At 70.9% G+C, this 46,763-nt stretch carries 48 protein-coding genes, 3 tRNA genes, 4 pseudogenes and 1 riboswitch (1 of these 56 running past the window's edge); of the genes and pseudogenes, 31 read left to right on the top strand and 24 right to left on the bottom strand.

Features of this window, described 5'->3' with window-relative positions; translation table 11 throughout:
• From NLX86_RS07430 to NLX86_RS07410, 5 genes and pseudogenes are all read left to right on the top strand, one after another.
• Positions 1 to 286 (top strand): annotated as a pseudogene (locus tag NLX86_RS07430) (RNA helicase); the annotation flags it as partial.
• Positions 287 to 521: 235 nt separating this feature from the next.
• On the top strand, positions 522 to 938 hold the full coding sequence (locus tag NLX86_RS07425; RefSeq protein WP_254370799.1) for a hypothetical protein: 417 nt from the start codon (positions 522 to 524) through the stop codon (positions 936 to 938).
• Positions 935 to 2,110: a hypothetical protein gene (locus NLX86_RS07420; RefSeq protein WP_254370798.1), complete on the top strand. Its 1,176-nt coding sequence runs from the start codon at positions 935 to 937 to the stop codon at positions 2,108 to 2,110. Before NLX86_RS07425 ends, NLX86_RS07420 begins: the two co-directional genes overlap by 4 nt.
• Positions 2,022 to 2,630, top strand: a complete 609-nt coding sequence (locus NLX86_RS07415; protein ID WP_254370797.1) for a VCBS repeat-containing protein — start codon at positions 2,022 to 2,024, stop codon at positions 2,628 to 2,630. The genes NLX86_RS07420 and NLX86_RS07415 overlap by 89 nt, the downstream gene beginning before the upstream one ends.
• A 101-nt stretch (positions 2,631 to 2,731) precedes the next feature.
• Positions 2,732 to 2,804: transfer RNA gene (locus NLX86_RS07410), tRNA-Lys, on the top strand.
• A gap of 61 nt (positions 2,805 to 2,865) precedes the next feature.
• Here NLX86_RS07410 and NLX86_RS07405 read toward each other — a convergent pair.
• From NLX86_RS07405 to NLX86_RS07395, 3 genes and pseudogenes are all read right to left on the bottom strand, one after another.
• Positions 2,866 to 3,781: pseudogene (locus NLX86_RS07405) on the bottom strand (tyrosine-type recombinase/integrase); the annotation flags it as partial.
• A 170-nt stretch (positions 3,782 to 3,951) separates the two neighbouring features.
• On the bottom strand, positions 3,952 to 4,506 hold the full coding sequence (locus NLX86_RS07400) for a GNAT family N-acetyltransferase (RefSeq protein WP_254370796.1): 555 nt from the start codon (positions 4,504 to 4,506) through the stop codon (positions 3,952 to 3,954).
• Positions 4,503 to 5,780: a DNA-binding transcriptional regulator gene (locus tag NLX86_RS07395; protein WP_254370795.1), complete on the bottom strand. Its 1,278-nt coding sequence runs from the start codon at positions 5,778 to 5,780 to the stop codon at positions 4,503 to 4,505. Before NLX86_RS07395 ends, NLX86_RS07400 begins: the two co-directional genes overlap by 4 nt.
• A 172-nt stretch (positions 5,781 to 5,952) precedes the next feature.
• Between NLX86_RS07395 and NLX86_RS07390 the strand changes: the two genes are divergently transcribed.
• The 4 genes from NLX86_RS07390 (at position 5,953) to NLX86_RS07375 (ending at position 7,527) form a co-directional block, all read left to right on the top strand.
• A complete protein-coding gene (locus NLX86_RS07390; RefSeq protein WP_254370794.1) occupies positions 5,953 to 6,123 on the top strand; it encodes a hypothetical protein in 171 nt (56 codons plus the stop codon).
• Entirely contained in the window at positions 6,120 to 6,830 is a 711-nt protein-coding gene (locus tag NLX86_RS07385) for a phytanoyl-CoA dioxygenase family protein (RefSeq protein WP_254370793.1), read from the top strand. Before NLX86_RS07390 ends, NLX86_RS07385 begins: the two co-directional genes overlap by 4 nt.
• 47 nt (positions 6,831 to 6,877) lie before the next feature.
• Entirely contained in the window at positions 6,878 to 7,330 is a 453-nt protein-coding gene (locus NLX86_RS07380; RefSeq protein WP_254370792.1) for a hypothetical protein, read from the top strand.
• Positions 7,331 to 7,452: 122 nt separating this feature from the next.
• Positions 7,453 to 7,527 (top strand) — tRNA-Asp (locus tag NLX86_RS07375).
• Positions 7,528 to 7,551: 24 nt separating this feature from the next.
• On the opposite strand, the gene NLX86_RS07370 is transcribed toward NLX86_RS07375, so the two are convergent.
• The 4 genes from NLX86_RS07370 to NLX86_RS07355 all read right to left on the bottom strand — a co-directional run bounded on the left by NLX86_RS07370 (position 7,552) and on the right by NLX86_RS07355 (position 10,163).
• Positions 7,552 to 8,793: an MFS transporter gene (locus NLX86_RS07370; protein WP_254370791.1), complete on the bottom strand. Its 1,242-nt coding sequence runs from the start codon at positions 8,791 to 8,793 to the stop codon at positions 7,552 to 7,554.
• Positions 8,794 to 9,345: 552 nt separating this feature from the next.
• Positions 9,346 to 9,489: a hypothetical protein gene (locus tag NLX86_RS07365; protein ID WP_254370790.1), complete on the bottom strand. Its 144-nt coding sequence runs from the start codon at positions 9,487 to 9,489 to the stop codon at positions 9,346 to 9,348.
• An 81-nt stretch (positions 9,490 to 9,570) separates the two neighbouring features.
• The gene (locus NLX86_RS07360) at positions 9,571 to 9,777 is read right to left on the bottom strand and encodes an antitoxin (protein ID WP_254370789.1); all 207 of its coding nucleotides are present in this window, start codon (positions 9,775 to 9,777) and stop codon (positions 9,571 to 9,573) included.
• 92 nt (positions 9,778 to 9,869) lie between these two features.
• Positions 9,870 to 10,163, bottom strand: a complete 294-nt coding sequence (locus NLX86_RS07355) for a hypothetical protein (RefSeq protein WP_254370788.1) — start codon at positions 10,161 to 10,163, stop codon at positions 9,870 to 9,872.
• A 194-nt stretch (positions 10,164 to 10,357) separates the two neighbouring features.
• Between NLX86_RS07355 and NLX86_RS07350 the strand changes: the two genes are divergently transcribed.
• The 4 genes and pseudogenes from NLX86_RS07350 (at position 10,358) to NLX86_RS07335 (ending at position 13,935) form a co-directional block, all read left to right on the top strand.
• A tRNA-Met gene (locus tag NLX86_RS07350) sits at positions 10,358 to 10,431 on the top strand.
• 105 nt (positions 10,432 to 10,536) lie between these two features.
• Positions 10,537 to 11,288, top strand: a pseudogene (locus tag NLX86_RS07345) (MerR family transcriptional regulator).
• A 97-nt stretch (positions 11,289 to 11,385) separates the two neighbouring features.
• Entirely contained in the window at positions 11,386 to 12,513 is a 1,128-nt protein-coding gene (locus NLX86_RS07340) for a PP2C family protein-serine/threonine phosphatase (protein WP_374213849.1), read from the top strand.
• A 214-nt stretch (positions 12,514 to 12,727) separates the two neighbouring features.
• Positions 12,728 to 12,862: riboswitch (cyclic di-AMP (ydaO/yuaA leader) on the top strand.
• A gap of 56 nt (positions 12,863 to 12,918) precedes the next feature.
• Positions 12,919 to 13,935, top strand: a complete 1,017-nt coding sequence (locus NLX86_RS07335) for a M23 family metallopeptidase (RefSeq protein WP_254370787.1) — start codon at positions 12,919 to 12,921, stop codon at positions 13,933 to 13,935.
• A gap of 64 nt (positions 13,936 to 13,999) precedes the next feature.
• On the opposite strand, the gene NLX86_RS07330 is transcribed toward NLX86_RS07335, so the two are convergent.
• The 4 genes from NLX86_RS07330 to NLX86_RS07315 form a co-directional block, all read right to left on the bottom strand.
• Positions 14,000 to 15,292 carry a PrsW family intramembrane metalloprotease gene (locus NLX86_RS07330; protein ID WP_254370786.1) on the bottom strand — a complete coding sequence of 431 codons (1,293 nt, stop codon included), beginning with the start codon at positions 15,290 to 15,292 and terminating at the stop codon, positions 14,000 to 14,002.
• Positions 15,293 to 15,335: 43 nt separating this feature from the next.
• Positions 15,336 to 16,115, bottom strand: coding sequence for a tRNA (guanosine(46)-N7)-methyltransferase TrmB (gene trmB, locus NLX86_RS07325; RefSeq protein WP_254370957.1), 780 nt, complete (start codon positions 16,113 to 16,115; stop codon positions 15,336 to 15,338).
• Positions 16,116 to 16,352: 237 nt separating this feature from the next.
• On the bottom strand, positions 16,353 to 17,576 hold the full coding sequence (lhgO, locus tag NLX86_RS07320; protein ID WP_254370785.1) for an L-2-hydroxyglutarate oxidase: 1,224 nt from the start codon (positions 17,574 to 17,576) through the stop codon (positions 16,353 to 16,355).
• Between the two features lie 76 nt (positions 17,577 to 17,652).
• Positions 17,653 to 19,110, bottom strand: coding sequence for an MFS transporter (locus NLX86_RS07315; RefSeq protein ID WP_254370784.1), 1,458 nt, complete (start codon positions 19,108 to 19,110; stop codon positions 17,653 to 17,655).
• A gap of 533 nt (positions 19,111 to 19,643) precedes the next feature.
• On the opposite strand from NLX86_RS07315, the gene NLX86_RS07310 reads away from it, so the two are divergent.
• From NLX86_RS07310 to NLX86_RS07300, 3 genes are all read left to right on the top strand, one after another.
• Positions 19,644 to 21,803: an asparagine synthase-related protein gene (locus tag NLX86_RS07310; protein WP_254370783.1), complete on the top strand. Its 2,160-nt coding sequence runs from the start codon at positions 19,644 to 19,646 to the stop codon at positions 21,801 to 21,803.
• Positions 21,804 to 21,881: 78 nt separating this feature from the next.
• Positions 21,882 to 24,584 (top strand): SpoIIE family protein phosphatase/ATP-binding protein, encoded by a 2,703-nt coding sequence (locus tag NLX86_RS07305; RefSeq protein WP_254370782.1) that lies wholly within the window; start codon positions 21,882 to 21,884, stop codon positions 24,582 to 24,584.
• A 170-nt stretch (positions 24,585 to 24,754) separates the two neighbouring features.
• Positions 24,755 to 25,960 carry a cytochrome P450 gene (locus tag NLX86_RS07300; RefSeq protein ID WP_254370781.1) on the top strand — a complete coding sequence of 402 codons (1,206 nt, stop codon included), beginning with the start codon at positions 24,755 to 24,757 and terminating at the stop codon, positions 25,958 to 25,960.
• 48 nt (positions 25,961 to 26,008) lie between these two features.
• Here the strand turns inward: NLX86_RS07300 and NLX86_RS07295 are convergent, their stop codons facing one another.
• Positions 26,009 to 26,830 (bottom strand): diacylglycerol kinase, encoded by an 822-nt coding sequence (locus NLX86_RS07295; protein WP_254370780.1) that lies wholly within the window; start codon positions 26,828 to 26,830, stop codon positions 26,009 to 26,011.
• 185 nt (positions 26,831 to 27,015) lie between these two features.
• On the opposite strand from NLX86_RS07295, the gene NLX86_RS07290 reads away from it, so the two are divergent.
• From NLX86_RS07290 to NLX86_RS07275, 4 genes are all read left to right on the top strand, one after another.
• A complete protein-coding gene (locus NLX86_RS07290; RefSeq protein WP_254370779.1) occupies positions 27,016 to 28,299 on the top strand; it encodes an adenylosuccinate synthase in 1,284 nt (427 codons plus the stop codon).
• A 319-nt stretch (positions 28,300 to 28,618) separates the two neighbouring features.
• Positions 28,619 to 29,527: a helix-turn-helix domain-containing protein gene (locus NLX86_RS07285; RefSeq protein WP_254370778.1), complete on the top strand. Its 909-nt coding sequence runs from the start codon at positions 28,619 to 28,621 to the stop codon at positions 29,525 to 29,527.
• A gap of 113 nt (positions 29,528 to 29,640) precedes the next feature.
• Complete coding sequence (locus NLX86_RS07280; RefSeq protein WP_254370777.1) at positions 29,641 to 29,907, top strand: hypothetical protein; 267 nt, start codon at positions 29,641 to 29,643, stop codon at positions 29,905 to 29,907.
• A complete protein-coding gene (locus NLX86_RS07275; RefSeq protein ID WP_254370776.1) occupies positions 29,904 to 30,332 on the top strand; it encodes a hypothetical protein in 429 nt (142 codons plus the stop codon). The genes NLX86_RS07280 and NLX86_RS07275 overlap by 4 nt, the downstream gene beginning before the upstream one ends.
• A gap of 339 nt (positions 30,333 to 30,671) precedes the next feature.
• On the opposite strand, the gene NLX86_RS07270 is transcribed toward NLX86_RS07275, so the two are convergent.
• From NLX86_RS07270 to NLX86_RS07250, 5 genes are all read right to left on the bottom strand, one after another.
• On the bottom strand, positions 30,672 to 30,872 hold the full coding sequence (locus NLX86_RS07270) for a hypothetical protein (RefSeq protein ID WP_254370775.1): 201 nt from the start codon (positions 30,870 to 30,872) through the stop codon (positions 30,672 to 30,674).
• 160 nt (positions 30,873 to 31,032) lie between these two features.
• Complete coding sequence (locus NLX86_RS07265; protein ID WP_254370774.1) at positions 31,033 to 31,308, bottom strand: hypothetical protein; 276 nt, start codon at positions 31,306 to 31,308, stop codon at positions 31,033 to 31,035.
• 4 nt (positions 31,309 to 31,312) lie between these two features.
• Positions 31,313 to 31,774 carry a hypothetical protein gene (locus tag NLX86_RS07260; RefSeq protein ID WP_254370773.1) on the bottom strand — a complete coding sequence of 154 codons (462 nt, stop codon included), beginning with the start codon at positions 31,772 to 31,774 and terminating at the stop codon, positions 31,313 to 31,315.
• A 491-nt stretch (positions 31,775 to 32,265) separates the two neighbouring features.
• On the bottom strand, positions 32,266 to 32,502 hold the full coding sequence (locus tag NLX86_RS07255; protein WP_254370772.1) for a DUF397 domain-containing protein: 237 nt from the start codon (positions 32,500 to 32,502) through the stop codon (positions 32,266 to 32,268).
• The gene (locus tag NLX86_RS07250; RefSeq protein ID WP_254370771.1) at positions 32,499 to 33,335 is read right to left on the bottom strand and encodes a helix-turn-helix transcriptional regulator; all 837 of its coding nucleotides are present in this window, start codon (positions 33,333 to 33,335) and stop codon (positions 32,499 to 32,501) included. The genes NLX86_RS07255 and NLX86_RS07250 overlap by 4 nt, the downstream gene beginning before the upstream one ends.
• Before the next feature lie 125 nt (positions 33,336 to 33,460).
• On the opposite strand from NLX86_RS07250, the gene NLX86_RS07245 reads away from it, so the two are divergent.
• The 3 genes from NLX86_RS07245 to NLX86_RS07235 all read left to right on the top strand — a co-directional run bounded on the left by NLX86_RS07245 (position 33,461) and on the right by NLX86_RS07235 (position 35,438).
• On the top strand, positions 33,461 to 33,889 hold the full coding sequence (locus NLX86_RS07245) for a hypothetical protein (protein ID WP_254370770.1): 429 nt from the start codon (positions 33,461 to 33,463) through the stop codon (positions 33,887 to 33,889).
• A 186-nt stretch (positions 33,890 to 34,075) separates the two neighbouring features.
• The gene (locus NLX86_RS07240; protein ID WP_254370769.1) at positions 34,076 to 34,690 is read left to right on the top strand and encodes a hypothetical protein; all 615 of its coding nucleotides are present in this window, start codon (positions 34,076 to 34,078) and stop codon (positions 34,688 to 34,690) included.
• A 13-nt stretch (positions 34,691 to 34,703) separates the two neighbouring features.
• Positions 34,704 to 35,438, top strand: a complete 735-nt coding sequence (locus NLX86_RS07235) for a hypothetical protein (protein WP_254370768.1) — start codon at positions 34,704 to 34,706, stop codon at positions 35,436 to 35,438.
• A 60-nt stretch (positions 35,439 to 35,498) separates the two neighbouring features.
• On the opposite strand, the gene NLX86_RS07230 is transcribed toward NLX86_RS07235, so the two are convergent.
• From NLX86_RS07230 to NLX86_RS07220, 3 genes are all read right to left on the bottom strand, one after another.
• On the bottom strand, positions 35,499 to 36,251 hold the full coding sequence (locus NLX86_RS07230) for a hypothetical protein (protein WP_254370767.1): 753 nt from the start codon (positions 36,249 to 36,251) through the stop codon (positions 35,499 to 35,501).
• Positions 36,252 to 36,267: 16 nt separating this feature from the next.
• Entirely contained in the window at positions 36,268 to 36,822 is a 555-nt protein-coding gene (locus NLX86_RS07225) for a sigma-70 family RNA polymerase sigma factor (RefSeq protein WP_254370766.1), read from the bottom strand.
• A 205-nt stretch (positions 36,823 to 37,027) separates the two neighbouring features.
• Complete coding sequence (locus NLX86_RS07220; protein WP_254370765.1) at positions 37,028 to 38,659, bottom strand: serine/threonine-protein kinase; 1,632 nt, start codon at positions 38,657 to 38,659, stop codon at positions 37,028 to 37,030.
• A gap of 71 nt (positions 38,660 to 38,730) precedes the next feature.
• Between NLX86_RS07220 and NLX86_RS07215 the strand changes: the two are divergent.
• A pseudogene (locus NLX86_RS07215) lies at positions 38,731 to 39,147 on the top strand (VOC family protein); the annotation flags it as partial.
• A 100-nt stretch (positions 39,148 to 39,247) separates the two neighbouring features.
• Here NLX86_RS07215 and NLX86_RS07210 read toward each other — a convergent pair.
• Both NLX86_RS07210 and NLX86_RS07205 read right to left on the bottom strand, forming a co-directional pair.
• Positions 39,248 to 39,859 (bottom strand): MarR family transcriptional regulator, encoded by a 612-nt coding sequence (locus NLX86_RS07210; protein ID WP_254370956.1) that lies wholly within the window; start codon positions 39,857 to 39,859, stop codon positions 39,248 to 39,250.
• 34 nt (positions 39,860 to 39,893) lie between these two features.
• The gene (locus NLX86_RS07205; protein WP_254370764.1) at positions 39,894 to 40,517 is read right to left on the bottom strand and encodes a DJ-1/PfpI family protein; all 624 of its coding nucleotides are present in this window, start codon (positions 40,515 to 40,517) and stop codon (positions 39,894 to 39,896) included.
• A 208-nt stretch (positions 40,518 to 40,725) separates the two neighbouring features.
• Between NLX86_RS07205 and NLX86_RS07200 the strand changes: the two genes are divergently transcribed.
• From NLX86_RS07200 to NLX86_RS07190, 3 genes are all read left to right on the top strand, one after another.
• Positions 40,726 to 42,081: an aspartate aminotransferase family protein gene (locus NLX86_RS07200; RefSeq protein ID WP_254370763.1), complete on the top strand. Its 1,356-nt coding sequence runs from the start codon at positions 40,726 to 40,728 to the stop codon at positions 42,079 to 42,081.
• A 116-nt stretch (positions 42,082 to 42,197) separates the two neighbouring features.
• On the top strand, positions 42,198 to 42,878 hold the full coding sequence (locus NLX86_RS07195; RefSeq protein ID WP_254370762.1) for a GntR family transcriptional regulator: 681 nt from the start codon (positions 42,198 to 42,200) through the stop codon (positions 42,876 to 42,878).
• Between the two features lie 232 nt (positions 42,879 to 43,110).
• Positions 43,111 to 43,761 (top strand): hypothetical protein, encoded by a 651-nt coding sequence (locus NLX86_RS07190; protein WP_254370761.1) that lies wholly within the window; start codon positions 43,111 to 43,113, stop codon positions 43,759 to 43,761.
• 37 nt (positions 43,762 to 43,798) lie between these two features.
• Here NLX86_RS07190 and NLX86_RS07185 read toward each other — a convergent pair whose 3' ends face one another.
• Positions 43,799 to 44,548, bottom strand: coding sequence for an SLATT domain-containing protein (locus NLX86_RS07185; RefSeq protein WP_254370760.1), 750 nt, complete (start codon positions 44,546 to 44,548; stop codon positions 43,799 to 43,801).
• Between the two features lie 279 nt (positions 44,549 to 44,827).
• Between NLX86_RS07185 and NLX86_RS07180 the strand changes: the two genes are divergently transcribed.
• The 4 genes from NLX86_RS07180 to NLX86_RS07170 all read left to right on the top strand — a co-directional run bounded on the left by NLX86_RS07180 (position 44,828) and on the right by NLX86_RS07170 (position 46,628).
• Positions 44,828 to 45,163, top strand: coding sequence for a YbaB/EbfC family nucleoid-associated protein (locus NLX86_RS07180; protein WP_254370759.1), 336 nt, complete (start codon positions 44,828 to 44,830; stop codon positions 45,161 to 45,163).
• Positions 45,164 to 45,228: 65 nt separating this feature from the next.
• Positions 45,229 to 45,828 (top strand): recombination mediator RecR, encoded by a 600-nt coding sequence (gene recR, locus NLX86_RS07175; RefSeq protein ID WP_254370758.1) that lies wholly within the window; start codon positions 45,229 to 45,231, stop codon positions 45,826 to 45,828.
• Positions 45,776 to 45,976 carry a hypothetical protein gene (locus NLX86_RS34990; protein ID WP_374213844.1) on the top strand — a complete coding sequence of 67 codons (201 nt, stop codon included), beginning with the start codon at positions 45,776 to 45,778 and terminating at the stop codon, positions 45,974 to 45,976. Before recR ends, NLX86_RS34990 begins: the two co-directional genes overlap by 53 nt.
• Positions 45,969 to 46,628 carry a DUF5063 domain-containing protein gene (locus NLX86_RS07170; RefSeq protein WP_254370757.1) on the top strand — a complete coding sequence of 220 codons (660 nt, stop codon included), beginning with the start codon at positions 45,969 to 45,971 and terminating at the stop codon, positions 46,626 to 46,628. The genes NLX86_RS34990 and NLX86_RS07170 overlap by 8 nt, the downstream gene beginning before the upstream one ends.
• A gap of 90 nt (positions 46,629 to 46,718) precedes the next feature.
• Here NLX86_RS07170 and NLX86_RS07165 read toward each other — a convergent pair whose 3' ends face one another.
• Positions 46,719 to 46,763, bottom strand: partial view of a hypothetical protein gene (locus NLX86_RS07165; protein WP_254370756.1) — the end only. The gene runs 324 nt beyond the window's last position; only the last 45 of its 369 coding nucleotides appear in the window; its start codon lies beyond the right edge, outside the window; its stop codon occupies positions 46,719 to 46,721.

Raw genomic sequence — 46,763 nt, 5'->3', positions numbered from 1 at the left:
CCGCGACAACGACCGTCCGTCCGGTGGCTTCAACCGTGACGACCGCCCCTCCGGTGGCCGTTCCTTCGACCGCCGTGACGACCGCCCCACCGGCGGCCACCGTGGCAGCGACCGCCCGTTCAACCGCGACCGCCGCGACGACCGCCCCGCGGGCGGCCACCGCACCGGCGGCAGCGACCGCCCGTACGGCCGTCGCGACGACCACCGCGGAGGCACCGGCACCGGCACGAACACCGGCACCTTCGGCCGCCGCGACGACAAGCCGCGCTGGAAGCGCAACGGCTGACGCTCGCGTCTGAACGTCTGAACACCGGGCAGGGCCCGCACGACACTTCGGTGTGGTGCGGGCCCTTCCGCTGTCTTTGAACGGGTTCGAAAACACCTTCCGTTGCCGGTGAGGCGGCTGTTACGATCCGCCTACTCGCGTGGGGGGCTGCCGGGGGGCAGATCGACAACATTCCTGTGCTGTTCAGCGCACTGAATCCCCATGCCTACGTGCTTTTTTCATGGGGAGGACCCGAGTGGCCCAGCGTGCCGTCATCCGCGGCGCCGTAGCCGCAGCCGTATCACTCTCGCTTGCCGCCGCTCTCGGCCCGGCCGCGGCGCAAGCCGCACCGACGGCGGCTGGTGCTGTCGCGAATGCCGCGGATCCCGTGGAGATCCCGGCCACGTTCGCCAAGGCGCAGCAGCAGTTCCACCTCGACCACACCGGTTCCCGGCTGGAAGCGGACGGCGCCGGCCGGCAGGGCGTCTTCCACCGTAAGAGCGCCGGCCAGTACGAGTGGGCGCGTTACGCCGACGGTCGCTCGGTCCCGGTGGAACCGGCCGGGACCGGCGTGGTCACGGCCATGCACGGAACCGGTACCGACACGATGGCGTTCCGCCGCGGCAACGACGCGAACTGCGCGACATGGCTGCCGGGACGACGCGGTTCGTGACGATGCCCGAGGGACTCACCTTCGGTGGTGTGTACGGCAATACGGTGGTCGGCGCGAAGCTGGAGACCGTTGATTCCGGCGGCACTTCGGTCACCAAGGCAACTGAGGTGCATCTGCTGGATGTCACGGAGGACGGGACCGTACGGGATCGCCTCGTGACGGGTCTGCCCGAAGGCGCCGAGTTCGTGTGGCCCGGTCCGGCCGGCGCGGGTGACTCGGACGCCGTCGTACTGCGCATCAGGGTGGGCGGTACCGGTCGGCTGGCGCCGGTCGATGTCGCCACGGCCCGGATGACCGGCCACACGGCGCCGATCGACAGCCCCGGCGTTCTGCTGTCACCCCGTTACGTGGGCTGGTACGGGTACGGCACGGGCTCGCAGATCAAGATCGTGCCGAGGTCCGACATCGGCGCCGAGCCGGTCGTGCTCAACTCGCCTGCCGCCGTGGACCGGTACGGCTACGAGGTCGGAATCGTCGGGGACTGGATCATCCACTCCAAGGGGCACTCGTATCCGCTCATGGCGACGCCGATCAAGGGCGGTGCCGAGCCGCGGCAGTTGCTGAGCCGGCACACCATGAAGGTCGCGTCAGCCGAAGACGGCTCCGTCGTGGCCGTCGGCGGAGTCACGGGCACCTCCGACTGGGGCACGTACCGGATCACCGAGGGAGCCGACGGCGCGCCTGTCGTGACCCGGGTGGTCGATCTGGCTCCCCTCCCCGCCGAGGTGAAGGGGCTCGCCGTGAGCGGCGGGCAGCTGGCGGTCGTCGACCGGAGCAGCGGCTCACGCCATACGTACGGGCGCGACTTGAACGTGCAGGGCACTCCGCAGTACGGCGTGCGCCGCTCGTTCTTCCCGGTCGCGGGGACCTGCGGCAACGACGACGAGGCGGCTCTACACCTCCGTTCCGGCGTATCGCCCGGTCATCGAGAGCTGGACCCGCGACGTCGACGTCGAATACCGGGACAGCGGATCGGTCATCGGCCGGGAGCCCTCCGGCATGATCGACGTCCTCGGCGAGTCCTCCGGGTCGTCCAACGGTGTGGACAACAGCGGTCACATGTCGGCGTTCTACGACAACTTCGTGACCCAGGCGGGCGACTTCAACCGCAACGGCTACGCGGATCTCCTGGTCCGCGGCAACGACGGCACGCTGTACCGCATCGCGTATGACGAGAGCTTCAACCCCGGCCGGAGAATCAGCCTCGGCGCGGGCTGGAACCGGTACAACCGGATGCTCGTGGCGCGCGACCTGTCAGGCGACGGCCACCCCGACATCGTCGGCCGCGATGCCTCCGGCAACCTGTGGATGCACCCGGCCACGGCCTCCGGAGGTGCCGGCGCCCGAGTGAAGATCGGCTCCGGCTGGAACATGTACAACGCGATCGTGGGACGCGGGGACTTCTCCGGCGACGGCAAGGCGGACCTTCTGGCACGGGACAGCACGGGCGATCTGTGGCTGTACCGGGGCAAGGGCAACGGCGGGTTCCTGTCCCGCACCAAGGCGGGCACCGGCTGGAAGTCCTTCAACGCCATCGTCGGGTCGGGCGACCTCGACCACGACGGCCGCCAGGACATCCTCGGCCGCACTTCGGCGGGCGCGGTCTACCTCTACAACATCAACAGCACCGGAAGCTTCGCCGCACGGAAGCTCCTCACCACCCGCTGGAAGGGCTACGCGAGCCTGAGCTGAACACCCCTGCCGACACCGTTTGCAGCAGCGCGACGGCCCGGCAGCCGATACCCGATCGGCTGCCGGGCACCGTCCGGCTATGCTCAGGGGTGTTGTGCCGAGGGCCGTTAGCTCAATTGGCAGAGCAGCGGACTTTTAATCCGTTGGTTGTGGGTTCGAGTCCCACACGGCCTACTGCGTGGGGGTGCGCTGGCACCCCCGCTGACCTGCGTGTGAGCGCCTCACTCGGCTTCTTCGGGTGGGGCGCTTCGCTGTGTCCGGCCCTCTGCTTGGGCTGATGTGAGCCCGAGGTGAGCCCGGCGGTACGAGCGGCCTGCCGCGGTACCAGCTTCGCCGCGGCCTCGGCAGCCTTCCGCGTGACCTCGGGCAGGACGCTCGTGTACGTGTCCGAGGTGATGGTGATGGAGGAGTGGCCGAGCATCTCCTGTACGACCTTCATCTCGGCGCCGGCCGCGAGGGCGAGGGTCGCCGGGCCGTGGCGCAGGTCGTGAAGCCGGATCGGGGGCAGACCTGCCTCGGCAGCCAATCTCCGGAACTGGTCGGTCACCCATGCCGGGTGGAGCCACTCGCCGTTCTCCTGCGTGAACACGCGGCCGGTGTCGGCGTACGCCTCGCCCCATGCGAGGCGCTCCTTCATCTGCCGCTTGCGGTGCTTCGCGAGCACCTTCACGGTCTCGGAGTCGAGGGCGACAACGCGCTCGCCGCTGTCCGTCTTGGGCGCGGACTCCTCGACCTTCCAGCCGCGCTGTACGAGCTGAGTGGCGACCGTGAGCAGCCCGGCCCCGAGGTCGGTGTCGGTCCACTGCTGACCACATGCCTCGCCTCGGCGCAGGCCGCGGAACGCGATCAGGTGGTACAGCGCGTAGAGGCGGCTGTCTGTTCGGGAGTCCAGACCATGACGGGCGACGGCTTCTCGCCCGTCCGCTTCCACTGGGCGATCCTCTCGTCGGTCCAGACGAGTGCCTTGGGCCGCTTGCCGGTCTCCAGCTCCACGTGCGACGCCGGGTTGAAGGTGATGAGCTGTTGGGCGATGGCATCGTTCAGGCCGCGCGCAGGGTCGCCCGGATGCGCTGGCGGGTCGCTGCTCCGGTGATCTTCCGGAACGGCTTCATCTCGGCGAGCTTGGCGCGCACTGCGGCGATCCGCTCGCGCTCCATACCGCGACCGGTCGCGCCTTGTGCGCGGGCCCGCGCGAATATCGCAGGGCACTGACAACGGACCGAACCTGTGCGGGGAACTGGTTCCCCCTCCCCTCGCGCGCATACAGGAACCGGCTCGGGCTCGCGACCGGTCGATGCGCCCTCCGCGCGCGAGAGTCCGGTCAGCGCACGTCGAGCAGCATCACGTTGTGCAGGTCCGCGCCCGCCCAAGGCCGGGCGTCGCCGACCTTCCGGTATCCCCATGCTCGGTACGCAGCCACGGCCGCCTTGCTGTCCGGGTGGACGTTGAGCAGGACCCGCTCGGCCTCGGTGCCGTCGAGCAGGGTGTCGTGCAGGCGCCGGGCAATGCCCTGCCTTCTCCATGGAGTGCGCACGGCGAGTTCCATCAGGCCGAACGTCCGCCTGCCGTCCTCGCGGCGCATCTCGTCGAAAACGGGCATGGTCAGTTGGTCCCACCAGCCAGTCTGCGGCCCGAGTGGGTAGCCGTACGCCATGCCGACCGGCTCACCATCCGCGGTGGTCGCCAGGGCGCCGCGGAACGTGGCCTTGCGGGTCTGCGAGCGGAACCGGCGGAAGGTGGCTGCGACGGCCGCCTCGGTCTCGTCGTAGGGCGGTTCGGCGAACGCCTCGGCGTAGACCAGGCGGAACGCTTCCTCGGCCTTGGCGGCGGCCGGTCCGTTGAGCTGCTCGACGCCGATCGCTGATGGCTGACTCATCCGGTGCCCTCTCGCACGGTCTCGCGGATACGTGCGACGCAGTCACGGGCGGTGGGGCTGTCGATCCCGGCCGCCGTCCGCTGGAAGGCGCGCACCTTGCCCAGCAAGCGGGGCGAGGCGATGCCGCCCCAGGTGTCCAGTACGCCGCCCACCTCGGCGCACGCCTCGTCGACCTCGCCCGCGGCGAGGAGCACGTCGGCGAGCTTGACGCGGTACGAGGCGCTGTTCCGCGCCAGCCCGCCGCCGATGCCGTGCACGGCTGCCCTGAGGAAGGGCACTGCTCGTTTGGGTTGGTCGGCATGTACGTACATGTCCGCCGTGGCGTAGTCGACCTCGAACGGGCCTACGAACTTAGCCCAGTTCGGCACGTTCGTGTCGGAGTCCGTGCGCCCCTGGTAATGGACTGCGCGGGTCAGGGCGCGTCGGGCGCCCGACAGGTCGCCCGCATGTGTGGCGACGTTGGCACCGCGGAGCGCGATCACGAGGTGAACGGTCGCGCCGGCCCCCGCCCGGGTGGCCAGGCGGTAGGCGTTCTCGACTGCGCTCGCGGCCTCCCATGTCCGGTCCGACTTGACCGCCAGGAGTACGAGGGTCTCCAGCACGGAGACCTGTAGCAGGGGGTTGTCGACGAGCTGTGCCGCGGCGAGGGCTTCCATGCAGGCGGCACGGCCCTCGGCGATGCGGCCCCCGTCGTAGCCGTACCAGGCCCGGTGTCCGTGCAGCTCGGCGAGCATCGTTTGCAGCTCTCGGCCCACGCGGGAGGTGTACGAGGCGCTGCTCAGGGCGCTGGTGATCTCTGCCTCGATGCGCCCGGCCTGCGTACTCGCCGGCACGCTGCCCGCGGTGTGGTCCGTGTGGTACAGCCCGTCGAGCTGCTCTCGCAGCCGTCCGAGATCGGCCGTGCCGATGCGCGGCCCCGGCGCGGCAGGGATGAGTGCCGCGGCCGCGAGGGCGCCCGCGTCCGCGACGAACGTTCTCCTCTTCACCTCTCCAGCGTCGCTGATGGGCGCCGCTACCGTCACGCGATGGCCGGGGACGGCGAACCCCATCTCGGCGAGCGGAATACCGAACAGGGCTTCCAATACGGCCTGCTGGCCCGGATGGGGCAGCGGTGGCGGCTTCTCGCCCTCCCACCGTCGCAGTTGCCGGACGCTCACCGCGGCAGCGATCCCGAGGAGTGCGGCTTCCTCGCTGAACGCCTCGACGAACGACGCCTGCGTATAGCCGGCCGCCCGCCGTAACTGCGCCAGCTCACCCGTCGCCTTCCCCGCCATGCGCTTCCCCCTCGTGGCTACGGCATGTGCTCCCACGGTAGTGATCTGACCTCTGCCACCGGGGCGAAAACGTCCGCCTAAACGTCCGCTGCTCGGCGACCCATGACGCCCCTTCAGGCGGTGCACTGGTGACACACCGGATCCACAACGCCCTTGAGCAGCGGGAGTGCGCATGCCCATGACCATTCGCGTGTACGACGTCAACGGCCGGACGGGACAGATCGTGCACGAGCGCGCCGAGGTCGTCGTCGGACCCGGAGTCCGGGACAGCCCGCCCATGAACTCCCTCGCCTTCCCGCCCTGCCAGTGCGCCCGCTGCGAACCGAAGGGTGAAGCCCAATGAGCGAGGTCCCCACCATCAGCCGCGCCGGCCCGAGTCGGCTCGGTGAGAGCGGGTTCCGGACCGGGCTCGAATGGAACACCAACAGCCGGGCGCGCGCCCGCGCCGCCGAGATCATCGCCGAGCACCGGGCCGATCGGACCGAGGTCGTGCTCGACGCGCACCTGCGCTCTGCGTGGGCAGCCCATGCGGTGCGCTCCCCCGGGCTGCTGTCCGCCGTGCAGGAGCTGATCGGCGAGGCGGGCGCCGTCGAGAACACCTTTCTGATGATCAAGTGGCCAGGCCGCGAGTTCTCGGTGCCCTGGCACCAGGACGGCACCAACCGACGGATGCAGCTCGACCCCGAGAAGTCGGTCGCCGCCTGGCTCGCCATCACAGACGCGACCACGGTCAACGGGTGCTTGCAGGTCATCCCCGGCTCGCATGCCGCCGGATACCTCCCCAACGACCGTGAGGAGAGCAACGCCCGGCGCGGCAAGGCACTTGGCGTGCAGGACATGCCGAACGGCGCCCATGACCGCGGGGTGTGGCTCCCTCTCGACGCCGGTCAGGCGTGCCTCATGGACGTCCGGCTGCTGCATCGCTCCGACAGCAACAGGACGGCCGGCACCCGGATCGGCTTGAACATCCGCTACGTCGCCCCCGGCGCCATCCGGTCGAGCGGCCCCCACAGCCCCAACCTGTACCCGCTGACCGGGGCAGGTTGGTGATCACGCACCACACACAGCACACCATCGGCAACGAGAGGAGAACCACCGTGACCATCCTCGAAACCAGCGCTCCGCCGATCACCCGCGTCCGGGTGCTCACCGGCGAGGACGTCGACCCGGCCCGGCGCGGCAGCAAGAGCGTCGTGGCGTTCAGCGACTGCCGGTACTACTGCCCCGACGCCGCCACCGTTGAGCGGTGCATCGAGCACCTGCGTGCCAGCGATGAGCGGCTGCGCTCCCGCCCCGACGAGCAGATGCTCTGGGACTGGGAGTGCACGTACTTCGAGGCTGACCCGGACAACCAGAACGGCGGCGGCACGGTCCTGCTGGGCGTCGCCTGGTACGACCGCGAGTTCTTCGACGACCGCCGGGGCGCCTGGTTCGGCGCCATGCACACCCGGATCTACAACGAGATCGGAGTCCCGTTCGAGAACGTGACCGTCGAGCACTGGCTCGCGCTCGACGTGGCCGACTGGAAGCCGGAGGCACCCGCGGCGTAACCGGTCAGTCTCTGTGACCCCTCACCCCTCGCCGGGCCTGCACCACCGGGGAGGGGTGAGGCGCGTCGCCCCAAATAATCACTGGCGCAGTGGTCGGGCAGGCTGCCTATGGTCACTGCAAGGCGGGGTCGTAGCACAGAGGTAGTGCGCCTACACATCATGGAGGAGGACGCCGGTTCGAATCCGGCCGCCCCGCCCCTTCAATCTCCGCGAACCGCGGCTCATCTGCTTGCTGTAGAGACAGCCAGCGGGGCCGCCTCCCGGCGCCGCAATCGTGTGGCTGCCAGCAAGGTGCCGAGCGCGGTTCCGGAGACCATGAGCCCGCCTGCGACAAAGGCCCCACGTGGCGAGGCGTCCACCAGCAATGGCAGCAACAGCATTCCGGCCGTGCCGCCTGCCCGGATGATCGTCTGGTCGACGGACATCAGGCGCAGCCGTTCCGCCGGGGCGAACGCGCCGAGGTGCGCGCGCAGAGTGACGCTCGTAGCTGGGGTGACGATGCCCGTCAGCAGGGCGAGCAGCAGCAGCGCGGGCAGGTCGAGCACCAGGCCCATGCAGGCGGTCGCCGCGCCCTGTAGGGCCCACGCACCGCAGTAGACGGGCAGCCAGCTGCCCAAGCGGCGGTTGCTCGCGAGAGGGTTGCCCAGCAGCGCCCCGACGCCCACCACCGCCGTGACGAGTCCGTACACCGCGGCGCCCGCCCCGTACCGGGTGGCGAGCAGGGCAGGCATGCCGATTGCAGTCACGGCCGAGCAGAACAGGGCTACGCCGTGCAGGCCGATCGCCAGCCCGACCCGCGGGTGCTCACGCAGCACCGGCCACGCCCGGACCGACGGCCGCGCCCTGCCCCCAGGGCGCTCAACGGCACCGCCGGCCGCGGTCGCGTAGCGGCGGGCCAGCCAGCGCAGCGCCACGGCGGACACGGCGAACGTCGCGCCGTTCAGGGCGAAGAGCTGCACCTCGGAGACGAAGAGCAGAAGCAGGCCGATGCTGGCCGGGCCTGCGATACGGGCGATGCGGCCCGTGAGGTCAAGGAGTCCGGTGATCTGCTGTACCCGCTCGGGCTCGACGAGATCGGGCACCAGGGCACCGAGGTTGGGGTCGAAGAGCGCCCCGAGCGTGCCGAGGAGCAGCACACCGGCTAGCAGCAGAGCGGTGCCCCGCGCGTCTGGCGACCACAGGAACGGCAGCGCGAGCGCAACCGCCGCCCGCGCCCCGTCGATACATGCGAGTGCGCGGTACGAGGAGAAGCGGGAGACGAGCCGTCGGCCCACGGTGCCGAGGGCGATGTACGGCAGCGACTCGGCAACCGCAACCAGGCCCATGAGCGAGGCCGAGCCGGTCGCGGCGTACACGACCCACATGACCGCAAGGGCATAGAGGCGGTCCCCGAGGACGGAGAGGCTCTGCGCGAGCCACAGCACCAGGACGGGCCGCCGTCGCAGCAGCCGCAGGTGTTCCATGCGTCCTCCGGGCCGAGCTGTGCCAGACCGGGCGCAGCAGCCCCGGCCGAATCGCGGCCAACCCTAGGCCCGATAGGAGCGGCCGGCGCAGGGTTCTCCCACACCTCACACGAATGCGGCACGGCCGGCACCCATCGCTGCGTAGACATCGTCATGGGCAGACGAGGAAACGGTCAGAAGGGCAGGTCAGCGGTCGTATGAGGTGAGCCCGCTGTGAGCCCGGACGCCTGTGGACGGGGTGTCACGGGTCGGTGGTCGGGTGGCTGGGGCACCCGGTCTCACCAGCCGGAACGGCATGGGCAGGAACGGGGCCTCAGCCGACATCCGTTGGTTGTGGGTTCGAGTCCCACACGGCCTACCACTCAGTGCCTGGTCAGAGCACTTCTGGCCTGGGGCTGATCTTGTTTCGGGCGAGACGGTTCAAGATCCTTCGGGGCAGCGCTCCCCGTCCCGCGGGCACACGACCAGCGTCCGGATGGAGAATTAGGCATCCGCTGATCCTCAAGGCGCTCGAAGCCCTGCGTTGAGGCCGGGGCTTGTTCGCGCGGGGGTTCAGTCCTCGTCCTCGCGTGCCGCGCCGGCGTCGCGGCCGGCTTCGTAGACGCGCAGTACGAAGTCAGCGGCCGTGGCCTGGTCGAGGTCGTTGGTGAGCCGCATGAGCTCGTTGGTGAAGCGGATCAGCGGGTTGTCTGCCATGCGTCCAGGAGAGCATGCGGCCACTCCCGATGCGATGCGCCCCGGACGGAGCTCTCCGGCCGGGGCGCATCGCGGTGCCGGTCAGCCCTGGGGCGGGCGGTCGTCGCCCGGGGTTGGCGGTTCGCGGGTGCCCAGTTCGTCGTTCATCTTCTGCTGCGCTGTGTCGACGTGGCGGCTGTGCTTGCCGTGCGTTCGCTCGTCGATGGCGTCGCCCGTCCTCTCGACGCCTTGCCTGGCGGTGTCCTCGTGGCCCTTGAGCAGGCCCTTGAGCTTGTCGAGCATCGACATGGCTCGTCCTCCCTTGTGGGGGTCGCTGACTCTCAGGATGGACGCGGCCGGGCAATCCCGCATCCGGCGCGGGCCGCCGCCGGGAGTCAGCCCTACCGTTGCAGCGCCGCGAGGCCCTTCTGCAGGTCCTCGCGGTTCATCACCGGCTGGACCTCGACCATCGCGCCGAGCTCCGCGAAGAGCGGTTCGTTGATGGCGACCAGGTCAGCGCTGTCCTGGAGGTCGAAGACCATGATGAAGGACCGCACGCCCTCGTTGAGGTTGAAGTACGCGGCCTCGGGCTTGACCCGTTCCGTCAGCGTCTCGAGGATCTGCGGCAGCTTGCCGCTCTTGATCGCGTCGTTCGACGCCTGGATGTCCAGATGGGCTCGCAGCATGACCCGCATCGCACTCGCTCCTTCGGCGCACCACGACCGGCGCGGTCCCGTCCGCGCTCGCTGAGACCCGGTGGCGTCCCCGTCAGGCTCACGCCGGGCCATCGGGGCGGCAACATCTCGGCGGCCAGGCGGGGGCCGCTCATGGGCCGCCGGGGTAATTGGTAACGACGCCGTCCTGGATGGCGTAAGGTTGTGTTTACCGACGCGGGGTGGAGCAGCTCGGTAGCTCGCTGGGCTCATAACCCAGAGGTCGCAGGTTCAAATCCTGTCCCCGCTACTCAGAGGCTGAGGCCCGGATCCTGATGGATCCGGGCCTTTGTCGTCTCCCCGTACTCCCTACGGGCTTGACCTTTACGTAACGTCAAGATTTAGCGTTCCGTCCATGGAGTGGTCGATCCAGGAAATCGCCCGGCGCGCCGGGACCACGAGCCGGACGCTGCGGCATTACGGCGATCTCGGGCTGCTCGAGCCCAGCCGTATCGGCAGCAACGGCTACCGCTACTACGTGGGCAGGACGCGCTCGTACGCCTGCAGCGGATTCTGCTGCTGCGCGAGCTCGGGCTCGGGCTGCCCGCCATTGCGGAGGTGCTCGCGGGGCAGCGGGACACCGCGGCCGCCCTGCGGGCGCACCTGGACCTGCTGGAGCAGGAACGCGAGCGCATCGGGCGGCAGATCGCCTCGGTGCGGACCACTCTCCACAAGACCGAGAGAGGAGAACAGCTCATGGCCGAGGAAGTGCTGGACGGCTTTGATCACACGCAGTACGAACAGGAGGTGACCGAGCGCTGGGGCCGGGACGCCTATGAGAAGGGCGACCGCTGGTGGCGCTCGCTCACCCAGGAGCAGAAGCGCGAGTTCACGGAGCGGCAGGTCTCCATCGCCAAGGACTTCGCGCGGGCGCTCCGGGACGGGAAGGCCGCCGGCAGTGACGAGGTGCAGGCCATCACCCGGCGGCAGTACGAGTGGCTGTCGGCGACCGTCACGCCGACCCGCTCGTACTTCATCGGGCTCGGCGAGATGTACGTCTCCGACCCGCGCTTCACCGCCACGTACGACCAGCACGGAGCCGGCACGGCGGCCTTCATCCGCGACGCGATGAAGATCTACGGCGAGCGGCACCTGTCCGACGGGTAGCCCCCGACGGCCCGGTCGTCGCCCGGTTGGCCATTGCCCGGTCGCCGCCCCCGGGCCGTGCCGACAGTCTGGGTGAGTGGGGCACGAAGGAGGGCACATCGAGGACCGGGACCCGGACGAAGGCATCGGGAGCAGGGCTGTGGGCCGGTTCGTCCGTGCGCTGCCCGCGCTGCTGATCCTGGTCGGGCTGGTCTTCGATCTGTCCACCCCGCCGAGCTTCACCGGGTCGCCGTTCTTCTCGGCGGCGCCGCTCATCGCCGCGCCGCTGTTCTCGTTCGGCACCACCTTCCTGACCGGCGTGGCCGCATCCCTCGCCGTACTGGTCCTGCGCCTCCACAGCGGGACGATGTGGAAGGTGGAGTCGGTGATTGAGCTGGTCACCGTGGTGACCGTGGCTGCCCTGGCGCTTCTCACCAACCGGGTCGTACGCCGCAGTGTCGAACGGCTCGCCTCCGCGCGCGGGATCGCCGAGGCCGCCCAGCGCGCCGTCCTCCCCACCCCGGCCGAACGGATCGGCGGACTCCAAATCGCCGCGTGGTACGAGGCGGCGCAGGCGGACGCCTTCATCGGCGGCGACCTCTATGCCGTACAGGACACGCCTTACGGGGTACGCCTGGTCGTCGGCGACGTACGCGGCAAGGGGCTGGAGGCGGTGGAGGCGGTCGCCATCGTGATCGGCGCCTTCCGCGAGGCCGCCGAGCAGGAGTCCAGCCTCGAAGGGGTCGCGCAGCGGCTGGAGCGCGCGCTGACACGTGAGGGGACCCGCCGGGACACGCTCGACGTAGTGGAAGGTTTCACCACCGCGGTGCTGGCGGAGATCCCGCGCGGCACGGGTGTGCTGCGGCTGGTCAACCGGGGGCATCCGGAGCCGCTGCTGCTGTACGCCGACGGGGTGCTGGAGACGCTGAAGACCGCCGAACCGGCGCTGCCGTTGGGGATGGGCGACCTGGCCAGCTGGCCCGACCGTGCGGAGGAGAGCGGGTTTCCGGCCGGGGCCACGCTGCTCCTCTACACGGACGGGCTGTCCGAGGCGCGCGACGCGGCGGGCGTCTTCTACGACCCGCAGCAGTGGCTGCGCGGGCGGATCTTCCCGGGACCGGACGCGATGCTGGCCGCGCTGGTCACCGATGTCCGGAAGTACACGGGCGGCGGCGCGACGGACGACATGGCGCTACTGGCGGTCGGCCGCCCGCTGGAGGGGGAACGGGTAGAACACGGAGCGTAGTCGAAAGGCAGCCCTCCGCATAACAATTGACGAACCATCAGGGTGCGGGTGGTTTGCGAGTGGCGGTCAACTCGCCCGATATCACCCCTTTCTGTCCCGAAAGTCCGGCCGGAGAGCGTTAATGATCAGTGGGATCAGCTTGGAATCCGGCCCCGGTGTCTATTAACGTTCGATAACGCAGCGCGGTCGTCCCAGCCGTCGCAAGAGACGGCACCGTGCGCGTGCGCCGAATTCCGCAAGGGAACCGGGGAACCACCAACTTGGGGTGAATCGGGCTGAAACCGGCCCGTAGGAGACCTTCCTGCTCCGAACCCGTCAGCTAACCCGGTAGGCGAGAAGGAAGGAAAGGAGCACGCCTCCGTGGCGTCCAACAGCCCTGCCCCCGAAGCAACTCGATCCCGGTCCATGGCGCAGTCAGTTCCGGGAGGCACCGAAGGATTCGGCGTCGAGGAGGGGGCGTGGGAGGAGTGGAACCCCACTGAGGACTCCGTCCGTCCCGTACGCGGCCGGCACCGCGTCGCCAAGCAGCGCGGCGGACTCGCCCGCAGCTCCACGGTCCTCGGAGTCGGCGTCATCGCCGCGGTCGGCGCCGGCGGCATCGCCACCGCGCAGGACAAGCCGCCCGTCACCATCTCCCTTCCCGACTCCATCGTGGCCTCGCTGCCGGACGCCGGATCGCTGCCCGGCGTGGGCGCACTGATATCCGGTGACGACAGCGACGAGGACGAGAACACCTCCGTCGACGCCCCGCTCACCATGGCCGGCGTCAGCGCCGAGCAGGCCCAGCTGGGCACCACCGACGCGGGCGAGGCGCTGCGCGCCCGCATCCTGCTCCAGGCCGAGCAGCAGCAGGACGCTGCCGACGCCCAGGCCCGTGTAGCCGCCGAGAAGGCCGCGGCAGCCACGGCCGCCGCGGAGGCGAAGAAGCAGCAGGACGCCGAGACCGCGAAGGCGGCCGCGGAGAAGAAGGCCGCGGAGGAAGCGGCGAAGGCCGAGGCGGAGGCCGAGCGGCTCGCCAAGCTGGCAGCCGGCTACTCCCTCCCCACCTCCTCGTACACCCTGACCTCGCACTACGGCCAGTCCGGCTCCATGTGGTCCTCCGGCCAGCACACCGGCCTCGACTTCGCTGCCCCGACGGGTACGCCGGTCAAGGCCGTGCACGGCGGCACCATCAAGTCGGCGGGCTGGTCCGGCTCCTACGGCTACCGCATCGTGCTGGAGCTCGAGGACGGTACGGAGGTCTGGTACTGCCACCTCTCCTCGATGTCCGTCACCTCCGGCAAGGTCACCAACGGCGAGACGATCGGGCGCGTCGGCGCCACCGGCAACGTCACCGGCCCGCATCTGCACCTGGAGGTGCGCACGGGCGGGAGCACGGTCGACCCGCTGGCGTGGCTGCGCGGCAAGGGCCTCACGGTCTGAGCCGCCTGAACGGTCTGATTCCGGAATACTGGAGTGGGTCCGGCCGGTTGATCAGCCCATGACTTTACGGCTGTCCGTACGGCCCGTACGGCCCGTGGCCGCCGGTGTCGTACGCGACCGGGGTGGGGGGCCGCTGGGGCGGCAGCAGGGGCCGGGGGAGCCGGCCCGTCGCGTGGGCCGCGTAGGCCAGCGCCGGGCCCGCGATCGCGCGGCGCTGCCACAGGTGGTGCAGCAACTCCTGCTCGCGGGCGGTGAAGTCCGGGCCCGCCGCGCCGCGTTGGGCCCGGTGCCGCAGTAAGGCGAGCGAGGTCGCGAGGGCCTCGTACTCGCCGACCGCGCGCGCCGCCTCCGGGCCACGCATCCGGGCCGCCATGCCACGGGCCACGCTGCGGGCCCGCATCGAGGACAACGCGAGCGGCTCGGCGGCGCCGAGCCGGCCGGCTGCCGCGTATACGGGCAGTTCACCGGCGACCGTGCGGAGTTCGCCCTGCCGGGTCCAGACCGCCAGCCAGGTCAGCAGCCCGAAGACGGGCACCATGAAGGCGGCGTACACGACGTAGAAGCCGTACTCGCCGAAGGCCGAGGAGCCGTTCCAGATGGCGTGCATCAGCATCGCGAGCGCGAGGCCGAGCAGCGGAAGAACGATCCTGCGCAGGCGGCGCCCCTCGGCCGCCGTCGCCGCGAGACCGAATCCGATGCCGGTCAGCACCGTGAAGAGCGGGTGCGCGAACGGCGACATCACCATACGGACGAAGAAGGTCGCCGCCGTCACCGACGCCAGACCCGAGCTGCCGCTCTCCACGTCCTCGCCGAACGCGTTGCCCAGGTAGAGGATGTTCTCGGTGAAGGCGAAGCCGGTCGCGGTGAAGCCGGCTGTCACCACCCCGTCGACAATGCCGGTGAAGTCCCGTCTGCGGAAGAGGAAGACGAGCAGCACCGCCGCCGCCTTCGCGCTCTCCTCGACGACCGGCGCGATGACCGTGGCGCCGAGATGGTCCGCGCCGGCCGGGTCCGCCGTGGCCATCGCGATCCAGCGGGTGGCGAAGCTGTTCGCCAGTATCGCGACCAGCGCGGCGGCGAAGGCACCCCACGCGAAGGCGAAGATCTGGTTCTTCCAGGGGCCCGGCTCGACCTGGTCCAGCCAGCGGAACGCGGCTGTCAGCAGCGGCACCGGGAGGACCGAGAGGCCGAGTCCGACCAGGAAGCCCTGGGTGCCGGTCTGTTCGCGTACGAGCGCGAGGATCACCAGCGCCGACAGCGCGAGCAGGGTGATCACCGCTCCCGCGCGGACCGCCTTGCCGCGCCAGACGCCCGGGGCCGCGGCCGGGGCCGGGGCACGGGGCGGAGGAGAGGACACCCGTCGACCCTAACGAGGCGCACCGACACCTCGCGAGGACGTTTCAGTTCTGTGTGCGGCGGAACAGCAGGTCGTGTACAACGTGGCCCTTGTCCAGCCCCTGGCCCTCGAAGCGGGTGAGCGGCCGGAAATCGGGACGGGGCGCGTAACCGCCGTCCGGCCGAGTGTTCTCGAAGTCGGGGTGGGCGCTGAGCACCTCGAGCATCTGCTCTGCGTACGGCTCCCAGTCGGTGGCGCAGTGCAGAATCGCGCCCGGCTTCATCCGGGTCGACGCGAGTGAGAGGAACTCCGGCTGGATCAGCCGCCGCTTGTGGTGGCGCTTCTTCGGCCAGGGGTCCGGGAAGTACACCCGCAGCCCGTCGAGCGAGTGCGGCGGCAGCATCTCCCGCAGCAGGATGATCGCGTCGCCGTTGGCCACCCGGATGTTGGACAGTCCGTTCCGCTCCGCGAGACCGAGCAGGTTGCCCTGACCGGGGGTGTGCACGTCGACGGCGAGGATTCCGGTGTCCGGGTCGTCGGCGGCCATCTGCGCGGTGGCCTCGCCCATCCCGAAGCCGATCTCCAGGACGACGGGCAGTCCGCCGAACAGTTCGTCGAGGTCGAGGACGCGCCGTCCGTCGATGTCGAGTCCCCACTGTCCCCACAGCCGCTGCAGCGCGTCTTCCTGGCTCGTGGTCACGCGGCTCCGCCGGGGCTGGAAGCTGCGGATCCGCCGCTCGTGGTGCGAGCCGGCGGGATCGGGCGCCGGGCCCTCGGGGAAGCGGGGCACGCTCCGGTCGCGAGGGAACCGGCCGGCCGGGCCGGCCTGCTCGGTGATGTTCACGGGCTCGGGCGTGTTCACGGTGTTCACGGGCTCAGTGGTGTTCAGGGACTCAGACACAATGCCCCGATTCTACGGCGACGGGGAAGCGCCCCGGGCCCGGCCACCCGCCCCGGTCCGCCCCCTCGGCCACCCCTCCGGCCCCGCCTCAGCTGCCCCGCCGCTCCGGCCCGCCTGCCCGGCCCGCCTGCCCGGCCCGCCTGCCCGGCCCCCGTCCCGACCGCCCCCGCCCCGCCCGCGCTACACCCGCGCCCCCATCGCCGCCAGCGCGCGCCGGGCGACCTCGCGGCCGATCGGGAGCGAGGCCGTCGCCGCGGGGGACGGGGCGTTCAGGACGTGAACCGTGCGCGGCGCCTCCTGGATCAGGAAGTCGTCGGCCAGGGTGCCGTCGCGCAGCACCGCCTGGGCGCGGACGCCGGCCGGCGCGGGGCGCAGGTCCGCCTCCGTCACGTCCGGGAGCAGTCGGCGGACCGCCTCGGTGAAGGCGCGCTTCGACAGCGAGCGCCGCAGTTCGCCCGCGCCGTACCGCCAGTGGCGTCGGGCTATCCGCCAGGAGCCGGGCCAGGCCAGGGTGCCGGCCAGCTCACGCGGGTGGACGGCCGACCAGCCGTACCCCTCGCGGGCCAGCGCCGGGACCGCGTTCGGCCCGAGGTGGACGCCGCCGTCGATGCCCCGGGTCAGGTGCACGCCGAGGAACGGGAAGGCCGGGTCGGGCACCGGGTAGACCAGGCCGCGCACCAGCTCGGGGCGGGCCAGTTCGTAGTACTCGCCGCGGAATGGGACGATCCGCATGGCCGGGTCGTCGCCCGCCAGCCGCGCGACGCGGTCGCAGTGCAGCCCCGCGCAGTTGACCAGGGCGCGGGCGCGCAGCACCGTACCGTCCGTCGTCCGGACCGCTACGCCCGAGGCGCGGCGGCTGATGCGGGAGACCTCCGCGCCGTAGCGCACGTCCGCTCCCGAGGCGGTCAGCAGCTCCGCCAGCTGAGCGGCCACCCGCCCGTAGTCGACGATCCCGGTCGTGCCGACCCGGATCGCCGCCAGGCCCCGTACCTGCGGCTCGTACTCCGCGAGCTGGGCCGGGCCCAGCTCGCGGACCGGAATGCCGTTCTCCCGGCCGCGCTGGACCAGGGCGTGCAGCCGGGGCAGCTCGGCCCGGTCGGTGGCGACGATGAGCTTGCCGGTGACCTGGTGCGGTATGTCGTGTTCCGCGCAGAACTTCACCATCTCGGCCGCGCCCTTGACGGCGAACCGGGCCTTCAGCGACCCCGGCCGGTAGTAGATCCCGCTGTGGATCACGCCGCTGTTGCGCCCGGTCTGGTGCCGGGCGGGCCCCGGCTCCTTCTCCAGCACCGTCACCCGGGTGCCCGGCGCGAGGCGCGTGATCGCGTACGCCGTCGACAGGCCGACGATCCCGCCGCCGATCACGACCACATCGCAGCCGACCACGCCGCAGCCGTCACTCATCACTCCACCTCCCACCCCGATAGTGCACTGGCCCACTGACAATGCCCTCAAACCAGGAGGCGAGCCGAGAAGTGGTTCAGGCAGGTGCCACCAGCAGCGGGCGGGCCCGTTCCCGCAGTTCCGCGACGCGCGGCTCGTCTCCGTACGGCTCCAGCCGGTGCAGCAGATCCCGTACGTACTCCGTCGTACGCGCCGACGAGATCCGCCCGGCCACCTCCACCGCCCGCGTCCCCGCCGCGCACGCCGCGTCCAGGTTCCCCGACTCCAGCTCGGCGACCGCGCTGACCACCAGGCGCAATCCGTGCGAGCGGACGAACTCCTCCGTCGGCCGGGACAGCGCGTGCTCGGTGAAGCGGCGCACCTGCCGCGGGGCCTTCAGGTCGCGGTAGCACTCGGCGGCGTCCGCCGCGAAGCGGTCGTACGAGTAGAAGCCCAGCCAGGTCGGATCGGCGTCGCCGTCCCGCGACCGCTCCAGCCACCCCTCCGCCGCCTTCAGCGAGGTGCCCGCCGCCTGCGAGTCGCCCGCCTTGGCGTGCGCACGCGCCTCCACCAGCCGGAAGAAGCTCATGGTGCGGGCGGTGGCCAGACCCCGGTTGCGTTCCAGGGCGGCCTGCGCCAGGTCGACCCCCTCGTCGGCGAAGTCCCGGTAGGTGGCCTGGAGCGACATCGACGCCAGGACGTACCCGCCCAGCGGCACGTCCGCCGCCGCCCGCGCGAGCCGCAGCGCCTGGATGTAGTACCGCTGGGCGGCCTCCTGCTGGCCGGTGTCGAAGGCCATCCAGCCGGCCAGCCGGGTCAGTTCGGCCGTCGCGCCGAAGAGCGCCCGGCCGACGTCGTCGGAGTACGAGCCGAGCAGCAGCGGCGCCGCGTCGACCCGCAGACACTCCGGGACCATCGAAGAACGCCAGTCCCCACCGCCGTACTTGGAGTCCCAGCGCCGCGCGTCCTCCGCCGCCTCGCGCAGCTTCGCCACGTCGCTGTGGCCGACGCGCTGGGGCGATGCGTCGGATCCGGCCTTCGCCTCGGCGCCGCCGGCCGGGCCGCCCGCCTCCGGTGCCTCGCGGGCGACCGAGCTGTCGGCGGGCGTTATCAGCCAGCGCGAGGCGGGCGTCGCATAGGCGGTGACGGCGAACGATCCGGCGAGCGACTGCCAGATCCCGCCGCTCCCGGCCCGCCGCCCGGCCAGATCCAGCCGGTACAGGTCGGTGGCCGAACGCACCGCCGCCCCGACGTCGCGCGGGAACGCCAGCCCGACCTCCGGCGCCGGATCGGCGTCGGCCAGGCCGATTTCGTGCAGCGGGACCGGGCGGCCCAGCTTGGCGCCGATCGCCGCCGCGATGAGATGCGGCGCGGCGCCCTGCGGCACCATTCCCTTGGAGACCCACCGGGCCACCGAGGTCTTGTCGTAACGAAGCGTCAGCCCGCGCTGCGCGCCGAGGTCGTTGACCCGTCGCGCGAGTCCTGCGTTGCTGATACCCGCGACGGCGAGGACGGTGCCGAGCTTCTCATTCGGCTCACGGAGCTCCCTGGTCATGCGCCACACCCCTCGACACACAGACGGCCGCCGGGGCATAGGCACCCGGCATTCGTAAACCCAGCGTAGTTCGCCGCATCCCAAGCGTTAAGAGGCAATGTTCCGTATGGCGAGATTGTTGTCCGCCTCCGTGGGTGCGGCAGAAGCACTGTGCTCCCGGTGTGTGGCCGTGCGCCTGTGTGTGCGCTCTGGTCCGGCCATGGGGGGAGCGCTTCCATGTGGGGTGCGTGGGTCGGCCCACTGCACTGGGTTCAGTGGGCTGGGGGACACCGCCGTCTCAATCCCCGCGGGCGGCGGACCGGTCCGGGAGGCGAACAGCGCCTCCCGGACCGTGCGTTCACCGCCCACACGCGAAGGCGCGAGATTGGCTGAATGGCGCCTATGGCGCGGATCGCCAAATACCCCCTTCCGGGGGTGCATTCGCTTGCTGACGCGCGCTCCGGAGCCCCTCCCGTACGCCATGGTCGTGGCAGCATGGTCCCGAACTGATTCGATGCGTGCGGTGTAGTTGTCCACAGCCTGTGGAGGCGGCGATGCGGTGGTTGGTGGGGTGGAGCAGTATCGCCGCAAGTTTTGGTACGGCCGGGGCGGTCGGAAACGGAGTGGCCGACAGCGACTCCGGGGCCTCCTCAGAAGCCCGCACCGTGCACCCCGTCGGCTCCCAACTCCTGTGGGGCGACCCCGATCCGCTGTGGGCCGTGGGCGACTGGCGCCCGGACGAGATCCGTACCGTCACCGTCGACAGTCCCCCTGGCTCCTACCCCAGAGCTACGCCTGGGAGGGACCCCCAGGGGACCCCCATCACCCGGCTCGCCGTCCTCGGCTGCTGCGGAGCGAGTGACGAGGAGCTGCGGGTGGGCCTGTTCGCGGCCCGCGGCGGAGCGCTGCGCCATCTGACGAACTGGCCCGGCAGCTACACGGCCGTCGTCCAGGTCGGCAGACGCATCACCGTCGTCGGCGATCTGGCCGGCGCGCGGCCGGTGTTCTACACCCCCTGGGCGAACGGCACCGCGTACGCCACCGCCGCCCTGCCGCTCGCCGACCTGATCGAAGCCCAGTTGGACATCGGCCACTTGGCCGCCCTGCTGGCCTGCCCCGACGTGCCGGAGGCGCTGCGCGACGGCACGCCGTACGCCGGGGTCCGGCGCATCCCGCCCGGCCACGCGCTCATCCTGCGCGAGGGCTCGCGTGAGATCACCGGGTACGAACCGGTCGCCTCACTCGCCGTCGCCGCGCCCCAGGTCGAGGCCGCGCGGGCGGTCGACGGCGTGCGCGAAGCGCTCGTCGAGGCGGTACGGGCCAGACTCACAGCCCCCCGGCACGCGCCCGAGCCCCTGCCGTACGACCCCGGGCCCGTCCCGGGCATGGGCCCCGCCGAGCGCCGCGCCGCCCGCGGCGGTCCCGCCCCGGGCATCGGCGCGGACCTGTCCGGCGGCAGCGCCTCAGGCACGCTGGCGCTGCTGGCCGCCGGACTGCCGGGCGTACCGGGCACGATCCTCGGCCACGGCACGGGCGCGGGCGAGCGGCTGCTCGCCGTCACCTTCAACGACCTGGCCACGCGGGGCCGCGAGGCCGAACTGGAGCGGGCCCGCGCGATCGCGGCCAACCCGCGGCTGCACCACGTCGTCGTCGCGGCCGCGGAAGAGGCTTTGCCCTACGCGGAGTTGGAGGGCCCCCTCACCGACGAGCCGGGCCCCTCCCTCATCACCGCCGAGCGCCACCGCCGCCGGCTCGCCGCGGGCAGCGCGGACCACTTCGTCGGCCACGGCGCCCGCCAGGTCCTGGACGCGCACCCGGCGCGGCTGGCGGACCTGTTGATGGACCGCCGCCGGCGCCACCTGCTGCGCCCGGTCGCCGCACTCGCCAAGGCCGACGGCCCCTCGGCGCACTCCCTCTTCGTCCCGCTGACCGTGTACCGGGCGGCGCGGCGGCTGGCCCGTACGTCCTACCGAGCGGGGATCGAGGACGCGGCCACGCGCCTGCGTACGTACGACTTCGACGACTCGGCCGGGGTGGTCGACGCCTCCGTGGCCGCGCTCGCGTGGTCCCGGCCCGGTCCGGCGGCGCGCTGGCTGACCGGCGAGGCGCTGGCTGAAGTATCGGTTCGCCTGCACGCGTCGGCGACCCGCCCCGCCTCGGTCCTGCGCCCCGGGGAGGCCCGCGCCCGCGCGGCGCTGGCCCGGCTCGCGGCCGACCACCGGGTCTTCGAGCAGGCTGCCGAGGTCCGCAGCCAGCGGCTGCACGCGCCGTTCCTGGACAACCAGGTCGTACGGGCCGCCCGCGCCCTCCCGGAGGCGCTGCGCGTCCAGCCGGGCGCCCGCGCCGAGATCCTCCGTACGGTCCTGTCCGGCGCCGGGGTACGCGACCTTCCGCCCGGCTGGGGTGCCACCTCCCAGGCCGCGTCGGCGGCGGCGGTCCGCGCCGGCCTGCGCGCCGCGGTCGGCGACCTGATCACCCTCTTCGACGCGCCACTGCTGGCCGACGCGGGCCTGGTCGAGGCCCGGGTCGTCCGCAAGGCGCTGCGCGCGGCGGCGGAGGGGGAGGCGGTCCCGCTGGACGGCATCGCGGAACTGGTCTCCACGGAACTCTGGCTGCGCCGCCTACTGGCCCGCCGAGGAACCTGCTGGACAGGCACGGCGGCCCCGCGTCAACGAGCGGTGGCGGGCGGAGTCGTCCCGCGACCGAGTCTGTAGGCCCAGTCCACGCGATCATGCCGGGCTCAGACCTCATCGTTTGGCCGCAGAGCACCTTGCGGTGTTAGAACTACAAATGTGGTCAAACTTCTCGACCGATTCCGGAGCGCACCGGTTCGGTCACGGACCGACAAGCATCCCCGGAGCGTCGCCGGGCAGGTCTTCATCCTGCAGGTGGCCGTGGTGGTGCTCCTCGTGGCGACCGCGGTGCTGGCGCTTGTGCTGCAGTCCCGGCACGACAGCAGCACGGAGGCGAAGCGCCGTTCGATTGCCGTCGCGGAGACGTTCGCGCACTCTCCGGGCGTTCTTGACGCGCTGAGGGCCCCTGATCCCTCCAAGGTGCTCCAGCCTCTCACCGAGGCGGGGCGGAAAGCGGCCGGCGTCGACTTCATCGTGGTGATGGACACGAAGGGGATCCGCTACACGCATCCCCAGCCGGACCGGATCGGGAAGAGGTTCGTCGGCACCATCGAGCCCTCGCTGGCCGGCCGTGTGTACACGGAGAGCGTCTTCGGCCCGCTCGGCCACGAGGTACAGGCGGTCGTCCCCGTCCACGATCGCAGGGGCACGGTCGTGGCCCTGGTATCCGCCGGCATGAAGGTCGAGAACGTGACCAGCGTGGTGGACCGCCAGCTGCCGATCATCTTCGGCGCCGGAGCGGCCGCGCTCGCCCTGGCCACGGCCGGGACGGCGCTGGTGGCCAGGCGGCTGCGGCGGCAGACCCACAGTCTGGGCCCGGCCGAGATGACCCGCATGTACGAGCATCACGACGCGGTGCTGCACGCCGTCCGCGAAGGTGTGCTCATCCTCGGCAACGACGGTCAGCTGCTGCTTGCGAACGACGAGGCCAGGCGGCTGCTGGATCTGCCGCCCGACGCCGAGGGGCGGCACGTCTCGGAGCTGACCAGCCTGGAACCCGGCACGGTGGAGCTGCTGACCTCGGGCCGCGTGGCCACCGACGAGGTGCTGCCGGCCGGGGAGCGGTTGCTTGCGGTGAACCAGCGGCCGACGGATCGTCACGGTGGCCCCAGGGGGACGGTCGCGACCTTGCGTGACTCCACGGAGCTGCGGGCGCTGTCCGGCAGGGCGGAAGTGGCCCGCGAGCAGCTGAAACTGCTGTACGACGCCAGTCTGAGCATCGGTACCACCCTCGACGTGGTGCGTACGGCCGAGGAACTGGCAGAGGTCGCGGTTCCCCGGTTCGCCGACTTCGTCAGTGTCGATCTGGCCGACCCGGTCCTGCGCGGGGAGGAGCCGGCGGGTACGGGCACGGACATGCGCCGCACCGCCGTCCACGGCATCCGGGAGGACCATCCCCTCTATGAGCTCGGCCGTCTGATCGACTTCCTCCCCTCCACACCGCAGGCACGGGGTTTCGGCAGCGGCCGGTCGGAGCTGGTGCCCGACCTGTCCGCCGCGCCCGGCTGGCATGCCCAGGACCCGGAGCGGACACGGCTGATCGTCGAGTACGGCATCCATTCGCTCATCGCGGTGCCCGTCCAGGCGCGGGGCGTCATCCTGGGCGTGGCCAACTTCTGGCGCTCGGAAAAGCCCCAGCCGTTCGAGGAGGACGACCTGTCCCTGGCCGAAGAACTGGTCGCCCGGGCGGCGGTCAGCATCGACAACGCCCGCCGCTACACCCGTGAGCACACCCTGGCCGTGACTCTGCAGCGCAGCCTGCTCCCGCAGGCTCTGCCCGAGCAGAGCGCCCTCGATGTCGCCCACCGCTACCTGCCGGCGATCTCCGGGGTGAGCGGCGACTGGTTCGATGTGATCCCGCTTCCGGGCAGTCGCGTGGCGCTGGTCGTCGGGGATGTCGTCGGTCACGGCCTGCACGCGGCCGCCACGATGGGACGGCTGCGCACGGCCGTGCACAACTTCTCCACACTCGACCTGCCGCCCGACGAGATTCTCAGCCACCTCGACGACCTGGTCGGGCGCATCGACCAGGACGGGGTGGGGGCGGAGGTCGGTGCGGAGGTCATGGGCGCCACCTGCCTGTACGCGATCTACGATCCCGTCTCCCGCCACTGCGCCATGGCGCGGGCCGGGCACCCCGTGCCCGCGCTGGTCCACCTTGACGGCAGTGTGTCGTTCCCCGATCTGCCGGCCGGGCCGCCCCTGGGCCTGGGCGGTATGCCGTTCGAGACCGCCGAACTGGATCTGGCAGAGGGCACGCAACTCGTCCTCTACACCGACGGGCTCATCGAGGACCGCACGCGGGACATCGACGTGGGGATCGAGCTGCTGCGTCAGGCCCTGGCGTCCCATCCCGACCGGCCGCCGGAGGAGAGCTGTCAGGCGGTGCTCGACGAGCTCCTGCCCGGCCGGCCGAAGGACGACACGGTGCTGCTCATCGCCCGCACACGGGTGATCCCGCCCGACCAGGTCGTCGGCTGGGACGTGCCCTTCGATCCCGCAGCCGTGGCAGGGATGCGTGCCGCCGTGGCCGAGAAGCTGGACGACTGGGGTCTGTCCGAGCTCGCGTTCGCCATGGAGCTGGTGCTCAGCGAGCTGATCACCAACGCTATCCGCTACGGCTCCGCACCGCTCACGGTGCGCCTGCTGCGCGACCGCACCCTGACCTGCGAGGTGGCCGACGGCAGCAGCACCTCCCCCCATCTGCGGTATGCGGCCACGATGGACGAGGGAGGCCGCGGCCTGTTCCTCGTCGCGCAGATGGCCGAACGCTGGGGCACTCGCTACACCCCCCTGGGGAAGGTCATCTGGGCGGAGCTGTCGCTGCCCCAATCCGGCGGGAGCCTGGACGGCACGGGGTAGTTCGACGCCCCCCGTTCGAAGACCGGCCGTGGTGGCCCGGTCGCGCATGGCCGGCTCACCTGCGCCGGGGCGCGTACTGGGGTAGGCGGCCCCCGTGTCGGGGTAGGCGCGGGGCCGCCTACCCCGACACGGGGGCTCCGCCCGGGCCAGGCCGGCGGTAACGTCCCCGCATGGCAGCCTTTGATCCCTGGTCACCCGACTTCGTGGCCGATCCCTATCCCGCTTATGCCGCCCTCCGCGCCGGCGGCCGCGCGCACCGCTTCGCGCCCACGAACCAGTGGCTGATCCCGCACTACGCCGACGTCAGCGCCCTCCTGCGCGACCGCCGGCTCGGCCGGACGTACCTCCACCGCTTCACGCACGAGGAATTCGGCCGTACGCCCCCGCCCGCCGCGCACGAGCCATTCCACGTCCTCAACGGCAACGGGCTGCTCGATCTGGAGGCCCCGGACCACACCCGTATCCGGCGGCTGGTGTCGAAGGCGTTCACCCCCCGTACCGTCGAGCAGCTCGCCCCGACCGTCCAGCGGCTGGCCGCCGAGCTGGTCGACGGTCTCGTCGCCGACGGCGGCGGCGACCTGCTCGCCGCCGTCGCCGAGCCGCTGCCCGTCGCGGTCATCGCCGAGATGCTCGGCATCCCCGAGTCCGACCGGCCACTCCTGCGCCCCTGGTCGGCAGACATCGTGGGGATGTTCGAGCTGAACCCCACCGAGGAGACCGCGGCACGCGCGGTCCGCGCGTCCGTCGAGTTCTCGGCGTACCTGCGCGAGCTGATCGCCGTACGGCGCGAGGCCCCTGGCGACGACCTCGTCTCGGCGCTCATTGCCGCCCACGACGAGGGCGACCGGCTCAGCGAGCAGGAGATGATCTCCACCTGCGTGCTGCTGCTGAACGCGGGCCACGAGGCGACGGTGAACACCACCGCCAACGGCTGGTGGACGTTCTTCCGGCACCCCGACCAGCTCGCCGCCCTCCGCGCCGCACCGGACGCGCTGCTGTCCACAGCTGTGGAGGAGCTGATGCGCTTCGACACCCCGCTGCAGATGTTCGAGCGATGGGTGCTGGACGACATCGACGTGGGCGGGACCGTCATCCCGCGCGGCTCCGAGGTCGCGCTGCTCTTCGGCTCGGCCAACCGCGACCCCGCCCGGTTCGAGAACCCGGACGTCCTCGACGTCGCCCGCAAGGACAACCCGCACATCACCTTCGGCGCCGGCATCCACTTCTGCCTCGGCGCCCCGCTCGCCCGCCTAGAACTGGCCGCGTCCATCGGTACGTTGCTCCGCGCGGCCCCCGAGCTCCGGCTCGCCGCCGAGCCCGAGTGGCAGCCGGGCTATGTGATCCGCGGGCTCAAGGAGCTGCTGGTCGAGGTCTGATGCAGGGCCCCACGGCACGGTCAGCCGTCAGCCGTCAGCCGTCAGCCGTCAGCCGTCAGCCGGCACCGTCAGCGACCACGCGCCCGGCCACACCGTCCACGTCCGCGTCCGTACCGGCCCGGCCACCGCCGCGTCCGCCCGGTAGCGGAAGTCCGCCCCGGACACCGTCACGGCCAGCGCCCGCGCCCGTACGGGATCGGCCGCCCGGGGGCGTACGACCACCTCGGCCAGGCCGCCCCGCGTCGACAGCGACACGTCCTCGACCGGCTGGTCCAGATCGCTGAGCAGCACCCCGTCCGCCTCCACCCGCAGCCGGTACGTACCGGCGGGCGGCCCGGCGGTGGGCGGCGCGGGCCGCACCAGGGTGCGTACCAGCGACCGGCAGGCATGCCACACCGACACCGATCCGACGGGCGCGGACTTCGCCGTGAGCGCCGGGATGCGCAGGTCCCCGAGCACGACCCCGTCACTGTCGTCCACCAGCAGGTCCAGCCGCCGTTCCGCTCCGTCCAGTACGGCACGGGCGGCCGCCACCGTACTCGCCGGGACACCGAGCGAGCGGGCCAGCGCAAGGGCGGAGGCGGCGCCCACCGGCACCAGCGACAGCGCGCCGCAGTTCAGCTCGCGCTCGCGGTGCAGCAGGGCCACTGTCCGGGCGAGGGTCCGGTCGTCACCGACGATCACGGGCCGGCGACTGCCCCGGCGGGCGAGCGCCCGCGCGAACTCCTCGGGTCCGTCGGGAAGGCAGACCTTCGCGGACGCGCCCGCGCACAGCACGTCTTTCGCGATCCGTACGGACTCGCCGTCGTGGCGGCGGGCGACCGGGTCGACGAGCACAAGCAGGGGGTCCAGCGGTCCTGCGTGTCTCATGGTGGGCTCTGGAGCCGACACCTCGGTCCTTCCTCGGGTAGCATCTTTGTGCAAGAGCCCCTTGCGCTATTGCGCCAGGGGCTTCGTCTATTCCGGGGTACCGGTCCGACGGCTCAGTCCTGCGGTGTACATCGTCGTACGCCCCCTGACCTTGGACATGCCCCGCCCGGAAGGGGTGTACGCCTGTGCCCGCACTTGTGCTGCTCGGTGCTCAGTGGGGTGATGAGGGCAAGGGAAAGGCCACCGACCTCCTCGGTGGATCTGTGGATTATGTGGTGCGCTACCAGGGCGGTAACAACGCCGGTCACACGGTCGTCGTAGGCGACCAGAAGTATGCGCTCCATCTCCTCCCTTCCGGAATCCTCACGCCGGAATGCACTCCGGTGATCGGTAACGGAGTCGTCGTCGACCCGGCGGTCCTGCTCTCCGAGCTGAGCGGGTTGAACGAGCGAGGCGTCGACACGTCCAAGCTCCTGATCAGCGGTAACGCTCACTTGATCACGCCGTATCACACGACCGTCGACAAGGTGACGGAACGGTTCCTTGGCTCGCGCAAGATCGGTACGACCGGTCGCGGCATCGGTCCGACGTACGCCGACAAGATCAACCGCGTCGGTATCCGCGTCCAGGACCTCTACGACGAGTCGATCCTGACCCAGAAGGTCGAGGCCGCTCTCGACTTCAAGAACCAGATCCTCGCCAAGCTCTACAACCGGCGCGCGATCGACTCCGCGAAGATCGTCGAGGAGCTGCTCGGCTTCGCCGACCAGCTGAAGCCCTTCGTCGCCGACACCACCCTGATCCTCAACAATGCCATCGACGACGGCAAGGTCGTCCTCTTCGAGGGCGGCCAGGGCACGCTGCTCGACGTCGACCACGGCACGTACCCCTTCGTCACCTCCTCGAACCCGACCGCGGGCGGCGCCTGCACGGGCGCGGGCGTGGGCCCGACGAAGATCAGCCGCGTCATCGGCATCCTGAAGGCCTACACCACCCGCGTGGGCGCAGGACCCTTCCCGACCGAACTCTTCGACGAGGACGGCGAGGCGCTGCGCCGCATCGGCGGCGAGCGCGGTGTGACCACCGGCCGTGACCGCCGCTGCGGCTGGTTCGACGCGGTGATCGCGCGGTACGCGACGCGGGTCAACGGCCTGACCGACTTCTTCCTCACCAAGCTGGACGTGCTGACCGGCTGGGAGCAGATCCCGGTCTGCGTGGCGTACGAGATCGACGGCAAGCGCGTCGAGGAGCTCCCGTACAGCCAGTCCGACTTCCACCACGCGAAGCCGGTGTACGAGTACCTGCCCGGCTGGACCGAGGACATCAGCAAGGCGAAGACCTTCGCGGACCTGCCGAAGAACGCGCAGGCGTATGTGAAGGCGCTGGAGGAGATGTCGGGCGCGCCGATCTCGGCGATCGGCGTGGGCCCGGGCCGCACGGAGACGATCGAGATCAACTCGTTCATCTAGTACGGGCTGTACGCACCCCCGCGCCCCCGGCAGGCTTCGGCCCGCCGGGGGCGCGGTCTTTTCACTCCGAAGGGTGAACTGGAAAGCGCTCGCGCGGGCATATGCCAACCCCGCCGCCGACGCCGAATCCGGCAGAACCGCAGGTCGGCCCCGGCCCGATTGCCGGCCTCCGGGTCCCCGGACGCCGGTGCGGGGCAGGGGAGTTGGGGCTTGCGTTGCTCACGCTGTGTGGTTGTACAGTCACGGCACACGAAACGTGAGAAAGCCCCCGCGGTGCACGAACACCCGGGGGCCAGACACCAGGAGCCGAAACCTCCCAATGCGCATTCACCGTACAACGCAGACCCGCGCCTTCTCCACCTTCGCCAACGCCCTGTTGCGTGACCGGTCCATCTCGTGGTGCGCGGCAGGCGTACTGATGTACCTCCTCAGCCTCCCCTCCGGCGCCCGCGCCTCGATCCGTTCGCTCGCCGAACAGCGTAAGGAGGGCCGCTCCCGGATCTCCGACGCCCTGCGTGAGCTGGAGAAAGCGCGCTATCTGCGCCGGGTGGTCGTCAAGAACCCCGAGTCGGGTCTGCTCTCCACGCGGTACGAGGTGTTCGACACGCCGTACGACGCGACGGCCGAACCGGGTGAGCCGGTGGTGCGGGAAGTTGGCCGAAACCTGGCCTCCGGTGAACCGGGCGTCGGCGTGTCGGGCCCGCTTCCGAAGGAAGAAAAGACGGGGGAGAAAGAACCTCCCTCCCCGCCGGTCCCGGCTTCGGCTCCTGCTCCTGCCCCGGAACTGAGTCCGGCGGCGGACCTGCTGCGCTCGTTCGCCCGCCACGAGCCACGGCTCGACATCAGCGCCGCCGCAGCGGAGCGGCTCGCCCCGCTGGTTGAGCAGTGGCAGGCGGCGGGCGTGACCGGCCAGGCCCTGCGGGCCGCCCTGACGGACGGCCTGCCCGCGCCCATCCACTCCCCGGCCGCGCTGCTGGAGGACCGCCTGCGCCGCAAGATGCCGTCCCCGCCCGCTCAGCCTGCCCCGGCGCCGATGCGGGCGCCCCGGCTGCAAGCGGAGTGCGAGGAGTGCCGCGCGCCGATCCCGCAGCCGGGCCGGTGCCGTGGCTGCGTGCCGGGGGCCGAGCGGTTCCGTACGACGGCCGAGAAGGGCTTCATCGAGGCGGCACTGCGCGGCGGCGCGGCGGCACGGGCACTACTGCGGGGCGGGTGCGCGGCCGCGACGTAGGTCGCACCTAGACGTCCCGGCCCGAATACGGGCCGGGTCCTTCGAAGAAATGGAGTGACGTGACCGTCACACTCGCACGCCCAGAGGTGGTATACCGTCGGTATACTGTCGCCATGGCTGACACCACGATCAAGGTCGACCCCGCTGTCCGAGATCGTCTGCTGGAGCTGGCGCGGGAGCGGGGGATGACCATGCGCGATCTGGTCGCCCAGCTGGCCGGCGCTACCCCCACCAAGGAAGAACTGCGCAAGCAGTACGAGGAGACGAAGTCGTACGTCGAGGAGCACTTCCTCGGCGGGCCGTACACCGAAGAGGACGAGCGGGCCGGCGAAAAGCTGTGGACCGACCTGAAGGCCGGTCGACTCGGGGAGGTCCAGTGACGGACAAGTACCCCCCGCCGCGCGCCGTCGTCTTCGACGACACGGCCGCCCTCGCGCTCGGCGCCGGAAACCGGATGGCTTCCCGGCTGGTGGTCGAGGCCGAGAAGGACCCCGCACTGCGCGTCTACATCCCAGCGCTCTGCCTCGCTGTTGCCGAGCGGGACCGGGCCGGAGTGGCTGAGCATGTGGGCGCACTGCCGTCGGTGGACATCACGGAACTCGACTTCGTGGCGGCTGCGGCCGTGGGCAAGCGGCTGCGCACCGAGGCCGTGGCCAAGGGGATGGAGGACTGGAGTGGCGCACATGCGTTGCACCTCGCCCTGCCTTCCGTCGAGTGGCCGAGGGGGCGTCCGGTACTGACGAGGATCCCCACCCGCTACAAGGACACAGGCATCAGGACCATCCTGATCGTCGGGCAGAACTGACCCGCTGACGGACGGTGCGGTGCCCGGTCACGACCGGGCACCGCACCGTAAGCGGTGCCCGGCCGTGCGTTGTGCGGCAAAACCCAGGGCCGCCCGGTTTGAGAGTTTGGCGGGCCCCGTCTCCCTGTAAAGAGCGCTCCTGCGTCGCGTCGCTGCGCGATTCCGCTTCGCTCCACCCTTGACAGCGAGCCGCGTCCCGCTGGTGCAACTTTGTTGTCGGGCGGCCCCGGGGAGCGGGGCCCGGCACATCAGCTGCTCGGGCGGCCGCGCATTGCTCAGTGGCCGCCGGCCGGTGGGTGGTTGCGGGGCGCGGCAGGCCGGGGGGACAGATGACTCGCCTCAGCCGGTGACGTACGTCCTGCCGAGGACATTGGCGTGCTCCAGGACATCCTCGAGCGGATCGTCGATCTGACCCGTCGAGATCAGCGTCACTCGGGGCGCGTTGTGCGAATTGGTGTGTGTCTCGTCGGCGTACGCGGTCCCGGCCGGCAGCACACACGCCAGCACCGTGGCGCCGAGCACGGTCAACTTGATCTTCATGTCGTTTCCTCGCCTTGCCTGTTCATCGGATCCCACGTCGAACTGGGTATCCATCCAATCGGCTCAAAGGTCACGGCAGAAGGCGCAAGGTCATCCGAACCGGTTGCGGCTCCCAGCTTGGGTGGCGGCCGTCCCTGCGAGGGGACGGCCGCCACCGTGTTCAGACCAGCAGAACTGCGCTCGCGGCGACCGGCGCGCAGCTCGCTGCGACGCATCCGGCCACGCGGAGCGTGGTCGGCCTCTTCCGGGTCATATCGAGCCACGCATTGGCGCATGCGAGAGCCGAGCATCCGACGAGCACCCATACGACCACTGACCCCACCGTGTGGGCGACGGTGAAGCGGGCCAGGGTGAGGGCTGCCGCTGCGCATGCGAGCGCGACGAACCAGTCGGCGCCTGTCGTGCGGTAGCGGTCAAAGGCGTTCTGCTGGGTCATCGGATCAGCCCGAGATGAGGAGCTTGATAAGCTGGTCGACGCCGTAGCCGCCGAGGGCGCTCACGGCAAGCCGGACGGGGTGGTACCACTTGAGGTCGCCGGCCCACTTGACGAAGGACTTCGAGCCCTTCTTCGCGGCGCTCACAGCGCTGTCGTAGAACTTGCCGCCCTGCTTCTTGATGAGGGCGAACGCTGCCTTGGCGGCGGAAGACGCGGCAGAGCGCGCTTCCACCTGGGAGGCCTTGTTGCTCGCGACGGCGTTGACGGTGCGCTGCTCATCGGCCGAAAGCTGTGAGGCGAGCTCGGGGGTGGCGAGCAGGGTGCGCGCCTGGCCGGAAGTCAGCGCAGGCGCGGTCTGGGCCAGCGGCTGGGGTGCGGTAGCGGCGTGGGCAGCGGTGCCGGCGGTGCCGATGGCTATCGCGGCGATCGCGGTCGCGGTGGCGACGCGGATGGTGTGACGGTTCACGTTGTTCTTCCCTGTCATGAAGGCAGGGGGGTGCCGTTTGTTCGGCTGTACCTGCGCGCGCATGGTCAGAGCGCGCACGATCCCCCGTTGCGGTTCTCTGCGCATCGCTGGTCTGGCGATGCATCAAAAACACTAACCGCCACACCAATTCGTGATCGACAACTCCGATGTGGTATCCGTCACTGCTCTGTTGACGCTGATGTGGGACAGCGGCGCGGTCGCCGTCGACCCCTGCGGCAGGGGCCGGCCATCACCTGACCAGGTACCCACCGTCCTGTGGCCGGGCGCGGACCGTCATGGGCACGAACGATCCCCGGGCCCCGCCCCGGGGGCCGCCCCCCGCTCAGCAGTCAGCGGCGGAGGGCCGGGGGTCACGGGTGGCCGAAGGCCATCGCGCAGCGACGCGACGAAGGAGCGCCCTTGATGCCCGGCCCGGAGCCGCCCACAATCACCGGCCGGGCGGCCCCCTTCCCGAACAACTCGCTCCCGGATCAGGATGCCCAGCCGACGAACGCCGTCCAGGCGCCTGGCGGGAGGGCGAGCGCGGGTCCCTCCGGGTTCTTCGAGTCCCGGACGTGGATGGTGTGGGGGCAGGCGGCGACCTCTACGCAGTTCCCGCCGCCGCTGTCGCTGTAGCTCGACTTCCGCCAGTCGAAGGCGATCTCGACGCAGTTGCCGCCACCGTCGTCGCTGTAGCTGGACTTGAACCACCGCAGGGTGCTGGTCATTGCTGCTCTCCTGCCAACCGCTCGATGAGGCCCAGGGATTCGTCAGGGCTCAGGGCCTGTGCGCGGATCTTCGCATAACGGTGCGAGAGGCGGGAGACGTCGGCGGGGTCACTGATCAGAATGCTCTCGTCCTCGATCTCCATGTAGACCACATGCCGGTGTTCCCTGGTCTCCACCAGTTTCATGGGGCCCCGCGCGCCCGCGTAGGAACCGCTCAGTCCCCGGTCCAGCGGGAGCACCTGCGCGGTGACATTGACCCGTCGTGCGTCCTCGGCGAGCGACCGCAGCTGACCTCGCATGGTCTCCCAGCTGCCGAACGGCCGTCGTAGTACGGACTCCTCAAGGATCAGCTCGATCAGCGGCAGCGGATCGCGGTCGAAGAGCGCTTTGCGGGCCATCCGGGCCTCGACCAGCTCCTCCATCTTCGCCTCGGACACGGCCGGGAAACCGCCGCGGATGAGCGCACGCGCGTACTCCTCGGTCTGGAACAGGCCGTCCACCACATGCGTTTCGTACGACGAGATCGTCAGCGCCTCGGCCTCCAGTCGGCTGAAGTGCCGGAACCGCGCCGGGTACTTGTCCATCAGTACGAACTCCCGGGCCTTGTCGAACAGCCCGAGCCCCGCCCCGATGGCCACCTCCAGACTGGTCAGCATCTGGTCGCTCGCCGGCTGCGCGCATGTCTCCATCGCGCTGATCGCCGAGGCCGTGAAGCCCGTCTTCTCGCCCACTTCCTTCTGAGTGAGGTTCTGCTTCTCACGCATCATGCGGGCGATCTCCGCGACGTAACGCGTAGTCGCCCCCGCCACTTCCTTGTTCTCCGCTCGCGCCATCGCGGTCACCGCCCGACTCAACCGGACTCAACCGGTCTCCAACAGTCAGCGCCGATTTCGCACCGTATTCGGCGGTCGACGCAGGGTCATGGAAAACGCTAGCCCCGTCGGCCGAAACTGTCCCCGTGAATACGGAAAGTCACCAGAAGATCCCGTGGGTCCCAGCCTCCGGCTTCCAACTCCGCAAGGCAGGAGTCCAGTTCGACGCCGTACGCGTGGACGGCGATCCCGGTCGGCAACTGGCCGATCTCATGGAGGACATCACGGGCGGCGAGCCGGGCCCGATCGTGATGGAGGCCAATGGGCGGCGGTCGGTGTACTTCCTGGTGGTGCCCGGCAGTACGGGCCACCGCGCCTGGCCGGCCGGGGTCACCCGGCTCACCGCCGGGCCCGGCCTGGTCTGCTACATCCCCGTCCCCGCCCTCAACGGTGCCACCTGGCCGCTGTCATGGCGCTGCCCGCCCACCGCAGAGCACCGGTTCGGCCACGCGCTGCTGCTCTACTACGCGCTGGCCGCGCTGCGCAGCCCCCGCAGCGCAGCATGTGACCGCTGAGGCGTGAATTGGCTCGGGAGTGACTTATTCCCCTGTTCTTTCGCTCGTTTGTTCGCGATTGAGTTTCTCCTGTGACCGAGCAATCCGCTTTCACTCTGCCGGGGGAAGCAGCAGCAGGTCCGGCGGCTCGGGGACGCGGACGGATCGGTGTGCGTGATCATCGACCAGGTACGCAAAGGGGAGCAAGTGATCAGACCAACTCGCGGAATCCGCAAGTCCATTGCGGCCTTCGCGGCCATTGCGCTGGCCGGAATAGGTGCCACCACGGCATCCGCGGCCATCACCGACAGCATGTACCCGACCGCGAATACGCCGTGGTCGTGCACCGACGGGGAAATGGGTGACGGCTTCTGCAGGACGGACAACGACGCCCTCACCGTCTGGCTCCAGGGAACCGTGTCGAGTGCGGGAAAGACAAAGGTGAAGAACGCACTCAACGACCAGTACAACCCCACCGATCTCAACGTGGGCTACCCCGGTAGCCCCAGCTACAGCGGCGGATCCGAGACGGACATCGTCTACCAGTCGGGTTCCACACCGTCGGGGAGCCGGGGTATCGCCTGGTGCAACGACTCGGTCGGAGGGAACAAGTGCGACCAGCACTACGTCCGCTTCGCCTCCAGCAACCCGCCCGCCAGCACCACCTGCCATGAGACGGGTCACGCCGTCGGGTTGACGCATGGCCAGAACGCCTCCCCCCGGCTGAGCCAGACCGACTCCCGACTGGCCTGCATGGTGACGCCGTCGGCAGTCGCCTCGCTGGGAGCACACAACAAGTCCATGATCAACTCGGCGTACTGAGGGGGGCCTGACAGTGAAGATCACACGCAGCAGAAGGCTCGGCGCTCTGGCCGCCACGGTCGTGGCCGGGTTACTGGTCGGGACATGGATCGGGACCCCCGGTTCCGAACCCCGTACGGAAGCGGACGGCGTGGTGATCGCTGACGCCGATGACGTGTCGCCGTCGGTGACGGGTACGGACTGGGTCACATACGCCGATCAGGTGGTGGTGGTCCGGCCGGTCGCGGAGAAGGAGATCCCGCCGAGCGCGGACGAGCGGGAGGCGGGCGAGGGATACATCGGCCGTTCGGTGACTCTGGAGGTCGACGGGGTCCTGTGGAGCCGAGCCGGAGCGCCCACCGCTCCGGCATCCGTGACCCTCGACGTCGCCGGGTGGACGTTCCAGGGCGACCAGCGCCGGAAGTTCGCCGTACACGACAGCCCCCGGCTGGAGAAGGACCACACGTACATCGTGGCCCTGGCCCGTCTCCAGGACGGTACGTGGTCGGCGCTGGGCAGCAGCGCCGTCCTGCCCTACGACAACGAAACCATCGGCAGGGGTGAATCCGAAGGCACGACCCGCACCCCGCCGGCCCCCGGCCCGCTGTCGGCCGAAGCACTGGAAGCGCCCGGTGCCAACAGTGTGGAGACGCTGACCAGTGGCCGCGCCGCCGACGCGCTCGTCTCCGTGCTGAAGGCTGCGACACCGGCGCCGACACCGGCGCCGACACCGGCGCCGACACCGGAATCGGCACCGGCGAAGAACTGATTCTTCCGGCCGGCCAACGCCGCAGGCCCCACCTCCCAAGCCGGGAGGTGGGGCCTGCGGTCACTGCGCCTTGGCGTAGCGCTCCTCCGGCGGCAGGCTCGCGTACGGGGCTGCCGCCGGATCCGGCGGGGTTCCCTTCAGCAGATCCACCAGCGACCTGGCCGGCTTTCCGTTCACTCGCTCCTCGACGCTCCCCGCCTCATGTCCGTCCGGCGGAGTGGGGTGGTTGGTGCCTTCGGATTCACCCCTGCCGATGGTTTCGTTGTCGTAGGGCAGGACGGCGCTGCTGCCCAGCGCCGACCACGTACCGTCCTGGAGACGGGCCAGGGCCACGATGTACGTGTGGTCCTTCTCCAGCCGGGGGCTGTCGTGTACGGCGAACTTCCGGCGCTGGTCGCCCTGGAACGTCCACCCGGCGACGTCGAGGGTCACGGATGCCGGAGCGGTGGGCGCTCCGGCTCGGCTCCACAGGACCCCGTCGACCTCCAGAGTCACCGAACGGCCGATGTATCCCTCGCCCGCCTCCCGCTCGTCCGCGCTCGGCGGGATCTCCTTCTCCGCGACCGGCCGGACCACCACCACCTGATCGGCGTATGTGACCCAGTCCGTACCCGTCACCGACGGCAGCAGATCATCGGCCTCCGGGACGGCAACCGGCCCGCGACCGCCCTCACCAGGGCCGTCCCCGGCCGGCAGGATGAAGAGTGCCGCGGCGGCTGCGCCCGCCGTCAGCGCGGCGCCCGCCCACAGCGCCGGCCTCCGGACACGCCGTGGCGCCTCCGTCGATCGCGCCTGCGCCGATGTAATGTCCACCCGCCCTGCGGCCACTTCACGCTCCGTCCGCTCCGGTACCCGATGTACTCCGGCTGCCGGATCGTGGGCCGAGAGCAGTGCCCTCACCCGTTCCACGTCCTTGCCCATCGTCAGCTCCCTTCCCGCTCGATCCGGAATCGTTCAAGGCTGCTTCCAGCAACTTGCGGGCACGGTGCAGCCGTACGGAGAAGGCGGCCGTGCTGCAGCCGGCCACCCGTGCCGCCTGTCGGACCTCCAGCCCGTCCCACGCGACCAGCACTAGCGCCTCCCGCGCCGTCTCCGGCAACCGGTCCAGGGCGTCGGCGGCCGCGATACGGTCCACGGCGCTCTGCTCCGCGGCCGGCACCGGACGGTCGTCACCGGCGGCCACGAGCAGCTCCCGCAGCCGGTGCCTGCGGCCGGTGGACCGCACCGTGTTCGCCACGACCAGGCGGGCGATCCCGTACAGCCAAGGCAGCGGTTCACCTCTGACTTCGGCCCTTCTGCGCCAAGCCGTCAGATACACCTCGGACAGCGCGTCTTCCGCCGCTTCGTACGGCAGCCTGCGCCGCAGGAACCGGAGGACGGGCACGCAGGTGTCCCGATAGACCGCTTCGAACCTGCCCCACTCATCCAATCGCCCGTCCTCCCGAATACGAAGCCGCGCCAGAGTGCCTCACACCCTGTATGTGTCCGGGAGCCGCGCTCTCTTACAGCCTCATACGGCCTCTTACAGCGCGATGCGCATCGGCCTCCGCCCGAAGCGGGGACGCGGGGACGCGGGGGAGTCCGCTCTCTCAGCCCACCTTCGTGTACGTGACGGGCGTGCCCGTGCTGCCCACCAGCTCCCGCACCAGCGTCCGCTCGTCCGGCATCTCCAGCCGGCTCCACTGTCCGGGTGCACACTTCACCGGGTCGCCGAAGGTGACCTCGGACGGGCCCAGTTCCAGGGGCGGGCCGGAGGCGCGGAGCGTGGCCGTCCAGCGGCAGTCGTAGGTCGGGCCGCTGCCCGTCAGGTCCATCACCGTGTCGCCCGTCCCGCCCTGACCGATCCTCAGGACACGGGTGTGCGTGCCGTCGTCCGTCTGGAAGGTGGCCCGCCAGGTTCCTACGTACGCGACGGGGACGCCGTTCTCCCCCGACGGGGTTGGGGACGGGGACTCCGACGTCGTCGACTGCTTCGGGTCCGTCGTGCTCGTGCCTGTACCCGAGGCCGTCGGCTCCTTCCTGCCGCCGTTGCCGTGGTCCTCGCTCATGACCGCGTACACCCCGCCGCCCGCGCCGAGCGCCACCACCAGCGCCACCGCGACCAGCGCAGCCGTCGCACGGCCGTTGCGTCGGGGCGGTTCCGGGGCCGGTGGCGGGCCGTACGCGGGTGTGGGGCCGTACCCGTACACCGGGGGCGGTGGGGCCGGGGCGTGGGCCGGTGGGGGTATCGGGGGGCCGATGACCGTCGGCATCGCATGCACCGGACGGGTCGCCCGGGGCGCCGGGGACGGCGGCTCCGGGCCGGAGTCCTCGGCCTCCAGCAACTGGACGGCGTGGCGGCCCAGTTGGGCCACGAGCGCGGCCGGCAGCCAGGGTTCCAGCGCGCGGCCGTCGCTCACCGTGTCGTTGGCGCCGACCCGGGCGAGGATGTCCGCCGGAGCGGGGCGCGCGGCCGGGTCCTTGCGGAGGCAGTCACGTACCAGATCCCGCAGCGAATCCGGCAGCGCGGCGAGATCGGGCTCCTCCTCGGCGATCCGGTACATCAGCGCGTGCACTCCGCTGTCCGCGGCGCCGAAGGGCAGGGCGCCGGTCGCCGCGTACGCCAGTACCGAACCCAGGCAGAACACATCGCACGCGGGCGTGACCGGGGTGCCGCGTACCTGCTCGGGGGCCATGAAACCGGGGGAGCCGACCAGTGCGCCGGTGCGGGTCAGGCCGCCGTCGGTGACCGTCTCCAGGGCACGGGCGATGCCGAAGTCGATGACACGCGGACCGTCGATCGTGACCAGGACGTTCGACGGCTTGAGGTCGCGGTGGATGAGGCCGGCCGCGTGGATGTCCTGGAGCGCGTACGCGAGTCCGGCGGCGAGGATGCGCACCGAGCGCTCGGGCAGCGGGCCGTGGTCGGTGGAGATGACGGTCTGCAGGCTGGGCCCGGCCACGTACCCCGTCGCGAGCCACGGCACCGGTGCTTCGGTGTCGGCGTCGAGGACGGGCGCGGTCCACTGGCCGCCCACCCGGCGCGCGGCCTGCACCTCCTGGCGGAAGCGGCTGCGGAACTCCTCCTGCGCGGCCAGTTCCTCGCGTACCAGCTTGACCGCGACCGTACGGCCCCGTTCGGAGCGGGCCAGATAGACCTGGCCCATGCCGCCGGCGCCGAGGCGCGCCAACAGCCGGTAGGCGCCGATTCTTTGCGGGTCGCCGGGTCCCGTTCTCTCCATGGCTGCGCAGTCCCTCCCCCGTGCTGAAGGCAGTGCCGCGAGCGCCCGCCCCATAGGACAGGAACTGACCTATGGCCGACCTAGTGTCGGTCTCGCGATCCAAGTGCCCAAGTGCCCAAGTATCCGAGGAGACAGCCATGACTGTGAAGCCGGTTCCCGAGGGCTGTACGACCGTTACGCCGTGGATCATCGGACGCGACACGGCCGGTCTCATCGACTACCTGACGGCGGCCTTCGGCGCCGAGGAGATCACCCGGGTCGTCGGTGACGACGGCAGCATCGGCCATGCGGAGGTCCGGATCGGCGACGCGGTCGTGATGATGTTCGACGCGCGGCCGGACTGGCCGCCCACGCCCGCTTTCCTGCGGCTGTACGTCGAGGACGCGGACGCGGTCCACCGGCAGGCGGTCGCGGCCGGAGGCGCGTCGGTGACCGAGGTGACCCATCTGTTCTTCGGCGACCGGGTCGGGCGGGTGCGCGATCCCTTCGGGAACCTGTACTGGATTCAGACGCGGGTGGAGGACGTCAGCGAGGAGGAGATGGCGCGGCGCCTCGGTGACCCGGTGTTCACCGAGGCGATGGACTACGTCACGAGCGCGAGGTTCTTCCCGGAGCCGGAGCCGGAGCCGGGCTCGGAGCCGGGCTCGGGGCCGGGCTCGGGGCCGGGCTCGGGGCCGGGCTCGGGGCCGGGCTCGGGGCCGGGCTCGGAACCGACGCCGACGCCGACCCCGTAGCCGTAGCGGACCCCGCCGGCTCGCTGACGGCCTCCATCGCCTTCGACAGCCTCTCCAGCACCCGTACCGTCTCGGCGAATCCGCCCTCGCCCAGCGCGCCGGCGAGCCGCGCCGCCAGCTCCGCGTGGCCCGGGCCGATCCTGCCTATCGCGGCCCGGCCCTCCTCCGTCGGGCGGAGCAGCTTGGCCCTGCGGTGCGCGGGGTTCGGTACGTACTCGGCGAGGCCCTTCTCCGCCAGCAGGTCAGCGATCCGCTGCACGCTCTGCCGGGTGATGCCCATCGCGCGGGCGATACCGGCGACGGGCAGCGGCTCGTTCAGTACGGCGCCGAGGACCTGCCACCAGGCCGCGGTGAGGCCGGCGGGCCTGGCCAGCTCCTCGGAGACGGAGAGGAACTGCCCGTTCAGCCGGAAGACGTCCAGCGCCGTCCGGCTGAGCAGATCCTGCTGTATCCGGTCACCAACCACCCGGTCACCAACCACCCGCTCACTCGCCACTCCGTCACTCAACGCCTGCTCCTTCCGCGGCCATGAGGACTTCGTACGCGCTCAGGTCGGAGTTGTGGAAGAGCCGGTACCACGCGTCCAGTACCTCTCCCTCGTACACGCCGAGCTTGCCGAAGACCTCGCGCGCGAACGCGACCGGCTCGGTCGGGCCCGCCGTGATCAGGTCGCCGCCGGTGACCGCGTCCGTCTCGACGTACCGCTCGCCGCCGCCGTAGCCCGTGGCCGCGAGGTAGCCGGCCGCCGCGCTGGTGTGCGCGCGGTCGTCGAGCAGGCCCTCGCGGGCCAGGCCGGCGGTGGCCCCGCAGATCGCGGCCACCGGCACGCCGGCCGCCAGGAACTCGCGCGCCTTGCGGGCGAAGGGGGCGAGCTCGTCGCCCATGTCCCAGAGTTCGGCGCCCGTCAGGATCAGCATCGAGGCGTCCGCACCGGAACCGGGGTGTACGTCGTCGATCGCGAGGTCGGGCTGGATGCGGACGCCACCCATGGTGCTGACGGGGTCGAGCGAGCGGCCGACGGTCTTGATCTCGTAGCCGTGCTGGGCGAGGTGCGCGGTGGTGTGGCCGGTCTCCCAGTCGGCGAACGTGGGGTAGACGGCCAGGTAGACGGTCTTGCTGGTCATAACAGCTCCTTCATCTCGACCCCCGTGGTGCCGATGTGAGTATCCTGTCAAAAAGACAGCATGCTGTCAAGGTGGGGTCGAGATGGACCGGGAACGAACCCGGAACCAAAAGCCCCCGAATCCGGCCGACACACTGTCGCGGCGAGCCCCCGACCCCCGTACAGGACGCCGATGTCGTGTCCACCCTGTGGACTCTTAGCCTGTGGCCATGACCCCTCACGCCGATCCCGGAGCGGGAGCCGCCGTCAAGGCCGCCGACCGCGCGCACGTGTTCCACTCCTGGTCCGCCCAGGGCCTCATCGACCCCCTGGCCGTCGCCGGCGCCGAGGGCTCGTACTTCTGGGACTACGACGGCAACCGCTACCTCGACTTCTCCTCCCAGCTGGTCAACACCAACATCGGCCACCAGCACCCCAGGGTCGTCGCGGCGATCCAGGACCAGGCCGCCAGGCTCTGCACCCTCGCGCCCGGCTTCGCCGTGGACGTACGCTCCGAGGCCGCACGCCTCATCGCCGAGCGCACCCCCGGCGACCTCGACAAGATCTTCTTCACGAACGGCGGCGCCGAGGCCGTCGAGAACGCCGTCCGCATGGCCCGTCTGCACACGGGCCGTACGAAGGTGCTCTCCACCTACCGCTCGTACCACGGCGCCACCGCCGCCGCGATCAACCTGACCGGCGACCCGCGCCGCTGGCCCTCCGACACCGCCTCAGCGGGTGTCGTGCACTTCTGGGGACCGTTCCTGTACCGCTCGCCCTTCCACGCGGAGACCGAGCAGCAGGAGTGCGAGCGCGCCCTCGCCCACCTCGAGGACACCATCGCCTTCGAAGGCCCCCAGTCGATCGCCGCGATCATCCTGGAGACCGTCCCGGGCACGGCCGGCATCATGACCCCGCCGCCCGGCTACCTCGCCGGCGTGCGCGAACTGTGCGACCGGCACGGCATCGTCTTCATCCTCGACGAGGTGATGGCGGGCTTCGGCCGTACGGGCACGTGGTTCGCCGCCGACCTCTGGGACGTCACCCCCGACCTGCTGACCTTCGCCAAGGGCGTCACCTCCGGGTACGTCCCGCTGGGCGGCGTCGCGATCTCCCCGCAGATCGCGGCCACCTTCGACCAGCGCCCGTACCCGGGGGGCCTCACGTACTCCGGCCACCCGCTGGCCTGCGCCGCCGCCGTCGCGACCATCGGCGCGATGGAGGAGGAGGGCATCGTCGAGAACGCGGCCCGCATCGGCGCCGACATCATCGGGCCGGGCCTGCGCGAGATCGCCGACCGGCACCCGTCGGTGGGCGAGGTGCGCGGCATCGGTGTCTTCTGGGCGCTGGAGCTCGTACGGAACAAGGAGACGCGCCAGCCGCTGGTCCCGTACAACGCAGCGGGCGCGGCCAACGCGCCGATGGGTGAGTTCGCGGCGGCGTGCAAGAAGAGCGGCCTGTGGCCCTTCGTGAACATGAACCGCACCCATGTCGTCCCGCCCTGCACGATCACGGAGGCGGAGGCGAAGGAGGGCCTGGCCCTCCTGGACGAAGCCCTGACAGCGGCGGACGCACACACGGTCTGACCCCTGCGCACCCCTGCGCACCCCTGCGCACCCCTGCGCACCCCTGCGCATCGCGTCACAGACCGATTCCGCTGCCTGGCCTAAGGTGTCCCAAGCCCACGAAGGAGACGGACCCCATGGCCGGCAGCGGAGCTGTCACCCGCAACACCCTGCGGCAGCAGATAGCGGACGCGCTGCGCGACGAAGTGCTCGCGGGGCGGCTGCGGCCTGGGCAGGAGTTCACGGTGAAGCAGATCGCCGAGCAGTACGGGGTGTCCGCGACCCCCGTGCGCGAGGCGCTCGTCGATCTGTCCGCGCAGGGGTTGCTCGACTCCGACCAGCACCGCGGCTTCCGGGTCCACGAGTTCTCCGTCGACGACTACCGCGGCATGGTCGAGGCCCGGGCGCTGATCGTCGACGGCATCTTCCTGCGGATCGCCGAGCACGGCTCGGACGCCGGGCGCAGCGCGGCGCTGGTGTCCGTACGGCGGCGGGCCGAGGAGGCCGGACGGGCCGCCCGGTGCGGTGACCTGGACATTCTCGTCGGCTATGACCTGCGCTTCTGGCGTGAGCTGGGCGCGCTCGCCGGGAACGTCTACATCTCGGAGTTCCTGCACCGTATGCGGGTCCAGTGCTGGGTGTTCGCCGTCCCGTACCTGCGCCGCCACGGCGGGCTCGACGAGGTGCTGTGGAGCGGTCACGGCGAGCTGGTGGACGCGGTGACCCGGGGCGACGGGGAGGGCGTGCGCCAGGTCGTACAGGCGTACAACGATCACGCGCTGGCGTGGGCCGCGAGGCTGGAGCGGGCCCGCCCGTGAGCACCCGCCCGTGAGCACCGCCCTGACCGCCGTCGTATCTGCCTACTACGGGTGCGGCCGGCCAGGGTGCCCGACACCAAGCCATCGACGCCACGGGGCGGCCATGGCCCGACGGCTCCGTAGCGGTACGAAGGCCCGTGGCCGAACGGGCGCCTGATGCCCTCTTCGCGCAGCGTGTGCGGAGCACTACGCTGTCCCGACCATTGCACGCTGCGAACGAAAGAGAGTCCGCGTGGCCTGTGACCTGTGGCTGGTCCCCCTCGTCGACGTGCTGTGCCACAGCCCCGACAATCCCTTCGCCGAAGAGATCGCCGCGTACGACAAGGCACTCGGCGAGGCCGGGCTGCCGTCCGTTCCCGTCTTCGCCTACATGCCGGGCCTCTCGGGCGATGTCGCCCCGGTCGCCGGCTTCGACTACGACGCGCTGCACTTCCTGCGCCGCGCGTACCTGCTGCAGATCTGCGGGCTCGCCGTGACGCCCGTCGATGAGCTGGGCGGGGACTACGAGCAGCTGCTGGAGATGTTCGAGGCGACGGCCCAGCAGTCGCACCTGGTCTGGCACTACGACCACGCCGGCGCGTACGTCCCCGTCGACTTCGGCTCCCCGCTCGGCAACGAGGAGCTGCTGGCCGGCGGCGGCCCCCTGGGGTCCACCCAGGGCCTGCTGCGCGAGCTGGAATTCGTCGGCCCCGCCATCGGTATAGACCCTGCCAACCCGCCGGCCGCCCCCGCGCCCCCGCAGCGTCCCACCTCGCTCGAGGAACCGGCTGGGCCCATTCCGTACGACGACAGCCCCTTCGGACGTGAGCGTCACGTCTGGCTGGGCCTGCACGCGGCGGCGACCCGCAGCCTCGGTCAGGGCTCGATGATCATCTTCAGCTGATACGACCGCGCGCTGATACGCCCGCGCGGCGCGGCACTCACCGCGGTGGCTCCGGGGGACGCTGCCGCGGCATGCTGGGCCGCGTCCCCGGCGGCAGCGGGAAGCGGCCGGGGTGCGCTCCGGCTTCCGTACGGGGCCCGCCCGTACTCAGCGACTGCATGACCAGCGGCGCGGGCCCCGCCCGGAACTCCACCATCCAGTCGGCCGTCTCGGAACGTACGAGCTCGGTGATGTCCTCCGAGAAGCGCCGCAGCACCGTCAGGCAGCGCTCGGCGGCCTCGCTCGCGGTGCCTTCGGTCGGGCCGAGCACTTCCCGCACACTCTCCGAGGCCCAGTCGAACTGCAACGCCTGCAACCGCCGGTGCACCGCCTGCGCGGTGGCCACGTCCCTTATCCACCCCGAGGTCAGCCCGAAGAACCGGTCGCAGGCCATACAGGCCGCCCCGAGCAGCAGCGACAGGTAGCCGAAGCCCGACGCCCCGTCCAGCGTGCCGGTCAGATCGAGAAGCGGCAGCGCCGCCCCGGCGATCGCGCCGACCGCCGTGCCCATCCGCAGCGAGCGCGCACCGCGCCGCTTCCAGGCGCGGTCCGTCAGATACCAGTCGGCGGTCCGCAGGGCGTCCCCCTCCACCCAGCGGTACAGCTCGTCGAGGCGTTCCGCGGGCTCGCCCCAGTCCCCCAGGGGGAACCGCCGGCCGGTCAGATCGGACGCCTTCGGCGCGCCTTCCTCCCGTGGCTCCCGGGGTTCCCGTGGTGGCCCCTCGGGCTGCATGTCCGGCTGGCTCACCCGGCACTCCCTCTGCCTGCGCTGACGTGTGGTGGTGCGCGTGTGTGTACTGGTGCGCATGCCCTTCCTACCGCCGAATGGTGGGCCGTGGGCTGGAAATCCCGGTATTTCCGCCCACAAGTAGGTCTTGATCAGGTAGAGGAGTGCACGGCCTCTCACTCGAAAGAGTCGGTCCTTACGGTGTAGGGCGCGGTGCTCGGTGAACACGTAGGCTCGGTTTAACCGAAACACACATCAGCCAGACAGTCAGATGTCGTTCGAACAGCCTCGGAGTGACCCGTGATTCCCGGTGGTGGCCAGCCCAATATGCAGCAGCTGCTCCAGCAGGCCCAGAAGATGCAGCAGGACCTCGCCGCGGCACAGGAAGAGCTGGCCCAGGCCGAGGTCGAGGGCCAGGCGGGCGGCGGCCTGGTCAAGGCCACCGTCACCGGCTCCGGCGAGCTGCGGGCCCTGGTGATCGACCCGAAGGCGGTCGACCCCGAAGATACTGAGACCCTGGCCGACCTGGTCGTCGCCGCGGTCCAGGCCGCGAGCGAGAACGCGCAGCAGCTCCAGCAGGACAAGCTCGGCCCGCTGACGCAGGGACTGGGCGGCATGCCGGGCCTGCCCTTCTAGGGTCTTCTGCGGGCCGCCCCCGGCAACTACCGTACGAACCAAAGCAATACGAGAGAGGCGTTCCGTTGTACGAAGGCGTGGTCCAGGACCTCATCGACGAGTTGGGCAGGCTGCCCGGCGTCGGTCCCAAGAGCGCGCAGCGGATCGCCTTCCACATCCTCCAGGCCGAGCCGACGGACGTGCGCCGCCTCGCGCACGCCCTGCTGGAGGTCAAGGACAAGGTCCGCTTCTGCGCGGTCTGCGGGAACGTCGCGCAGGCCGAGCAGTGCCGTATCTGTGCGGACCCGCGGCGCGATCCCGCGGTCATCTGCGTGGTCGAGGAGCCCAAGGACGTCGTCGCGGTCGAGCGCACCCGCGAGTTCCGCGGGACGTACCACGTGCTCGGCGGCGCGATCAGCCCCATCGAAGGCGTCGGCCCGGACGACCTGCGCATCCGCGAGCTGCTGGCCCGGCTGGCGGACGGCACGGTGACCGAACTGATCCTGGCCACCGACCCGAACCTGGAGGGCGAGGCCACGGCCACGTACCTCGCCCGCATGATCAAACCTATGGGCCTGAAGGTCACCCGCCTCGCCAGCGGCCTGCCCGTGGGCGGCGACCTTGAATACGCGGATGAGGTCACGCTGGGCCGCGCCTTCGAGGGAAGGCGGCTCCTGGATGTCTGAAACTGCCACCACCCAGTGCACCCGCCGGACGGAGTCCGGCACAGCGGCCCGAAGCCCGCGTAGCGGCGCGAGGGGCGCAGAAAGAGGTGCCGCGGATGAGGTCACGCTCGGGCGTGCCTTCGAGGGGAGACGACTTCTCGATGTCTGACGCAAACTTGCACGCCGTGTCGCAGGACCCCGACAGTTTCGCGGTCCAGATCGCCGACCAGATCGAGTCCTTCATCGTCGCCGTCACGGAAGTGGCCAAGGGCGACGAGCCGGACAGCGCGGTCCCGTTCCTGCTCCTCGAGGTGTCCCAGCTCCTGCTCGCCGGCGGGCGGCTCGGCGCGCACGAGGACATCGTTCCGGACGAGCGGTACGAGCCGGACCTCGGCCCGGAGCCGGACGTCGACGAGCTGCGCGAGCGCTTCGCGCTGATCCTCGAACCGGTCGACGTGTACTCCGAGGTCTTCGACCCGTACGAGCCGCGCAAGGCGCCCGTCGCCTGCCGGATCTCCGACGACCTCGCCGACGTCGTCACCGATCTGCGCCACGGCCTGGCCCATTACCGGGCGGGCCGCACCACCGAGGCTCTGTGGTGGTGGCAGTTCTCGTACTTCTCCAACTGGGGCTCGACCGCATCGGCCTGCCTGCGGGCGTTGCAGGCCCTGGTCGCGCACGTACGCCTGGACCAGCCGCTCCAGGCGCTGGACGGCCTGGACACGGACGAGGACCTCGGCGAGGACGACCTGGCCGAGCAGGCGGGCCGGGTGATGGCGGACGAGATCGCGGGCCCGCTGGGCATCCGTCGGGCACCGTAGGAGCCTGTGGGCACCCGTGGGTCCGCCCGGCCGTAGCGAGCCGTAGCGGAAGCGTTGCTTCCGCGTGTCCGCGCCGTGTTCGGCGCGCTGCTACCTTGACGCGCCGCTAAAGGAGCCGACCGCCGGGGGAACAGA

The sequence above is a fragment of the Streptomyces sp. A3M-1-3 genome (assembly GCF_024213665.1).
In the GTDB taxonomy this organism is placed as follows: Bacteria; Actinomycetota; Actinomycetes; order Streptomycetales; family Streptomycetaceae; genus Streptomyces.
The sequence above is the reverse complement of the archived record's forward strand: the minus strand, read 5'-3'. Positions and strand labels throughout refer to the sequence as shown.

What these genes read in the sequence shown, in the direction of transcription:
- NLX86_RS07400 (WP_254370796.1), bottom strand. Translation starts at nt 4,506, where the DNA reads ATGAGTCAGCCATCAGCGATCGGCGTCGAGCAGCTCAACGGACCGGCC.
- NLX86_RS07395 (WP_254370795.1), bottom strand. Translation starts at nt 5,780, where the DNA reads ATGGCGGGGAAGGCGACGGGTGAGCTGGCGCAGTTACGGCGGGCGGCC.
- NLX86_RS07390 (WP_254370794.1), top strand. Translation starts at nt 5,953, where the DNA reads ATGCCCATGACCATTCGCGTGTACGACGTCAACGGCCGGACGGGACAG.
- NLX86_RS07385 (WP_254370793.1), top strand. Translation starts at nt 6,120, where the DNA reads ATGAGCGAGGTCCCCACCATCAGCCGCGCCGGCCCGAGTCGGCTCGGT.
- NLX86_RS07370 (WP_254370791.1), bottom strand. Translation starts at nt 8,793, where the DNA reads ATGGAACACCTGCGGCTGCTGCGACGGCGGCCCGTCCTGGTGCTGTGG.
- NLX86_RS07365 (WP_254370790.1), bottom strand. Translation starts at nt 9,489, where the DNA reads ATGGCAGACAACCCGCTGATCCGCTTCACCAACGAGCTCATGCGGCTC.
- NLX86_RS07360 (WP_254370789.1), bottom strand. Translation starts at nt 9,777, where the DNA reads ATGTCGATGCTCGACAAGCTCAAGGGCCTGCTCAAGGGCCACGAGGAC.
- NLX86_RS07355 (WP_254370788.1), bottom strand. Translation starts at nt 10,163, where the DNA reads ATGCGGGTCATGCTGCGAGCCCATCTGGACATCCAGGCGTCGAACGAC.
- NLX86_RS07335 (WP_254370787.1), top strand. Translation starts at nt 12,919, where the DNA reads ATGGCGCAGTCAGTTCCGGGAGGCACCGAAGGATTCGGCGTCGAGGAG.
- lhgO (WP_254370785.1), bottom strand. Translation starts at nt 17,576, where the DNA reads ATGAGTGACGGCTGCGGCGTGGTCGGCTGCGATGTGGTCGTGATCGGC.
- NLX86_RS07315 (WP_254370784.1), bottom strand. Translation starts at nt 19,110, where the DNA reads ATGACCAGGGAGCTCCGTGAGCCGAATGAGAAGCTCGGCACCGTCCTC.
- NLX86_RS07310 (WP_254370783.1), top strand. Translation starts at nt 19,644, where the DNA reads ATGCGGTGGTTGGTGGGGTGGAGCAGTATCGCCGCAAGTTTTGGTACG.
- NLX86_RS07300 (WP_254370781.1), top strand. Translation starts at nt 24,755, where the DNA reads ATGGCAGCCTTTGATCCCTGGTCACCCGACTTCGTGGCCGATCCCTAT.
- NLX86_RS07295 (WP_254370780.1), bottom strand. Translation starts at nt 26,830, where the DNA reads ATGAGACACGCAGGACCGCTGGACCCCCTGCTTGTGCTCGTCGACCCG.
- NLX86_RS07285 (WP_254370778.1), top strand. Translation starts at nt 28,619, where the DNA reads ATGCGCATTCACCGTACAACGCAGACCCGCGCCTTCTCCACCTTCGCC.
- NLX86_RS07280 (WP_254370777.1), top strand. Translation starts at nt 29,641, where the DNA reads ATGGCTGACACCACGATCAAGGTCGACCCCGCTGTCCGAGATCGTCTG.
- NLX86_RS07270 (WP_254370775.1), bottom strand. Translation starts at nt 30,872, where the DNA reads ATGAAGATCAAGTTGACCGTGCTCGGCGCCACGGTGCTGGCGTGTGTG.
- NLX86_RS07265 (WP_254370774.1), bottom strand. Translation starts at nt 31,308, where the DNA reads ATGACCCAGCAGAACGCCTTTGACCGCTACCGCACGACAGGCGCCGAC.
- NLX86_RS07255 (WP_254370772.1), bottom strand. Translation starts at nt 32,502, where the DNA reads ATGACCAGCACCCTGCGGTGGTTCAAGTCCAGCTACAGCGACGACGGT.
- NLX86_RS07250 (WP_254370771.1), bottom strand. Translation starts at nt 33,335, where the DNA reads ATGGCGCGAGCGGAGAACAAGGAAGTGGCGGGGGCGACTACGCGTTAC.
- NLX86_RS07220 (WP_254370765.1), bottom strand. Translation starts at nt 38,659, where the DNA reads ATGGAGAGAACGGGACCCGGCGACCCGCAAAGAATCGGCGCCTACCGG.
- NLX86_RS07205 (WP_254370764.1), bottom strand. Translation starts at nt 40,517, where the DNA reads ATGACCAGCAAGACCGTCTACCTGGCCGTCTACCCCACGTTCGCCGAC.
- NLX86_RS07200 (WP_254370763.1), top strand. Translation starts at nt 40,726, where the DNA reads ATGACCCCTCACGCCGATCCCGGAGCGGGAGCCGCCGTCAAGGCCGCC.
- NLX86_RS07195 (WP_254370762.1), top strand. Translation starts at nt 42,198, where the DNA reads ATGGCCGGCAGCGGAGCTGTCACCCGCAACACCCTGCGGCAGCAGATA.
- NLX86_RS34990 (WP_374213844.1), top strand. Translation starts at nt 45,776, where the DNA reads ATGAGGTCACGCTGGGCCGCGCCTTCGAGGGAAGGCGGCTCCTGGATG.
- NLX86_RS07170 (WP_254370757.1), top strand. Translation starts at nt 45,969, where the DNA reads ATGTCTGACGCAAACTTGCACGCCGTGTCGCAGGACCCCGACAGTTTC.